Annotated in this window: 51 protein-coding genes; 27 read left to right on the forward strand and 24 right to left on the reverse strand. The window is 72.1% G+C overall.

Annotation, left to right across the window (positions count from 1 at the left end):
- Positions 1-143: 143 nt before the first annotated feature.
- Positions 144-605, reverse strand: coding sequence for a DUF3237 domain-containing protein (locus ACZ60B_RS32275; RefSeq protein WP_469393276.1), 462 nt, complete (start codon positions 603-605; stop codon positions 144-146).
- A gap of 225 nt (positions 606-830) precedes the next feature.
- On the opposite strand from ACZ60B_RS32275, the gene ACZ60B_RS32280 reads away from it, so the two are divergent.
- Entirely contained in the window at positions 831-2,477 is a 1,647-nt protein-coding gene (locus ACZ60B_RS32280) for an ABC transporter substrate-binding protein (protein ID WP_469393278.1), read from the forward strand.
- Between the two features lie 85 nt (positions 2,478-2,562).
- Here ACZ60B_RS32280 and ACZ60B_RS32285 read toward each other — a convergent pair whose 3' ends face one another.
- The 5 genes from ACZ60B_RS32285 to ACZ60B_RS32305 are packed head-to-tail and all read right to left on the reverse strand — an operon-like array spanning position 2,563 to position 7,834.
- A complete protein-coding gene (locus ACZ60B_RS32285; RefSeq protein WP_469393280.1) occupies positions 2,563-3,345 on the reverse strand; it encodes an ABC transporter ATP-binding protein in 783 nt (260 codons plus the stop codon).
- Positions 3,338-4,333 (reverse strand): ABC transporter ATP-binding protein, encoded by a 996-nt coding sequence (locus ACZ60B_RS32290; protein WP_469393282.1) that lies wholly within the window; start codon positions 4,331-4,333, stop codon positions 3,338-3,340. Before ACZ60B_RS32290 ends, ACZ60B_RS32285 begins: the two co-directional genes overlap by 8 nt.
- Positions 4,330-5,202, reverse strand: a complete 873-nt coding sequence (locus ACZ60B_RS32295; protein WP_469393284.1) for an ABC transporter permease — start codon at positions 5,200-5,202, stop codon at positions 4,330-4,332. Before ACZ60B_RS32295 ends, ACZ60B_RS32290 begins: the two co-directional genes overlap by 4 nt.
- Positions 5,199-6,149 carry an ABC transporter permease gene (locus ACZ60B_RS32300; RefSeq protein WP_469393286.1) on the reverse strand — a complete coding sequence of 317 codons (951 nt, stop codon included), beginning with the start codon at positions 6,147-6,149 and terminating at the stop codon, positions 5,199-5,201. Before ACZ60B_RS32300 ends, ACZ60B_RS32295 begins: the two co-directional genes overlap by 4 nt.
- The gene (locus ACZ60B_RS32305; protein WP_469393288.1) at positions 6,146-7,834 is read right to left on the reverse strand and encodes a CocE/NonD family hydrolase; all 1,689 of its coding nucleotides are present in this window, start codon (positions 7,832-7,834) and stop codon (positions 6,146-6,148) included. The genes ACZ60B_RS32300 and ACZ60B_RS32305 overlap by 4 nt, the downstream gene beginning before the upstream one ends.
- Positions 7,835-7,935: 101 nt before the next feature.
- Between ACZ60B_RS32305 and ACZ60B_RS32310 the strand changes: the two genes are divergently transcribed.
- Both ACZ60B_RS32310 and ACZ60B_RS32315 read left to right on the forward strand, forming a co-directional pair.
- Complete coding sequence (locus ACZ60B_RS32310) at positions 7,936-8,502, forward strand: TetR/AcrR family transcriptional regulator (protein WP_469393290.1); 567 nt, start codon at positions 7,936-7,938, stop codon at positions 8,500-8,502.
- A 226-nt stretch (positions 8,503-8,728) separates the two neighbouring features.
- Positions 8,729-8,929 carry a hypothetical protein gene (locus ACZ60B_RS32315; RefSeq protein WP_469393292.1) on the forward strand — a complete coding sequence of 67 codons (201 nt, stop codon included), beginning with the start codon at positions 8,729-8,731 and terminating at the stop codon, positions 8,927-8,929.
- A gap of 33 nt (positions 8,930-8,962) precedes the next feature.
- Here ACZ60B_RS32315 and ACZ60B_RS32320 read toward each other — a convergent pair whose 3' ends face one another.
- The 7 genes from ACZ60B_RS32320 to ACZ60B_RS32350 all read right to left on the reverse strand — a co-directional run bounded on the left by ACZ60B_RS32320 (position 8,963) and on the right by ACZ60B_RS32350 (position 14,784).
- The gene (locus tag ACZ60B_RS32320; protein WP_469393294.1) at positions 8,963-10,459 is read right to left on the reverse strand and encodes an FGGY-family carbohydrate kinase; all 1,497 of its coding nucleotides are present in this window, start codon (positions 10,457-10,459) and stop codon (positions 8,963-8,965) included.
- A gap of 43 nt (positions 10,460-10,502) precedes the next feature.
- Positions 10,503-11,198 carry a type 1 glutamine amidotransferase domain-containing protein gene (locus ACZ60B_RS32325; RefSeq protein ID WP_469393296.1) on the reverse strand — a complete coding sequence of 232 codons (696 nt, stop codon included), beginning with the start codon at positions 11,196-11,198 and terminating at the stop codon, positions 10,503-10,505.
- Positions 11,199-11,542: 344 nt separating this feature from the next.
- A complete protein-coding gene (locus ACZ60B_RS32330) occupies positions 11,543-11,929 on the reverse strand; it encodes a GntR family transcriptional regulator (RefSeq protein WP_469393299.1) in 387 nt (128 codons plus the stop codon).
- Positions 11,922-12,713, reverse strand: coding sequence for a hypothetical protein (locus ACZ60B_RS32335; protein ID WP_469393301.1), 792 nt, complete (start codon positions 12,711-12,713; stop codon positions 11,922-11,924). The genes ACZ60B_RS32330 and ACZ60B_RS32335 overlap by 8 nt, the downstream gene beginning before the upstream one ends.
- Positions 12,714-12,864: 151 nt before the next feature.
- A complete protein-coding gene (gene pqqE / locus ACZ60B_RS32340; RefSeq protein ID WP_469393303.1) occupies positions 12,865-13,983 on the reverse strand; it encodes a pyrroloquinoline quinone biosynthesis protein PqqE in 1,119 nt (372 codons plus the stop codon).
- Positions 13,980-14,243: a pyrroloquinoline quinone biosynthesis peptide chaperone PqqD gene (gene pqqD, locus ACZ60B_RS32345; protein WP_469393306.1), complete on the reverse strand. Its 264-nt coding sequence runs from the start codon at positions 14,241-14,243 to the stop codon at positions 13,980-13,982. The genes pqqE and pqqD overlap by 4 nt, the downstream gene beginning before the upstream one ends.
- A complete protein-coding gene (locus tag ACZ60B_RS32350) occupies positions 14,236-14,784 on the reverse strand; it encodes a thiaminase II/PqqC family protein (protein ID WP_469393308.1) in 549 nt (182 codons plus the stop codon). Before ACZ60B_RS32350 ends, pqqD begins: the two co-directional genes overlap by 8 nt.
- Here ACZ60B_RS32350 and ACZ60B_RS32355 point away from each other — a divergent pair.
- Positions 14,759-15,067, forward strand: coding sequence for an ABC transporter ATP-binding protein C-terminal domain-containing protein (locus ACZ60B_RS32355; protein WP_469393310.1), 309 nt, complete (start codon positions 14,759-14,761; stop codon positions 15,065-15,067). The genes ACZ60B_RS32350 and ACZ60B_RS32355 overlap by 26 nt on opposite strands.
- The gene (locus ACZ60B_RS32360; RefSeq protein WP_469393312.1) at positions 15,064-15,798 is read left to right on the forward strand and encodes an ABC transporter ATP-binding protein; all 735 of its coding nucleotides are present in this window, start codon (positions 15,064-15,066) and stop codon (positions 15,796-15,798) included. Before ACZ60B_RS32355 ends, ACZ60B_RS32360 begins: the two co-directional genes overlap by 4 nt.
- A gap of 107 nt (positions 15,799-15,905) precedes the next feature.
- Here the strand turns inward: ACZ60B_RS32360 and ACZ60B_RS32365 are convergent, their stop codons facing one another.
- From ACZ60B_RS32365 to ACZ60B_RS32375, 3 genes are all read right to left on the reverse strand, one after another.
- A complete protein-coding gene (locus tag ACZ60B_RS32365) occupies positions 15,906-17,651 on the reverse strand; it encodes a D-glucuronyl C5-epimerase family protein (protein WP_469393313.1) in 1,746 nt (581 codons plus the stop codon).
- A 559-nt stretch (positions 17,652-18,210) separates the two neighbouring features.
- Positions 18,211-18,741 carry a hypothetical protein gene (locus tag ACZ60B_RS32370; RefSeq protein WP_469393315.1) on the reverse strand — a complete coding sequence of 177 codons (531 nt, stop codon included), beginning with the start codon at positions 18,739-18,741 and terminating at the stop codon, positions 18,211-18,213.
- Entirely contained in the window at positions 18,738-19,037 is a 300-nt protein-coding gene (locus tag ACZ60B_RS32375; RefSeq protein WP_469393317.1) for an Ada metal-binding domain-containing protein, read from the reverse strand. Before ACZ60B_RS32375 ends, ACZ60B_RS32370 begins: the two co-directional genes overlap by 4 nt.
- 221 nt (positions 19,038-19,258) lie before the next feature.
- On the opposite strand from ACZ60B_RS32375, the gene ACZ60B_RS32380 reads away from it, so the two are divergent.
- Together ACZ60B_RS32380 and metF are read left to right on the forward strand one after the other, a co-directional pair.
- Positions 19,259-20,242 carry a carbohydrate kinase family protein gene (locus tag ACZ60B_RS32380; RefSeq protein WP_469393319.1) on the forward strand — a complete coding sequence of 328 codons (984 nt, stop codon included), beginning with the start codon at positions 19,259-19,261 and terminating at the stop codon, positions 20,240-20,242.
- Positions 20,243-20,288: 46 nt separating this feature from the next.
- Positions 20,289-21,188 carry a methylenetetrahydrofolate reductase [NAD(P)H] gene (gene metF, locus ACZ60B_RS32385; protein WP_469393322.1) on the forward strand — a complete coding sequence of 300 codons (900 nt, stop codon included), beginning with the start codon at positions 20,289-20,291 and terminating at the stop codon, positions 21,186-21,188.
- A 6-nt stretch (positions 21,189-21,194) separates the two neighbouring features.
- Here the strand turns inward: metF and ACZ60B_RS32390 are convergent, their stop codons facing one another.
- Positions 21,195-22,706: an FAD-dependent oxidoreductase gene (locus ACZ60B_RS32390; protein WP_469393324.1), complete on the reverse strand. Its 1,512-nt coding sequence runs from the start codon at positions 22,704-22,706 to the stop codon at positions 21,195-21,197.
- A gap of 100 nt (positions 22,707-22,806) precedes the next feature.
- Entirely contained in the window at positions 22,807-24,459 is a 1,653-nt protein-coding gene (locus ACZ60B_RS32395; protein WP_469393326.1) for an FAD-binding oxidoreductase, read from the reverse strand.
- A 225-nt stretch (positions 24,460-24,684) separates the two neighbouring features.
- Between ACZ60B_RS32395 and ACZ60B_RS32400 the strand changes: the two genes are divergently transcribed.
- The 4 genes from ACZ60B_RS32400 (at position 24,685) to ACZ60B_RS32415 (ending at position 29,382) form a co-directional block, all read left to right on the forward strand.
- Positions 24,685-25,491, forward strand: coding sequence for a 2-amino-3,7-dideoxy-D-threo-hept-6-ulosonate synthase (locus ACZ60B_RS32400; protein WP_469393409.1), 807 nt, complete (start codon positions 24,685-24,687; stop codon positions 25,489-25,491).
- Entirely contained in the window at positions 25,488-26,597 is a 1,110-nt protein-coding gene (locus ACZ60B_RS32405; RefSeq protein ID WP_469393328.1) for a 3-dehydroquinate synthase II family protein, read from the forward strand. The genes ACZ60B_RS32400 and ACZ60B_RS32405 overlap by 4 nt, the downstream gene beginning before the upstream one ends.
- A gap of 66 nt (positions 26,598-26,663) precedes the next feature.
- On the forward strand, positions 26,664-28,049 hold the full coding sequence (locus ACZ60B_RS32410; protein WP_469393330.1) for a class I adenylate-forming enzyme family protein: 1,386 nt from the start codon (positions 26,664-26,666) through the stop codon (positions 28,047-28,049).
- Positions 28,050-28,464: 415 nt separating this feature from the next.
- Positions 28,465-29,382, forward strand: coding sequence for a bifunctional transcriptional activator/DNA repair enzyme AdaA (locus tag ACZ60B_RS32415; RefSeq protein ID WP_469393332.1), 918 nt, complete (start codon positions 28,465-28,467; stop codon positions 29,380-29,382).
- A gap of 128 nt (positions 29,383-29,510) precedes the next feature.
- On the opposite strand, the gene ACZ60B_RS32420 is transcribed toward ACZ60B_RS32415, so the two are convergent.
- The 3 genes from ACZ60B_RS32420 to ACZ60B_RS32430 are packed head-to-tail and all read right to left on the reverse strand — an operon-like array spanning position 29,511 to position 32,906.
- On the reverse strand, positions 29,511-30,731 hold the full coding sequence (locus ACZ60B_RS32420; RefSeq protein WP_469393334.1) for an MFS transporter: 1,221 nt from the start codon (positions 30,729-30,731) through the stop codon (positions 29,511-29,513).
- 1 nt (position 30,732) lies between these two features.
- On the reverse strand, positions 30,733-32,313 hold the full coding sequence (locus ACZ60B_RS32425; RefSeq protein ID WP_469393336.1) for a 4-hydroxyphenylacetate 3-hydroxylase family protein: 1,581 nt from the start codon (positions 32,311-32,313) through the stop codon (positions 30,733-30,735).
- A gap of 26 nt (positions 32,314-32,339) precedes the next feature.
- Complete coding sequence (locus tag ACZ60B_RS32430; RefSeq protein WP_469393338.1) at positions 32,340-32,906, reverse strand: flavin reductase family protein; 567 nt, start codon at positions 32,904-32,906, stop codon at positions 32,340-32,342.
- A gap of 202 nt (positions 32,907-33,108) precedes the next feature.
- Between ACZ60B_RS32430 and ACZ60B_RS32435 the strand changes: the two genes are divergently transcribed.
- Entirely contained in the window at positions 33,109-33,771 is a 663-nt protein-coding gene (locus ACZ60B_RS32435; protein ID WP_469393340.1) for a class I SAM-dependent methyltransferase, read from the forward strand.
- Between the two features lie 61 nt (positions 33,772-33,832).
- On the opposite strand, the gene ACZ60B_RS32440 is transcribed toward ACZ60B_RS32435, so the two are convergent.
- Positions 33,833-35,506, reverse strand: coding sequence for an FAD-binding oxidoreductase (locus ACZ60B_RS32440; RefSeq protein WP_469393342.1), 1,674 nt, complete (start codon positions 35,504-35,506; stop codon positions 33,833-33,835).
- A gap of 223 nt (positions 35,507-35,729) precedes the next feature.
- Between ACZ60B_RS32440 and ACZ60B_RS32445 the strand changes: the two genes are divergently transcribed.
- The 3 genes from ACZ60B_RS32445 (at position 35,730) to ACZ60B_RS32455 (ending at position 39,454) form a co-directional block, all read left to right on the forward strand.
- Entirely contained in the window at positions 35,730-36,356 is a 627-nt protein-coding gene (locus tag ACZ60B_RS32445; RefSeq protein WP_392621156.1) for a cupin domain-containing protein, read from the forward strand.
- Positions 36,357-36,487: 131 nt separating this feature from the next.
- Positions 36,488-37,294: an SDR family NAD(P)-dependent oxidoreductase gene (locus ACZ60B_RS32450; protein ID WP_469393345.1), complete on the forward strand. Its 807-nt coding sequence runs from the start codon at positions 36,488-36,490 to the stop codon at positions 37,292-37,294.
- A gap of 609 nt (positions 37,295-37,903) precedes the next feature.
- The gene (locus ACZ60B_RS32455) at positions 37,904-39,454 is read left to right on the forward strand and encodes an MFS transporter (protein WP_469393347.1); all 1,551 of its coding nucleotides are present in this window, start codon (positions 37,904-37,906) and stop codon (positions 39,452-39,454) included.
- On the opposite strand, the gene ACZ60B_RS32460 is transcribed toward ACZ60B_RS32455, so the two are convergent.
- Together ACZ60B_RS32460 and ACZ60B_RS32465 are read right to left on the reverse strand one after the other, a co-directional pair.
- Positions 39,356-40,228 carry an AfsR/SARP family transcriptional regulator gene (locus ACZ60B_RS32460; protein WP_469393349.1) on the reverse strand — a complete coding sequence of 291 codons (873 nt, stop codon included), beginning with the start codon at positions 40,226-40,228 and terminating at the stop codon, positions 39,356-39,358. The two genes, ACZ60B_RS32455 and ACZ60B_RS32460, sit on opposite strands and share 99 nt — an antisense overlap.
- Positions 40,229-40,367: 139 nt before the next feature.
- The gene (locus ACZ60B_RS32465) at positions 40,368-42,077 is read right to left on the reverse strand and encodes an FAD-dependent monooxygenase (RefSeq protein WP_469393351.1); all 1,710 of its coding nucleotides are present in this window, start codon (positions 42,075-42,077) and stop codon (positions 40,368-40,370) included.
- 226 nt (positions 42,078-42,303) lie between these two features.
- Here ACZ60B_RS32465 and ACZ60B_RS32470 point away from each other — a divergent pair, with 226 nt between their 5' ends.
- The 12 genes from ACZ60B_RS32470 to ACZ60B_RS32525 all read left to right on the forward strand — a co-directional run bounded on the left by ACZ60B_RS32470 (position 42,304) and on the right by ACZ60B_RS32525 (position 56,016).
- Positions 42,304-44,022, forward strand: a complete 1,719-nt coding sequence (locus ACZ60B_RS32470) for a class I adenylate-forming enzyme family protein (protein WP_469393353.1) — start codon at positions 42,304-42,306, stop codon at positions 44,020-44,022.
- A 2-nt stretch (positions 44,023-44,024) separates the two neighbouring features.
- A complete protein-coding gene (locus ACZ60B_RS32475) occupies positions 44,025-45,038 on the forward strand; it encodes a methyltransferase (RefSeq protein ID WP_469393355.1) in 1,014 nt (337 codons plus the stop codon).
- A 48-nt stretch (positions 45,039-45,086) separates the two neighbouring features.
- Complete coding sequence (locus ACZ60B_RS32480; protein WP_469393357.1) at positions 45,087-47,057, forward strand: FAD/NAD(P)-binding protein; 1,971 nt, start codon at positions 45,087-45,089, stop codon at positions 47,055-47,057.
- Positions 47,058-47,222: 165 nt separating this feature from the next.
- Positions 47,223-48,443, forward strand: coding sequence for a methionine adenosyltransferase (gene metK / locus ACZ60B_RS32485; RefSeq protein ID WP_469393359.1), 1,221 nt, complete (start codon positions 47,223-47,225; stop codon positions 48,441-48,443).
- Between the two features lie 89 nt (positions 48,444-48,532).
- Complete coding sequence (locus ACZ60B_RS32490; RefSeq protein WP_469393361.1) at positions 48,533-49,501, forward strand: PfkB family carbohydrate kinase; 969 nt, start codon at positions 48,533-48,535, stop codon at positions 49,499-49,501.
- A gap of 367 nt (positions 49,502-49,868) precedes the next feature.
- Positions 49,869-50,645: an AfsR/SARP family transcriptional regulator gene (locus ACZ60B_RS32495; protein ID WP_469393363.1), complete on the forward strand. Its 777-nt coding sequence runs from the start codon at positions 49,869-49,871 to the stop codon at positions 50,643-50,645.
- A 52-nt stretch (positions 50,646-50,697) separates the two neighbouring features.
- Entirely contained in the window at positions 50,698-51,288 is a 591-nt protein-coding gene (locus tag ACZ60B_RS32500) for an RNA polymerase sigma factor (RefSeq protein WP_469393366.1), read from the forward strand.
- The gene (locus ACZ60B_RS32505; RefSeq protein WP_469393368.1) at positions 51,285-52,085 is read left to right on the forward strand and encodes an MGMT family protein; all 801 of its coding nucleotides are present in this window, start codon (positions 51,285-51,287) and stop codon (positions 52,083-52,085) included. The genes ACZ60B_RS32500 and ACZ60B_RS32505 overlap by 4 nt, the downstream gene beginning before the upstream one ends.
- 78 nt (positions 52,086-52,163) lie before the next feature.
- Complete coding sequence (locus ACZ60B_RS32510) at positions 52,164-52,709, forward strand: methylated-DNA--[protein]-cysteine S-methyltransferase (RefSeq protein ID WP_469393370.1); 546 nt, start codon at positions 52,164-52,166, stop codon at positions 52,707-52,709.
- Positions 52,710-52,776: 67 nt separating this feature from the next.
- Entirely contained in the window at positions 52,777-53,562 is a 786-nt protein-coding gene (locus tag ACZ60B_RS32515) for a 2OG-Fe(II) oxygenase (protein ID WP_469393372.1), read from the forward strand.
- 129 nt (positions 53,563-53,691) lie between these two features.
- Entirely contained in the window at positions 53,692-54,876 is a 1,185-nt protein-coding gene (locus ACZ60B_RS32520) for a cytochrome P450 family protein (RefSeq protein WP_469393374.1), read from the forward strand.
- A 261-nt stretch (positions 54,877-55,137) separates the two neighbouring features.
- Complete coding sequence (locus ACZ60B_RS32525; RefSeq protein WP_469393376.1) at positions 55,138-56,016, forward strand: ABC transporter substrate-binding protein; 879 nt, start codon at positions 55,138-55,140, stop codon at positions 56,014-56,016.

Consider the following 56,016-nt stretch of genomic DNA (forward strand, 5'->3'; position numbering starts at 1 on the left):
CTCAAACTCAACGATGTGTCATTTTTATGTGGTGGGGTTGTTTTTTTTTTCGGGGTTTTTCTGTTTCTTTTTCGGGGGGGCGCGCGGCGGGGGGGGGGGGGGGGGGGCCCGGCCCCGGGGCCCCCCCCCCCACGGCAGGACCGTCAGCCGAGCGCGTACACGCGGATGACGACGGCGTTGTCGCCGTCCGGGCGGGCCAGTCCGACGAAGACCGTCTCCGCGAGCCAGCGATGGGCCGGGGCGTCCGTACGGAAGACCGGCGAGGTGCGGTAGTAGTGGCCGGCCTCGGAGACCCGCAGGTCACCGTCGAACCGGTCGGGAGCTTCCGCCTTCGGGCGGTAGTAGCCGCGATTGACGATGTCGATCACGGCGCCGTCCTCCGCCCGGAGCAGATAGCGGGCCTCCAGCTCGCACACCTCCCCCCGCGTGCTGCTCCAGTCCCCGCCGCCGGGCAGGACCTTTCCGCGCAGCCGGGGACCTTCCACACCGCCCCCGGTGATGGGGGTGAACTCGGTGACCTCGCCGTCGCCGTTGCCGATGTGCAGCGTGTCGGCCACCTCGGCGCGGATCTCGAAGGCGAAGTCGAGGGCGGGAGTGAAGGACATCAGGGTTCTCCGCTTCTTCGGTGGGAGGCGGCGCGGCGGGCCGGACATCCGATCCGCGAGAGGGCCGCCCCTCGCTCTTGACGCGTCAGCTCACCAGATGCAAGCGTGACATGCAACAACGTTATATGACGTTCGTTTACGACGTCTCGTCGGCGTGCCTCACTCCGCCCCCCATGTCGAGCGTCCCCCGCTTCTCCTCACCCCTCTCGGCAAGGAGCATCAGCTATGGCTGCGAAGAAGACGGTGCTGACTGTGCTCACGAGCGTGGGACTGCTGGCCGCCACGGCCTGCACCAGCTCGGCGAACGGAAGCGACAGCGCCCCCGCCAAGGAGCGGCTGACCACCACCACGGCCCCCGGCACCGCCGAGGTCGACCGCGTGACCTGGGCCCTGCCCTACGGTGAGCCGACGACCCTCGACCCGGCCAAGGTGGGCGACTACTCACCGCAGACGGTGGAGGCGAACCTCTGCGACACCCTCACGCGGATGAACTCCGACTTCTCCCTGAGCCCCGGGCTCGCCGGGAAGGTCACCTGGAGCGACAACAGCACCCTGGTGCTCGACCTCCGCTCCGACGTCACCTTCTGGGACGGCTCGGCCATGACGCCCGACGACGTGGTCTACAGCCTGGAACGCCAGCGCGACCCCAGGACCCAGGCCCTGTACGGGAACTACCTGGCCGCCGTGACCTCGATCAAGGCCACCGGCCCCCACCAGGTGACCCTGCGGACCAAGGGCTACGACCAGACGCTCCCCAAGGCGCTGTCCACCTCGTTCGGCGCGGTCAGCCAGAAGGCGTACACCGCGAAGGCCGGCTCGGCCTACGGAACGGCCAAGGGCGGTCTGATGTGTACGGGGCCGTTCAAGCCGGCCTCGTGGAGGTCCGGCACCGGCATCACCCTGGAGCGCAACGACGCGTACTGGGACACCGGTCTCAAGCCCAAGGCGAAGCAGATCGAGTTCAAGTTCATCACCGACAACAACTCGCTCACCAGCGCCCTGCTGTCCGGTGAGGTGGACGGCACCTACGAACTGCCGCCCAGCAGCGCCACCGCGCTCGCCAGGTCCGACAGCGGCGCCGTCCACCTCGGCCCGTCGACCCAGAACGTGCTGCTGATACCGGGCAACGCCGACACACCTGCGGCCGACCGCAAGCTGCTGGACGCGCTGTCCCTGGTCGTCGACCGCGAGGCGCTGATCAAGAACGTCTTCGGCGGTGCCGGCACCACCCTGAAGTCCCTCGTCCCGCCGCTCACCTGGCACGGCGACCAGGCCGCCGCCCGGTACGACGCCGCCTACGCGGCCCTGCCCGGCGTCCCGAAGCCGGACCTGGAGAAGGCGAAGAAGCTGGTCGCCCGGGCCGGAGCCCCATCGCGTCCGCTGGTGGCGGCCATCCCCGCCGGTGACCAGCGTTCGCTCCAGGCCCTCACGTTCATCCAGGCCGCGGCCAAGAAGATCGGCGTCGACATCACGATCAAGCAGCTCCAGCCCACCGAGATGTCCTCGCTCTTCTACGACCCCTCGGTCCGCAAGGGACTCGACCTCGTCCTCACCTTCGGGTACGTCACCATGCCCGACCCGGCGTCCTACGTGGCCGAGAGCGTGACCCCGCGCGGCATCTTCAACTGGACGAACTACGACGATCCCGAGGTGACCGAGCTGCTCGACCAGGCCCGCACCGCCACCGACCCGACGGCGTCGGCCACGGCGTACGGCAAGGCCCAGGCCCTGTTCACGCCCACCACCCCGGCGGTGTTCCTGGCCACCACGTACGAGCGGATGTACATGAACAAGCGCATCAGCGGCGCGCCGGCCTCCTTCGCGTACATGGGTATGCCGTGGGCCGCCCACCTGGGCGGCACCGGGAAGTGACCAGCCGCCCTTGAGCCAGGAGACGCAGGAAATCCCCCTCCCGCACGAGGAGGGGGATTTCTTGCGTGGGCGGCGCGGCAGGGCGTCAGGCGGCGTCCGTGTCACCCCTCCTGCGCGGCTTCCAGCCCGGCTTGGGGACGGAGGCGACGAGGCGCTGGGTGTAGGGGGCCTGCGGATCGTCGAGGACGGTCGCGACCGGGCCCTGCTCGATGACTCGGCCCGCCCTCATCACCAGGACGTCCTCGCTGATGTGCCGGACGGCGCCGAGGTCGTGGGTGATGAACAGCAACGCCGTCCCGGTCTCCGCACGGAGGCGGGACAGCAGGGCGAGGATCTGCGCCTGGATGGACACGTCCAGCGCGGCGACGGCCTCGTCCAGGATCAGGACTCGCGGTTCGGCGGCCAGCGCGCGGGCGATGGCGACGCGCTGACGCTGGCCGCCGGAGAGCGCCTTCGGCAGCGAACGTGCCTGCCGGTCGTCCAGACCGACCAGGTCGAGCAGCTCGGCCACCCTGGCGCGGCGCCGGTCGGCGGGCAGGTCATGGTGGAGCGCGACCGCCTCGGCGACGGCGTCGCCGACGCGCTGGTGGCGGTCGAGGGAGGAGTAGGGGTCCTGGAAGACCAGCTGGATCTGCCGGCCGCGGGCGCGGCGCTCGCGCGACCGCCCGGGTCCGCGCTCGTCGCCCGCGACGACGATGTGTCCGCCGCTCGGCGCCTCCAGGCCGGCGATCAGGCGGGCGGTGGTCGTCTTGCCCGATCCTGATTCGCCGACGATCGCCAGCGACCCCTGCTCGGGGAGCGAGAACGTCACGTCGTCCACGGCGACGAAGTCACCGAACTCCTTGCGGAGGTTGCGTACCTCAAGCATGACTGCCGGTCTCCTCGGGGGTGAGCGGGTGAGGGAAGTGGCAGGCCGCGGTGCCGTCCGCGGCGGAACCCGGTTCCGGGCGGTCGCTGCGGCACAGGTCCTGGGCGTGGGGACATCGGTCGCTGAAGGCGCATCCGTCGGGGACCTCGAAGCCGGACAGCGGTCTGCCGGGGATCGGGCGGAGTTCCGCTCCGGGGTCGGAGACCGAGGGACGGGAGGCGAGCAGGGCACGCGTGTAGGGGTGGGAGGCGCGCCCGCGCAGACGCTCGGCGGGGAGTTCCTCCACGGTCGTGCCCGCGTACATCACCGCGACCCGGTCGCACACGGCGGCCGCCAGGTCCAGGTCGTGGGTGATGAACAGCAGGGCGAGTCCGCGCGCCGCACGGGCCTCTCCGATGATGGCCATCACCTCTTCCTGGGTGGTCACGTCGAGGGCCGTGGTCGGTTCGTCGGCGAGCAGCAGACGCGGTTCGGCGGCGAGCGCGGCGGCGATCATGACGCGTTGGAGCAGCCCGCCCGAGAGTTCGTGGGGCCGTTGGCGCATGCGCCGGTCGGCATCGGGGATGCCGACCTCGCGCAGGATCGTGGTGACCTTCCTGGTCGCCTCGGCCGCCGGGACGCCGCGTGCGGTGGTCAGTCCCTCGATCAGGAAGTCGCCGATGCCGCGGGCGGGGTTGATGTGGGCCCGGGGGTCCTGGAACACCATGGCGACCTCGCTCGCCCGGAAGGCGCGCAGCCGCTCGGGCTTCATCCGCGGGACGGACTCGTCCGCGAAGAGGACCTCTCCGCGGACGCGGGCGCTCCGCGGCAGCAGGCCGAGGACGGAGCGGGCCGTCAGGGACTTGCCGGAACCGGACTCCCCCACCAGGGCGACGGCCGCTCCCTCGGGGACGGCGACGTCGACGCGGTGGACGACCGTACGCGGTTCTCCGTCGACGGGCAGGTCGATGCCGAGCGCGTCGATGCGGAGCAGGGGTGCTGTGCTCATGCGTTCTCTCCGAGCAGCCGTCGGGACAGGCCCGTGCCCAGCAGGTTGAAGGCGACGACGACGATCAGGATGGCGATGCCCGCGTACAGCGACTGCTGGGGCCGGCCGGAGAGGATGGAGGGGGCTCCGTTGGACACCATCAGCCCCCATTCCGGGTCCGGGGGCCGGCTGCCGAGGCCGAGGAAGGAGATCGCGGCGACGTCGAGGAGGGCGTAGCCGAATCCGATGGTGGCCTGGACCAGGACCAGGGGCAGCAGGTTCGGCAGCAGATGCCGGATCCAGATGCGGGCGGTGGGCGCGCCGAGGAGCTGGAGCGCCGATACGTAGGGCAGGTTGCGCTCCTTGATCGCGGCGGATCGTACGACGCGGGTGATCAGGGGGAGGTAGGCGATCGACAGGGCGACGATCGGCGCGGTGAGGCCGGCGCCGAAGACGGCGGCGACGAGGACGGCCATGATGAGGCCGGGGAAGCCGAAGACGATGTCCAGGGCGGCCGAGACCGACCGGTCCAGCCATCCCCCGGACCACGCGGCCGCCAGCGCGAGGAGGGTGCCGAGCACGGTGGACACGACGACGACCACGGCGGGGGCGGCGAGGCTGACGCGGGTGCCGGCCATCAGCCGGGACAGCAGGTCGCGTCCGGTGTCGTCCGTGCCCAGCAGGTGCGTGGCGGACGGTGCGGCGTAGACGTTCACGGGGTCGACGGCGTTCGGGTCGTGCGGGGCGAGCAGCGGTCCGAACACGGCGAGCAGCACGAACAGGACGACGACCCATCCCGCGCCGAGGGTCAGCCGGTCACGCGGACGGGTGCGCTTCGTCCTCGTCCGGCCGGTGCCGGTGGTCGTACCGGTGAGCGGGGCGGTGGTCATGAGGTCCCCTTCTGCGCGGCGCGGGGGTCCAGCGCGGCGCTGATCAGGTCGACGGCGGTGTTGATGACGACGAACACGACCACGAAGATCAGTGAGACGGCCTGGACGACGGCCATGTCCTGCTTGGAGGCGGCCTCGATCATGAGGGCTCCGAGCCCTCCGGTGCCGAAGGCCTGCTCGGCGACGGCCGCGGTCGCGATGATCCCGGCGATACCGACGCCGGAGACGGCGAAGACGGGTCCCGAGGCGTTGTGCAGCACGTGCCGGCGGATCACCGTGCGCTCGGGTACGCCCCTGCTGCGGGCGGTCTCCACGTGCTCCGAGCGCAGCTCCGCGCGGACGGCGGTCCGGGTCACCTGGGCGACGTAGCCGATCCAGGTCATCGCGAGCGCGACGGCGGGCAGCGTCAGGTGGCTGATGGTGCCGGTGAAGCCCTCGCCGGAGCCGTAGACGGGGAACCACGGGAGCCGGACGGCGAAGAGCCAGATGAGCAGGACCGCCATGACGAAGGTGGGGACCGCCATCGCCCCGGCGGTGACGGTCGTGGCGATGGTCTCCGTGCGGCCGCCGCGCAGCGCGGCGACGGTGCCGATGGCGGTGCCCGCGGCGAGGACGAGCACGGAGGCGTAGACGACGAGTGCGAGGGTGGTGCCGGCGCGGTCGCCGATGAGGTCGGCGACCGAGTCGCGGTAGACGAGGGATTTTCCGAAGTCGCCCTGGAGGCAGTTGCCGAGCCAGTGCCAGTAGCCCTGGATGAAGGGGTCGTCCAGGTGGTATTCGCGGTGGATCCGTGCCAGGACGGCGGGGTCGGGATTGCGGCTGCCCCCGACGAGCAGGGTGGCGGGGTCGCCCGGGGTGAGGAACATGGCGCCGTAGACGGCCAGGCTGGAGACGAACACCGTCACTACGAGCGTCCCGAGCCGCGTGACGGCGAAGCGCGGGCTCATCGCGCGTCACCGCCCTCGGCGCTCCCGGGCAGGACGGTCAGGCTCAGACGGGAGGGACGGGAGGCGCCGGTCCACAGTGTCTGGCGGCTCGCCCTGGGCGAGGTCGTCAGCCACGGGCTCTCCAGCGAGCCGGAGTTGGGCAGGTGGTTCGGGAAGTCGCTGCCCGCGATCATCAGGGCGAGGCGGTGGCCCGGACGCACCCGGTAACCGGTGTGTCCGAGGGCGATCCGCACCTCTCCGGGCGCGTCGGCCTGGGCGCAGCCCCGTACGATCAGGCGCGCGGTGCCGTCGGGTGCCAGGTCGAGGAGCCGCACGAACACGTCGAACGTGGGCGCCGAGCTCCGGACGTGCAGCACCGCGTGGACGGGCCCCGCGAGGTCGAGCGGATGCCCGGCGGCGGGAGCCGTGAACACGAGGACGTCGTCGCGGTCGAGGGTGCGGCGTTCGTCGACGTGGTCGCGCAGTTGCAGGAAGGTGTCGGCCGCGGCGGACGGCACGAGGTCGTCGGGGTCGTAGCGCCACTCGGCCGTTTCCGTCGGGTCGGCCGGGCGGGGTGCGAGCGTTCCGCCGGGGACCGCACCGGCCGCGGCAACCGGGTCGGCCAGGTACAGCTCGGTCGCCGTGGCTTCGGGCGGCGGCCAGGTGGCTGCGGTGTGCCAGTTCCCGTGGCCGAGCTTCCAGCGGACCCGGGGCAGCGAATCGGGGTGGGCGACGCCCTTGAGGAAGACGTCGAAGAACTCGATCGCGGGGCCGGTGTGGAAATCCAGCATGCGCTCGAGCGCGGCGTCGCCGGCCAGATGGTCGGTGGCGGGGGTCGCCGGGGCGTCCTCCAGGAAGTAGTTCTCGTGGTCGATCGTGTCGGCGACGAGGTACTGCACGGCCGCCCACCCGGGGCGCTCGGCCAGCTCCGTGTAGTCGCGCATATGGGCGATGCCGAGGTTGTCGAACCAGCCGACGCAGTGCAGCACCGGCACGGGACGGGCGTCGTAGGGGTGCGGTCCGTTGTACGGGTCGAGGGGGATGCCGCCGACGATGAGGTCGAAGCCCGCCGAGCGCTTGCCGATCGCGTCGAACGCCTCCTCGTAGGCGGCGACGACGGGTCGTCCGGTGAGGTCGACGTCGAACTCGTGGATGTCGTTGTCCGTCCACACCTGCGCCTGGTACGTGGTTCCCTCCAGCCACAGGGGCTGCCGTCCGGAGCCGGAGTCGTAGGTGGCGATCCCGGGGGCGTTCGACGTGCACGTCACCCGGGGGACGATGGCGCGCAGGGCGGGGTGCTGACTGGAGACCGCGGACCACTGGGTGAATCCGTAGTAGGAGTCGCCGAACATGCCCACGACCCCGTCGGACCACGGCTGGCGGGTGATCCACTCCAGGGTGTCGTAGCCGTCGTCGACCTCTCCGGTCCAACCGAGCGTCCTGCCCTGGGAGCGGAACTTGCCGCGGACGTCCTGGACCACCACCACGTAACCGCGGGCCGTGAACCGCTTCGCGATCCTGTCGAAGAAGACGTAGCGGCTGTTCTTGTCGTACGGCAGCCGGGCCAGCACCGCCGGCGCCGGCTCCCCCGTGTCCGCGGCGTACACGTCGGTGGCCAGCAGCACTCCGTCGCGCATCCGCACCATGTGCTGGTGCGCCTGCGGCGGGACGGGCTGCGGGGTGACGCGCTGGACGGCAAGGCTCATACGGCCCTCCAGGGAAGCGAATCTTTAAGAAACGTTGTGATATAACAGCGTTACATTACATGGTGTTCTACGTCAACCCGCCTCTGAGCTAGGTTTCTTCCATGCCGATCGACGTCGACGAAGTCCAGCGCCGCAAGGCAATCGCCCAGGCGACCCTCGCGGTCGCCGCCCGTGACGGGGCGCACGCCATCACCATCCGCGCCGTCGCCAAGGAGCTCGGCGGCTCCACGGCCATGGTCACCAACTACGTGCCCACCAGGACGGCCCTGATCACCAACGCCGTCCGCGCGGCGGAGTCCCGGTGGCGGGCCGACCTGGAGTCCCACGTGGGCGACCGGACGGGTGCGGACCGGCTGCGCGCCACCGTGGAGTGGCACCTCAGCACGGAGCCCGAGGACCTGCTCCTGCGCACGATGTGGGTCGAGATGCTCTCCTCGGCGCACGTCGACCCGGCCGGGGTCGACCGGCAGGAACCTCGCGAGTCCCGCCGGGAGTTCCTCGACGCCGCCCTCGCCGCGGGAGTGCCCGACGCGGCCCTCGCCGCCGACGTCCTCTCGCTGCTGACCCGCGGTTACTACGTCTCCTCCATGGAGGAGCCCGGCTACTGGACGGCCGAGCGGGCGGCCCGCGTCGCCAAGGCCGTGGTGGACGCCCTCGTCGACGACTGAGGGCGGGCGCGTCCCGGGTGCACAAGTCACCGAACGAGTCGGCGGACTACAGTGGGAGCGTGGGCCGAGAACCCACGGGCCATCGGCAACCCCGCCGGAGAAGCACGACGGTTCGCACGATGCCGGGCCCGCCACGCGTAGGTACGAGTGGCTTTCCACCGGGCCGTCGCGACGCTCCGGCGAACATCACGACACGGACCCGACCCACCGGTCAGCGAGGCCGATCATGAGCGATCAGTTCCCGACCCCGTCCCAGGCAGAGGGCGAACGCGACGACGAGGCGGAAGCCGGCCGTCCCGACATCCCCCGGACTACTCCCTCCCAGGCGGAAGGCGAGGACACGGAGAACGAGCAGAGCACGCAGGTCGCGGAACCGGGCCATGAAGAGGGGCCCGGCCCGGTGCGCCGAGAGGACATCGGAGGCTGACGGCGGGCCGCGGCCTCCACCGGTGAGGACGGTTCACCGACCGGCCTGTTTTCGCTGCATGTCGGCGAGATCGTGCACGATGTCCCTCGTGGCGGGGTAGAGCGCGGTGTACGACGCGTACAGGCGGTCGTACGTCCCACGGGTGTGCGCCCGGGGCCGCACGGTCGTCTCGGTGACCGCCCAGTCCGTGTCCGGCGGTACGAGTCCGAGCCCGACCGCGCAGAGCAGGGCGTCGCCGTAGCAGGCTCCGATGGTCTGCGCCGGTACCTGCTGCTCCCGGCCGGTGACGTCGCTGACGATCTGCGTCCACAGTCCGCCCTTCGTGCCGCCCCCGACCGCGACGACGCGCCGGACCGGGTCGTCGGGGTCTTCCAGGAGGTCGAGGATCTGGCGGACGCCGAACGCGATGCCCTCGTAGGCGGCGCGGAAGAGGTGGCCGCGCGTGTGCCGCAGCGTGAGGCCCGCCACCACGCCTCTGGCCCGCGGGTCGAGGACCGGGGTCCGCTCACCGGCGAAGTACGGGAGCATCAGCAGGCCGTCCGAACCGGGCGGCACGGCTTCGGCCTCGGCGGCCAGGGTGTCGAAGGACTCTCCTCCGGTGACCTCCTGGAGCCACCGCGTCAGGGACCCCGAGGTGGACATGCCCGCGGCGATGGTGCGCCGGCCCGGCTCCACTCCGGCCGTGGTCCACAGTTTCGGGTGGGTCCGGTAGGCGCCCAGGATCTGGACGAAGAACAGGGTGGAGCCGTACATGAGCATGAGGTCGCCCGGGTGCCGTACGCCGGCGGAATGGGCCTCGGCCCAGGCGTCGACGGTGCCGGCGGACACGGGTGTGCCGACCGGGATCCCGGTCGCCTCCGACGCCTTGCGCGTCACCGTTCCCACGACCTCGTGGGGGTGGACGAGCCGGGGCGTCTCCAGGTGGCCCGCGATGTCCGGGAGCCAGTCCTGCGCCCAGGATCCGGCGTGGATGTCGTACAGCGGATCGCACTGGCTGGCCGTGTGGTGGTCGAGTACGTAGGCCCCGGTGAGCTTGGCGGCCACGTAGGAGTGGGAGTTGTACCACCTCGTTCCGCGCGCCCATTCCCGTGGCTCGTTGCGCCGCATCCACAGCATCTTCGGGCCGACGGCCTGCGTGCTGAGCGCCTTGCCGCAGCGCTTGAGGACGGTGTCGGCGCCGAGCCGCTCGGTGAGGTCGCGGATCTCCCGCTCGGCCCGACCGTCGATGCCGTAGAGAATGGCCGGTCGCACGGGCTCCCCGGCGCTGTCGCAGACCAGCAGGCAGGGACCGACGCCGCTGACGCAGAGTCCGGCCAGGGCCTGCGCGCCGATCCGGCCCGTCAGTTCACGGGCCACCGCGGTGAAGTCGTCCCACCAGACGGCGGTGGCGTCCACTTCCGCCCAGGACGGTCTCGGCAACGACATGGAGTGATGGCGCACGGCTGTCGCCACCACCGCCCCGTCCAGGGTGGTGAGCACGCCCTTGGTGCCGGCGGTGCCGATGTCGACGCCCAGCACGAGTTCGCTCATGTGCCTCGGCCGGGAGGCACGAGCGCGACCCACCCGGGCCGCCCTACTTGAGGAGCTCCAGCAGGCGATCGGCCAGAGTCGCCGCGGAGTGGGGGTTCTGCCCGGTGATGAGGTTGCGGTCCTCCACCATGTACGGCTCCCACATGGGGCCGCGGCTGTATTCGACGCCTATCCCTTCCTTCAGCACGTCCTCCAGCAACCACGGCGCCTTGGGCGCCAGCCCCACGGCCTCCTCCTCGTCGTTGGTGAAGCCCGTGACGCGATAGCCCTTGAAGGGCGATTCGCCGTGGATCCTGGTGGCCAGGAGCGCGGCAGGGGCGTGGCACACGATGGCCAACGGCTTGCCCGAGGCGAGCTGCGCCGTCAGCAGCCGACCGGCGTCGGCGTCGTACGCCAGGTCGGACATCGGGCCGTGACCGCCGGGCAGGTAGACCGCGTCGTAATCCTCCAGACGGACGTCCGACAGTTTCAGCGGCCGGCGCATCACCTCCGCGGAGCGGATGATCGCCTCCAGTTCCAGGGCCCCCTCCTCGCCGCCGGCCATCGCCGGGCGCAGGCTCATCATGTCGACGTTCGGGGTCACACCGCCCGGTGTCGCGACCACGACCTCGTGACCGGCTTCCGTGATCGCTCTGTAGGGCATCGCGAATTCCTCAGCCCAGTAGCCGGTGGCGTGCCGGGTGCCGTCCTTGAGCACCCAGTACGTCGCACCGCTCACGATGAAGAGCACCCTCGCCATCGTCCTCCGCCTCCTCGTCTCCCGCTCGGCCTGTCGGGACCTCGACCGCATTGCCGGTGGATCCGTCTCGCGCCGGACCCGGCGCGACGAATCGGACGCCGAGCCCGCGGACAGGGCGTCCGTGGTGACGACGAGGTGGGATGCCTGCAACACGTGAACGACGCACCCACGGCTGTCGACGCGTCCGGGGCGAGGCGTCCGAGCACCGCACCGGAGGCAGCCGGTCTTTCCAGACTATGCGCGACAGGCGCCGGGCGCATGCCGCGGACGGAGTCGCTGCGATCGGGGTCGGGCGGATCGTGGACCGTGGCGAGCCGTGGATCCCCGAAGCGTTCGACAGCCGTCTAGGAACGCTCCGGGCCCAGAGCCTCGCGGACTGCGGCCAGGATGGCCTCGGTGTCGGCACCCAGCGCGCGGGCGGCGGAGGTGAAATCGCGTGCGAGAGTGGCGAGTTGAGAGGTGTAGGGGCGGGCCGGGCCGGCCGGGGGCGCCGCGACCCGGGAGCCCGCCCCGCGACGGGTCCGGATCAGTTCGGCGGCCTCCAGCTCGCGGTAGGCGCGGGCCACGGTGCCCGGTGCGAGGCCGAGGTCCATGGCCAACTGGCGCACGGTCGGCAGCCGGTCGCCCTCGGCCAGCAGTCCGGTGACGATCAGCGCGCCGAGCTGGGCGCGGATCTGCGCGTACGGCGGTACCTGGCTGGTGGTGTCGACGCGGATGGCGGGCTCATTCATGGTCGGGAGACTCCCCCGCCGCGTCGTCGTTGACGGACCGGGGGACCACCAGGGTGGCCAGGGACCAGACAACGGTGAACAGGTTCAGCAGGGCCAGCGGGTAGAACACCCAGAAGGTGAGCGCGCCCATCGCACCGGCGCAGCCGGTCTCCGTCAGCGAGACGGAGACCATCAGTACGGCGTACAGCTGCTGGCTCGACACCAGCAGGCCCCAGGCCCCGGTCACCGCCCACGCGCGGTCGCGGCGCTGTTGCTCACCGCCCGGTCCGTGGGCGATGCGGCGCAGGGCCCACACGCAGGTGGGAGTGGCGACGGCGAGCGCGCCGAAGATCGGGAGGCTGTAGTACAGGCCGGGCCAGGGGCCCAGGGGTGCCAGCATCCCGTTGCAGGTGACGGTGACGACCTTCCCCGTGCTGAAGACGTGGCCGGCGTCGATGGAGGCCGTGGCCGCCGCGATCGCCAGCAGCACGGTGAGCGAGACCCCCTGGAGGGCGATCAGGGGGCCCATGCGCGGTGGTACGTGGTCTCTGACCAGGCGTGGGGCCAGAGTCGCGGTGCGCACCGCGTCCTGGGGGACCAGGGTCAGCGCGTCGGCGAGAAGGACGCCCGCCACCGCGCACAGGCCGAAGGCCGTGATGCAGAACACGACGCGCTGCTCGAACTCGATGTGCGTCAGTGTGGACAGCGCCTGGGCGACGACGATGCCGATGGCCAGGCCGGACCAGCGGGCGTAGTGGTCGGCGTGATCGAGTACGCGGCGCTGGAGCGGGGCGGTGTCGAGCATGGAGATCCCCTCAGATCATCTTGTACCAAGCGGCGAGTACAAGATGCCGTAGGCGGTATCTTGTGTCAAACACCCAATACAAGATGATGAGTGAGCGTCAACTCAGCACGGATCGGAGGCAGTTCCGAGGGCGACCGTCCTCGCCGCGGCCTCACGGCACGTGCCGGTCGGTGCGTTCCCGGAGCCGGGCCGGTGTCGTGGGGCGGCGGGGAATGAGCGGGGGCGGGGTGCCGGGGCGGGTGAGAGCGATCAGAGCGTCGTGGTCCGGGGACAGTGAACAGGCGGGGTCGGTACGGGCCGCGTCGCCGGTGAGGGCGAATGCCTGGCAGCGGCACCCTCCGAAGTCCTCGGTCCGGCGTTCGCAGCCGCGGCAGGGGTCCGGCATCCAGTCGGTGCCGCGGTAGGCGTTGAAGGCGGGTGACTCCTCCCAGATCCAATGCAGCGGCCGGTCGGCGGCGTTGGGCGCGTCCAGTGCGGTCAGTGCTGCCGCCGCCGGGCAGGGAAGGGTGGTCCCGTCCGGCGCGACGGTCAGGGACACCGCGCCCCAGCCTCCCATGCAGGGTTTGGGTGTGCCGGAGAAGTAGTCGGGAACCACCCAGGTGATCTCCAGGGTGCCGCGCAGGCGTTTCCGCCAGGCCTCCACCTGTCGTGCGGCGGCGGCCAGTTGCTCACGGGCGGGCATGAGAGCGGCTCGGTTGAGCAGACCCCAGCCGTAGAACTGCGTGTTGGCCAGCTCGATGCGGTCCGCCTTCCAGGCCACGGCGAGTTCGATCAGGGCGTCCAGGGCGTCGAGGTTGTGCCGGTGCAGCACGACGTTGACGCCCAGCGGCAGACCGCGTTCCTTGACGAGCGCGGCGGCCTGCCCTTTGGCGGCGAAGGCGGGGTGGCCGGCGAGTTCGTCGGACCGGCGTGGGTCGGCGTGCTGGACGGACAGCTGGACGCTGTGCAGCCCGGCGTCCACCAGGGCGTCCAGTCGTTCGGCCGACAGACCTGCTCCACTGGTGACCAACTGGGTGTACAGGCCCGCCTCGGCCGCGGAGCGGGTGATCTGCTCGAGGTCCTTGCGCAGCAGGGGTTCGCCGCCGGAGAGGTGGGTGTGCAGGACGCCCAGTTCTGTCGCCTGGCGGAAGAGGTCGGCCCACTGATCGGCTGTCAGTTCCTGGGACCGGCGGGTCAGTTCCAGGGGGTTCGAGCAGTAGGCGCAGTGCAGCGGGCAGGCGTGGGTGAGCTCGGCCAGCAGTGCCCAGGGTGGTGGGGTGGGAGCCGTCATCGCAGGCAGCCTTCTGTGTGGAGCTTGTCCAGGAACGAGACCACGTCGCCGCGGATGTCCGCGGCACGGTCCGGCGCGAGGAGAGTGACGATCTCGTCGACGGTGCGGGTGCCGTCGACGAGATCGAGTACGGCCCGGCCGCAGCCGTGCAGGACGACGACGCGTTCGGGCAGGAGCATGACGTCGGCGTCGCGCACGGTGTCATGGCGCAGGAGGGCGGCGGCCGCGAGGCGGGGGCGCCAGCCGGCTGTGTCAGGCATGGCGGTGGTCCTGACGCTCGGCGGCCCCTTGCACGCTGTCGAGCAGGCTCCACAGGACGTCGCACTTGAAGGACAGCGCGGCCAGCGCCTGTTCCTGCTGTTCGGTGGTACGGGCCCACTCGCGTACCCAGCCCAGGGCCTCGCTGCCGTCGCGGCGGCCCTGGGGGACGCGGCCCCGGAAGTAGGCCAGAGCGGTGGACTCGATCCAGGGGTAGTGGACGGGGAACGTCTCCAGGCGGGTCAGCATGATCGACGGGGCGCAGAGTTCGGTCAGGGACGAGGCGACGGATTCCAGGACGCCGGCGTTGCGGCAGAAGTTGACGTAGCCGTCCACGGCGAGCCGGACGCCGGGCAGCAGACGGCGCTGGTCGAGCAGTTCCTCGCGTCGGAGGCCGACGGCGTCGCCGAGCCGGAGCCATCTCTCGATGCCGCCGTCCCCGTCGGTGTGTCCGTCGTGGTCCTGGATGCGTCGCAGCCAGGAGCGGCGTTGCGCGGCAAGGGGCAGCTTGCTGAGGATGAGAGAACCGGCCGCCGGCCTCAACGGCGAGGAGGTGCAACAGCTCATCCGTATCGTCCGCTCCATCAGGGACAGCGGCACCACCGTGATCCTCATCGAGCACAACATGGGCCTGGTCATGTCGCTGTGCGAGAAGGTCACCGTCCTGTCCAGCGGCACGGTCATCGCGGAGGGCACCCCTCGGCAGGTGGTGACCGCACCGGAGGTCATCGAGGCCTGTCTCGGCGAATCCGACCTGGCCGGGCTCGGCATGGACACTTCCCAGGCGGCCTGCCCGCCCGACCGTGCGAGGGAGGCGACCTCGTGAAGGTCATCGCGGGCGACACCGCGGAGTGCCTGAGTGTGCGGGACCTGAGCGTGCACTACGGCGGGGTCCGGGCCGTCAGCTCCATCGGCTTCAGCGTCGAACCGGGCCAGTCCGTCGGCATCATCGGGGCCAACGGCGCCGGCAAGACCTCCACCCTCAAGGCGCTGATGGGACTGGTCCCGCGCAGCGGCGGCACCATCCGCCTCGGCGACAGGGACCTCACCCGGGTCAGGGCCCGCGACATGGTGCGTCACGGGATCGGCTACGTCCCCGAGGGCCGCCATGTCTTTCCCGGGCTGCCCGTCGAGAAGAATCTCCTGCTGGGCGCCTACTCCCGGGCCTGGGACGGCGGGACCCACCGGCAACTGGAGGAGATCTACACCCTCTTCCCCGTGCTGAAGGAGATGCGCGAGCGGCTGGCCGGGGCGCTCTCCGGCGGGCAGCAGCAGATGCTCGCCATCGGCCGCGCCCTGATGACCCGGCCGCGTCTGCTGGTGCTGGACGAACCGTCCATGGGCCTGTCGCCGAAGCTCGTCGGCACCATCCTCGACGTGCTGCTGCGGCTGCGCGAGGAAGGGCTGAGCCTGCTCCTGGTGGAGCAGAACGCCAAGCTCACCTTCGGGGTGACCAGCCACTGCATCGTCATGGAGAACGGCCGGGTCGCCATGCGCGGCACCTCCGCGCAGCTCAGCCACGACCCGCGGGTGCGGGAGGTGTACCTGGGTCTGTGAACACCACCGCGCGTCGCCCCACCGGTCCGCGTGGCCGTCGCCGGTACCCGGCGGACGCCGGGTACCGGCCCTCCGCCGGACGGTGCTCCGTCCGGCGGAGGGTGCGGTCACACGCCGTCGGTGGTGACGTTGTTGTGCCAGACCCAGTAGCCGGTGAGTGAACCGGCGCTGATGCGGAGCATGTTGCGGCCGTTGATGGTGGCGCGCTGGTCGAAGGGCGCGTTGGAGGGGTGGTCCCACTGGACGGTCTTGGTGGTGCCCACGGCGCCGTCGGTGCCGTACTTGAAGACGTCGACGGGGGTGTCGGCGGGGAAGGTGAGGGTGCGGGCGGGGATGTAGGTCTTGGTCCACCACTGGCCGCGCAGGAAGGAGGTGGTGTAGTTCTCGCCGACCCACCAGCCGGTGTAGGCGCCGGCGCCGATGCGGTAGTAGACGCCCCGGCCGTGGATGCGGCGGCGCATGGTGGCGGGGGCGGAGGTGTCGCGGGTGAAGGTGACCTGCTGGGTGGCGGTCTGGGCGTCGTCCTTGGCGGGGTCGTAGGCGCCCGTGGAGGTGGTCGCGTACTGGTAGAGGGTGTAGGTGCCGGCCGCGAAAGCGACCGTGCCGCCGTTGGGCAGGTCGTCGGAGACCAGGCCCGGGTAGGGGTAGTCGTCCAGGAGCTGGTCCATGTCGCGGGCGAAGGTGTAGTGCCCGGAGAACCACTGGAGCTGCATGAACAGGTCGAGGTGATGGTGGTGGTAGGACAGCGGGGCGAGGCGGTGGGTGTTGCAGTAGTAGGAGACCCAGCGGGTGTTGCGCAGCCGGGGGTAGTAGTTGGCGATCGTGGTCAGGCCGCCGTCCCACAGCTTCAGCGCGAGTTCGTTGTGGGTGTGCTGGTAGTAGTCCCACAGCCCGAACAGGGCGAAGATCATCCCGTTGAAGGTGTAGTCCGAGGTGCCGGGCGCGTCGATGGGGTACTCCTGGATCCAGAAGAAACCCGCGCTGTCCTTGTTGACCACCCACGGCTTGGCGTCGTCGGCGCGCAGCAGTGAGGCGAACGCTCCGTCGGCCGCCGCCAGGTACTGGGCGCGCTCCTCCTCGGTGATCTCGGTCAGCTGGGCGAGCTGGATGAACAGGGAGATCGCCTCTCCCTGGGCCATGCCGGAGTACCAGGGGGCGGTGTAGACGAGTCCGCCGTGCTCGTTGTGCGTGTAGTTGAACGGGTAGGGGAAGTACCAGGCGCCGCGCTGCTCGACGCGCCGGTCGATCTGCCGCTGGGCCTGGGCCTTGGCGCGGGTGAGGAACCACGTGTCGCCGGTGGTGCGGTAGGAGGCGAGGCAGCCCAGGCCGTACTGGATCTGCGTCACGGGGTGGTCGTAGAGCTTGCCGTCGCCGTTGATGAAGACGTCGGGGTCGTTGTAGAACATGCGGACGCCCTGGGCGTCGACGTAGGCGCCGGTGTCGCCCTTGGCGGCGGGCCGGTTGCGCCAGGGGCGCAGCCCCTCGGGCACGTCGACGATGGTGTAGCCGGTGGTGGCGAACTCGAACGGCAGCGTGGTGGGCACGTCGTCCGCGGCCGTCTGCGGGTCGACCGTCCCTACCGCGTAGGGGATCCGTCTGGACGGGGGCGTGATCGTGCCGCCGGTGAACTGCTCGGGCGCGGGGCCCAGCGTGGTGGTCGGTGCGGGGGTGCGCGGCAGGCTGAGCACCTGGGACATGGGGATGCCCGTGCCGGGAGTGGGGGTCGGGCTCGCCAGGACGTCGGCGGACGCGGCGGCCGCGCTGCCTCCCACGGCGAGGGCGCCGAGCGCGGTACCGCCGGTGAGGCGCATGAACTGACGGCGGCCGACATCGGTACGTCGTTGATCTGTCACGTGTAACTCCACTGCGAGAAGGGATGGTTGCCGATGACAAGAGGGAGCCCCGAGGCCGTGGCGACACCGGTGAACGGCGTCTGCGGCCCCGGCGGAGAACGCGGACCGGCCTATCGGTCGCAGTCGACCTGCAGACGGGTGTCGAGTGCGGTGCCGGCGTTCCCGACATCCAGCGGCGACCATGGTGACGAAGTGTCAAATGCCTTACTTGCGCGGGGAGTTACCACAGAACTGAACAACGGCAGGGCGACAGCGGGCGTCACTCTCGGCATGCTGCCGCGCAGGGTGGATCTCACCGTCGGTTACCCCCCAAGGTCCGTTCGCGCATGATCATTTACGTCGATCGGCGCCCCGCGGGCAAGCCATTAACGGTCCGCGACCGAGGCGATTGATGGCGAGATGACCCGGCATGAACGAACCGCACCCGAAGCTTTACAAAATCTTGACTTCTGATTGCGCGGAGTTGTCGGAATCCACAACTGCCGGGAAACGCACCGTCCTCGAAACAGCTCACGGCGTGATCAGGACTGCGCCCGGGGCGAGCGGCGACGACCGGCCCTCACCCGCCGTCGGACTCCACCAGCCAGCCCCAGCTGATCGTCCACACCCTGCCGTCCGCCGTCGCGCCGCGCATCCCGTCCAGCACCCCCGGACCCGCCGCGGTCACCAGACGCGAATCGCCCGCGGCCGCGAAGCCGAACGTGCGGCCCGGGTCCCAGTCGGTGCTGTGCCGCAGCCGACGGCTCATCTGGACCCAGCCGGCCGACGCCGCGGCCACCACCCAGGCGTCCGGCGCCGGACGGGTCAGCCGACGGGCCTGACGCAGCCATGAGGCGGCGTCCTCCGGCCAGTCCACCACCGCGGCGAGATGTCCGCCGCTCCCTTGCCAGGCGTCGGCGAACGCGGAGGCGGCGTCCTTCGACGCGGCGTCCCGGCCGTGCCCCAGCGCGATGCCGCCGCCGCGGAATCCGCAGTCCTCCAACAGGACCAGCAGCCGCGCGAGTTCACGGTCGGTGTGCGGCCGGGCGACGGGCCGGGGCGCGTAGTCGGCGAGGGCGGGCGACGCCAGCCGGGGAGAGGGCTCGCTCATGACGGCTCCCCCTTGCGCCACGCCCGGTGGCGCTCGGGCAGGCAGACCGCGCACGGCCGGTATCCGGCGGCGACGGCGGTCGCCTCGTCCGCGAAGAAGACCCGATGGCGCACGTAGTTCCCGCGGGCGATGTGCCGCAGGGCGGAGGGGCAGTCCAGGCGTCCGTAGATCCGTCCCCGTCGGTAGCCGCCGAACCGGCCGGCCACGGCGCTTCGGCAGGGCCGCCCGTCGCCGCCGATCAGCGTGTACCCGGCAGGCGCCGACGCCGCCGTGTCATCGACCCGTCGTCTGTCCACGAAAGCACTCTGCATCTTTCTCGGGTGGTCGTGCCAGCGGTATCCGGACGTCGACCTCACGGCCGGCTCCGGGTGACCTCGACCGGCGCTTCAGCGGCGCGCGGCAGACTTGCGTGCCGGACAGTCCCCAGCCGCCGGGGCTCGGCCCCGGCGTCCCCGCGACCCGGCCGCCGGACCCCGGGCCGCACCCCTCGCCCCCGGGTTCAAGGAGAGAGACCGTCGTGCGAATCGCCGTGACCGGCTCGATAGCCACCGACCATCTGATGTCCTTCCCCGGTCGGTTCACCGACCAACTGATCGCCGACCGGCTGGAGCAGGTGTCCCTCTCCTTCCTCGCCGACCGTCTCGACGTACGGCGCGGCGGTGTCGCCGCCAACATCGCCTTCGGACTCGCGCGGCTGGGGCTGGCACCGCGTCTGGTCGGCGCCGCGGGCGCCGACTTCGCCGAGTACGGGGCCTGGCTGCGCGCCGCCGGGGTGGACACGGACTCGGTCCGCATCAGCGAGACCCTGCACACCGCCCGCTTCGTGTGCACGACCGACGAGGCGCAGAACCAGATCGCCACCTTCTACGCCGGTGCCATGGCCGACGCCGCGAAGATCGACCTCGCCGCGGTGGCCGCCGACTGCGGCGGCTTCGACCTGGTGCTCGTCGGCGCCGACGCCCCGGAGGCGATGCTGCGGCACACCGAGACCGCCCGGCGTATCGGCGTCCGCCTGGCCGCCGATCCCTCGCAGCAGCTCGCCCGCCTGACCGGCACCCAGGCCCGGCAGCTCGTGGACCACGCGCAGCTGCTGTTCACCAACGAGTACGAGTCCGCCCTGTTGCAGGAGCGCACCGGCTGGAGCGAGCGGGACGTCCTGCAGCGCGTCGGTACGTGGATCACCACCCGGGGCGCGGAGGGCGTCTCCCTGGCGCGGTGCGGTCGGCCCCCTCTGGACGTGCCCGCCGTCGCCACCGCCAGGATCGCCGAACCGACGGGGGCGGGGGACGCGTTCCGCTCCGGATTCCTCGCCGGCCTGAGCTGGGACTGGCCCGAGGAACGGGCGGCGCAGCTCGGCTGCGCGCTGGCGTCGGTCGTGCTGGAGGCGGTCGGCACCCAGGAGTACAAGCTGCTCCCGGTGGATCTGATCGACCGGGTCGAGCGCGCGTACGGGCACGAGGCGGCCCGTGACATGGAGCCGCGTCTGGCGGCGCTGTCATGAGCGGGCTGCGCAAGGACCCGGCCGGCCTCGCCGCGGGAGGCCGGCCATGAGCTCCGTCCCCGAGGCGCTGGCGAGCGGCGTTCCCTCGTTCTCGTTCGAGTTCTTCCCTCCGAGGACCGGCCAGGGCGAGCGCACCCTGTGGAACGCCGTCCGCCGTGTCGAGTCCCTCTCCCCCACCTTCGTGTCCGTCACCTACGGCGCCGGGGGCTCGTCGCGCGAGCGGACCGTCGAGGTCACCCGGCGCATCGCCGCCGAGACCACCCTGCGGCCGGTCGCCCATCTGACGGCCGTCGGGCACTCGGTGGCCGAACTGCGGCACATCATCGGCCGGTACGCCGACGCGGGGATCAGGGACGTCCTGGTGCTGCGGGGTGATCCGCCCGGTGATCCGAACGGCCCCTGGACGCCGCATCCGGACGGTTTCACCCACGCCCGCGAACTGGTCGAACTGGTCCGCTCGCTCGGGGAGTTCACCGTCGGTGTGGCGGCCTTCCCCGAGATGCATCCACGCTCGCCGGACTGGGACAGCGACATCCGGCACTTCGTCGCCAAGTGCCGGGCGGGCGCCGACTACGCCGTCACCCAGATGTTCTTCCGGGTCGAGGACTACCTGCGGTTGCGCGACCGGGTGGCCGCGGCCGGCTGCGACATCCCGATCATCCCGGAGATCATGCCGGCCACCGACGTCCGTCAGATCCGCCGCTTCGCCGAACTGTCGCACGCGGCCTTCCCCGAGGACCTCGCCCACCGGCTCGACGGCGCCCGTGACGACGCCGCCGAGAGCCACCGGATCGGCGTGGAGCACGCCACCGCCATGGCCGCACGCCTTCTCGCCGAGGGCGCACCCGGCCTGCACTACATCACCCTCAACAAGTCGACCGCGGCTCTCGACATCCATCGCCAGGTCCTGGCGGCCCAGCTCGCAAGGAGCGCCCGGGCCCGCTGAGTTCGCCTACGCGGGATCCCCGAACCAGCACGCCAGCGCCCCGGCCAGGGCGTCCGCGTCCCCGGCGGCGCCCAGGGCCGACCAGGCGATGTATCCGTCGGGCCGTACCAGCACGGCGTCCGTGCCGATCTGCTCGGCCGCCGTCGCCGTCACCACGTTCACCCGGTGGCGCCAGGGATCGACGGCCTCGAGCAGGTCCTCCGAGCCGGTCAGCAGCAGCAACAACGGCCGTGCTCCGTGCAGGAGTTCGGCGAGGCTGGTGACCGATTCGCCGGTCTTCAGCAGCACGTCGGGGGCGAAGCGGCCGGCCAGCGGGTCGCCGGGGCCCCCGGTGTCGTACCGGACGTCGACACCGCTGATCATGCCGCCGAGGTACTGGTTGACGTCGTCGAAGTGCATCATGCGGGCGAACAGGGTGCGCAGCGAGTCCATGCGGGGGTCGGGGTCCATCAGGGCCACCTGGGCGCGCACGTTCTCCAGGACCGCCTCGGCGACGGGCGCGCGTTCGGTCTCGTAGGTGTCGAGGAGTCCGGGCGGCGCCCAGCCGTGCACCTCGGCGGCGAGTTTCCAGCCCAGGTTGACGGCGTCCTGGAGGCCGAGGTTGACGCCCTGGCCGCCGGCCGGGAAGTGGACGTGCGCCGCGTCGCCCGCCAGCAGGACCCTGCCGACCCGGTAGTGCTCGGCCTGGAGGGCGGCGTCGCCGAAGCGGCTGAGCCGGCTCGGTGAGTCCATCGGCACCGGATGGCCCGCGATCCGCTCCACCTCCGCCCGGAACTCCTCCAGGGTCACCGGCGCCTGCCGTTCCGGGTGCGGGCCGCGGAAGTCGTAGGTGCACACCCGGCTGCGCCCGAACAGGTTGAGCCACACCAGGGTCCAGCCCCGCGGGTTGCGCTGCCAGCCCTGCGGCGCCCGCGCCGGGTCCAGCAGCCGGACCTCCCCGATCAGGGCGCCGACGCGGGCGGGCGTGCCGGTGAACGGGATGCCGGTCAGCCGGCGCACGGCGCTGCGCGCGCCGTCGGCCCCGACCACCCAGGAGGCGCGCAGGGTGCCGGCCTCGGCGCCCCGGGAGTCGCGCAGGGTCAGGCGCACCGCGTCCGGTTCCTCGTGGAGGGCGACGAGTTCGCGGTCGCGCAGGACGCGCGCGCCGAGCCGTCCGGCCTCGGCCGCGAACACCTCCTGCGCGTACGCCTGCGGGCTGCCCACCATCACGGGACCCTCGGTGACGACACGGCCGAGGTCGAGGTCGAACATGCCGGAGAAGTGGAACGGTACGGGGCCGAGGCCCACCGGCGGGGCCGGTGGGCCGGGCTGCACCGCTTCGAGGAGTCCGCGCCGGTGCAGGGTCTGCGCGGTGCGGGCGTGCAGGGTCCCCGCCTTCGACTCACCGGTCGGCGCGGGCAGCTTCTCCAGGACGGTGACGCGCACCCCCAGCAGGGCCAACTCCCGGGCGAGCAGCGTGCCGACGGGCCCGCCGCCGACGACGGCGACGTCGGTGTCCACGGCTGGACTGTTCGGCATCGGGGCTCCCGCGGTGGTGGACGGCACGGTGGGCATCCGTGCGGATGCCGTACGTCAGGAGGAACACCGGCCCGCGCCGACGGGTTGCGCGTCGGTCGGCTCAGCTGCCCGGCAGCCGCACCGACTGCCGGTGCCGGAAGACGTCGCCGGGGTCGTACGCCTGCTTGACGCGCTGGAGCCGACCGTAGTTGCCCTTGTAGTACAGGTCGTGCCAGGGCGTGCCCGACCGGTTGAACTCCGGCGAACCGAGGTCGGCGTCGGGGTAGTTGACGTAGCAGCCGTCGGTGACGGCGCCGGGGACCGGAACGCCGCCGGTGTCGGCGTACATGTCGGCGTAGAACTCGCGCAGCCAGCGCACGCAGCCCGCCTCCTCGGCCGGGTCGTTCCACCAGATCATCCAGGCCAGCTTGTACGCGGCGTCCCGGTGGGCGCTGGCCGTGGCGTCCTGGGCGACGGCCGAGACCTGGCCGGCGAAGGAGCTGAGCATGACCGAGCCGGTGGGGTTGCCGAGGTCCGTGCGGGTCAGGTGGCGGTACAGCGCGGCCAGCTGGTCCGGCGGGAAACCGGCCTTCATGTAGGCCGACTTGAAGTCGCTCTTCTGGGTCGGGTCGTTGGTGGTGGGGTTGGCCGTGCCGAGGTAGCGGGCCGCCTGGAGCCAGGGCAGACGGCGCGGCACGGCCAGTTCCGGCAACGCGGTCAGCTCGCCCATCCGCGTGGTGACCGGTCCGTGCGCCACGGTGACGCCCTCACCGACCGCCGCGACGAACTCGTCGTGCAGCCGGGCCGCGCCGGGCACGCTCGCGTCGACGTGCGTGATCAGGCCCACGGCTCCGTTGGAGACGTGGTTGAGGGAGAGCAGGCTGCACACGGCGGTCGCCGGGTCGCCGGGGGCGGCATGCCGCACGTGCCAGTCCGCGTAGTTGCGCACCAGCCGGGTGAAGGACTTCTCGTCCAGGTCGGACCACTTCCAGGAGACGGCGCTGACCAGGACCTCCGGGGGCGGGGCCGGAAGCAGGCGGGCCGGGTCCGTGCCGCTCGCGCCGGGGCTGCGGAACCAGTAGCGGGTCACGACGCCGAAGTTGCCGCCGCCTCCGCCGGTGTGGGCCCACCACAGTTCCCGGTTCGGATCGTCGGCCTCGCGGGTGGCGACGACGGTGCGTACGGTGCCGTCGGCCTTCACCACCACGACCTCGGCCGCGTACAGATGGTCCACCACCAGGCCGAGCCGGCGGCACAGCAGTCCCCAGCCGCCGCCGCTGACGTGGCCGCCCGCCCCGACCTGGAAGCACATGCCTGCCGGCACGATGACGCCCCAGGTGCGGTACAGGCGCTCGTAGACGTCGAGGAGCTGGGCGCCGGGCTGCACCACGAAGGCGTTCATGGACGGGTCGAAGTCCACGTCCCGCATCGCCGACATGTCGATGACGGCCTGGACGTCGGGACTGAAGACGAAGTCCTCCCAGCAGTGACCGCCGCTGCGCACCGTGAGGCGCTTGCCCGCCCGGACCGCCTGCCGGACGGCGGTGGCGACCTGGGCGGTCGTGCGGGGCACGTAGACCGCCTCGGGCCTGCCGACGTAACGCTGGTTCCAGCCGCGCACGAGGTCCGGGTAGCGCGCGTCGCCCGGGGTGACGGTCACCAGCTCCTGCGGCTGGGCCACCGCCTGCCCTGCGGGCAGCAGCGCGCCGCCGCCGATCGCGGCGCTCGCCGCGATCACCTCCCGTCTGCTGACCCGTTGTCTGCCCTGCGTCATGGGACGTCCCCTCCCGTGGTGGCGTGCGGATCACACGCGGATGCCTCGACGCTAGGCATCCGTCGATCGTCGCCGCACTCCGCATCTTGCGGCGAGCTCGGCCGGGGAGCTCCCAGGCACCTGGCTCGATTCTTCAGAGGCCACTGCGACAGTTCAGCCCGGGACCCGCAGCGGAATCCCACCCGAGACCTGTGACCAGGAACGAGGAGGGGTGTCATGTCGAGCATGCCGCTCACCGGTAAATCGGTGCGCCTCGCGCGATTGTCCCGGCCGGGAGACGGCCGGTTCCTGTTCGTGCCGCTGGACCACTCCGTGTCCGACGGGCCGGTGGCGACCGCCGCCGGTTTCGGCGACCTGGTGCGCTCCATCGCGGACGGCGGCGCCGACGGTGTCGTCGTCCACAAGGGCAGGGCGCGCATGATCGCCCCGGCGCTGCTCACCCGGTGCTCCCTCGTGGTGCACCTGAGCGCGAGCACCGCGCACGGTCCGGACGTCAACGCCAAGGTGCTGGTGGGGGACGTGGAGGAGGCGGTGCGGCTGGGCGCGGACGCGGTCAGCGTGCACGTGAACATCGGCTCCGACACCGAGGCGGAGCAGCTCGCCGACCTCGGCGCCGTGGCGGCGGCCTGCGACCGGTTCGGCATGCCGCTCATGGCGATGATCTATCCGCGTGGTCCCCGTGTGACCGATCCGACCGACCCGTCGATCGTCGCCCATGTGGTGAACATCGCCGCGGATCTGGGCGTCGACATCGTCAAGACGGTGTTCGCCGCCCCGCCCGAGCGCATGGCGGAGGTGATCGCCTCCACGCCGCTGCCGGTGGTGGTGGCGGGCGGCGGCTCCACCGACCGCAACCTGTACGAGTTCGCGGTCACCGCCATGGACCTGGGTTGTGCCGGACTCGCCGTCGGACGACGGGTGTTCACCAGCCCGTCGCCCGAGAAGGCGGTCCGGGAACTGGCCTCAATCATTCACCGCCGCGAGCTCTCCTCCGGGCCCGCGCCGCAGACCGAGATGGCAGGTGTGTTGTGAAGTTTGCCTGGATCGACCTCCGGACCGTGCCGGCCGAACACCGTGAGGCGGTCGTCGACGCCGCGATCCACGCGCGGGTCGACGGGATCGTCGACAGCGACCCGGAGCGCCTCGCCCTGCTGCCCAACACCGTCAAGCGGATCCTCGCGCCGGGCGCGCGCGTCGGTGAGGAGGCACCGGAGGACCTGATCGTGCTGCGCGAGGTCGTCGACGTCGACAGCCTCGGCGCGCTGGAGGGCCTGCACCGCGGCGGCGACAAGGACACGGCCGCGTGGGTGAACGTCGTCGACGACCCCACCCTGAAGCTCGCCTGCGAGGCCGCCCGTGAACTGCCTTTCACCGTCGTGGAGTTCAAGGACCCGACGAAGATCCCGCTGGAGATCGTGATCGCCGCGGCGGACGCCTCGCCGGGGCAGTTGGTCTGTCAGGCCGCCGACATCGAGGAGGCGCAGATCATCGTCGACGTCCTGGAGAAGGGCTCCGAGGGCGTCCTGGTGGCTCCGCGCTCCGCCAACGACGTGTTCGCGCTGGTGGAGATGTTGCGGGTGAAGACCCCGGACCTGCAGCTCCAGACGCTCACGGTCGAGTCGATCGAGCACCTCGGTCTCGGCGACCGGGTCTGCATCGACACCTGCACGCACTTCGAGAAGGACGAGGGCATGCTGGTCGGCTCGTACGCGCACGGCTTCGTGCTGTGCGTGAGCGAGACGCACCCGCTGCCGTACATGCCGACGCGGCCGTTCCGCATCAACGCGGGCGCGCTGCACAGCTATGTGTTCGGGGCGGACAACCGCACCAACTACCTCAGCGAGCTCAAGGCCGGCAGCCCGGTGCTCGCCGTCGGCGCCGACGGCCGCACCCGCCGCATCGTGGTGGGCCGCATCAAGCTCGAGTCCCGCCCGCTGCTCGGTATCAAGGCCGTCTCCCCGGAGGGCGTCGAGGTCAGCCTGATCGTGCAGGACGACTGGCACGTGCGGGTGCTCGGTCCCGGTGCGGCGGTGCTGAACGTGACGGAGCTGAAGAAGGGCGACCAGCTGCTGGGTCATGTGGCGACCGACAAGCGCCATGTGGGCTGGCCGGTCGGCGAGTTCTGCGTCGAGAAGTAGGCGACAGGCGTCCGGGGCCGCCCTCGCCGCGGCCCCGGCGCCGAGGCGAGGGATCCGGTGGAGGCGATGACACAACGGCCTTGGTGGGGTGCCGATCTACTCGGCCGCCACGCCGACGACATGGTGTGGGCGCGGGCCGCGGACCGCGAGGTCACGTTCGGCAGACTGCGCCGCGAGGCAGCCTGGCTGGCCGATGTGCTGGAGCAGTACGGCATCCGGGCGCACAGCACGGTCGCCCTGTACGGCAACGCGAGTTTCACGCACCTGTGGACGCTGTTCGCGCTGTGGTCGCTCGGCGCCCAGGTGGTGCTGATGGAGGCACCGCCCGGACGGCGGTCACGGGAGGTCCCGTCCGTGCCGCGGCCGGTGCAGTTCTCGGTGTCCCTCGGCGAGAGCCGCGGTCGGCCCCATGACTTCGTCGACGAGTGCGAGGTCCTGGTGCGCCGCCGCGCCGGCGGAGCACCGAGGGTGAGCGGGCACTGCCTGGTGCAGTTCTCCTCGGGCACCACCGGGCGTCCCAAGGCGGTCGGCAGGAGTCCGCGGTCGCTGCTGACGGAGCTGGAGCGCCTCGCCGCCGTGGAGGATGTGGCGCGTCACGGCGAGCGGGTGGCCGTGCTGGAGCCGCTCACGCACTCCTTCGGACTGATCGGCGGGTTGCTGCACGCCCTCGCGGTGGGCGCGACCGTGGTGCTGCCGGTCGCCCGCACGGCGTCGGCCGCCGTGCGGGCGGCGGCCGACGCGCACGTGGTGCTGGGCAATCCGCACCATTTCCACGGCCTGGCGCGGGCCGAGCCGGGAGAGCTGGCGCACCTGCGGCTGGCCGTGTCGAGCGGTGACGCCCTGCCGCCCGAGATCCCCGCGGTGTTCCGCGGCCGCCACGGGGTGCGGGTCGGCCAGGCCTACGGCACGACCGAGACGGGCATCATCGCCGCCGACCTCATCGGCCGCTTCGGCCCGTCGGGCGTCGGCGTCCCGGTGCCCGGCGCGCGTACCCGGGTGGTGGGCGGCGTGCTGGAGGTGCACGTCCCCGAGTCTCCGTACCTGTACGACGACACGCCCTGGACGGGCGGCTGGATGTCCACCCGTGACCTGGTCACGCGTGATCCGCGTACCGGTGCGCTGCGGCTGCGCGGCCGGGTCCAGGGCGTCGGGGACGCCTCGGTCGACCTGCTGCGCATCGAGTCGGTGCTGCGGGCCCACCGGCACATCACGGACGCGGTGGTCCTCGGGGTCGGTCCGATCGAGGCGCACGTGGCGAGCAGCGCGGAGCTGGACGGCGACGAACTGCGGTCCTGGTGCCGCCGGTTCCTCGGCGGGGCGCCCGCGCCGGACCGCTACCACCTGCTGCGCGAGCTGCCGCGTACCGCCGGCGGCAAGGCGGTGCGGGACCGTGGCGTCCTGCGCCGTCACCGGACGCATCCGCCCGGGGCGTGCCGCTGCATCAGCTGGTGACCGGCGGGCCGGCCGAGAACCGCGGCCGGCCCTCCGAAGACCCGCGCGGGCCGCTCGCCGCCCACCGACCCGGCGGGAGACGCGGTGGTGGGAGGCACGGTGGCGGACGACCTGCCCGGCGCTCGGGGGGCGCCATGGCGGGCGCACCCGGGCGGAGTCCCGTGCGCGGGCGGCGCCGAGGCCTTCGTGCCTGGGCCTTCCTGGGCCGGCCGACGGTCGCCCGGTCCGTTGCCCGGGTCCCTCCCGGGTCCTCCCATGTCCCGCCCGGACCCCGCGCGGAGACCCCGCGCGGCGGGCGCCACGCGATCACCGCCGGCCGCCGGCCCCGTCCTGCCGGCCCTTCCCCTCGACCGGCGGCACCACCCGCCGGAATCCCATGACGAACGACCTCCCAGACGAGTGGAAGGCACGGAGCATGACGGTGACGACGACCGCCGCAACGCTGTACACCGGTGACGAGGCACGCTGGCGGGCCGTGCGCGAGCGCGACGCCCGCGCGGACGGCCACTTCTACTACGTGGTGGTCACCACCGGCGTGTACAGCCGCCCCTCGTGCACGGTGAAGCTGGCCCGGCGCGAGAACGTCCGGTTCTTCCGGGCCCCCGAGGACGCCCGGGCCGAGGGATACCGCCCGTGCCGCCGCTGTTGTCCCGACGACTCCCACCGGCACGCCGCGGCGGCCGAGGCGGTCGCCCGGGCCTGCCGGATCATCGACGAGGCTCCGCTGCCGCCGAGTCTGGACGAGCTGGCCCGGGAGGTCGGCTACAGCCGCTTCCACTTCCACCGTCTGTTCAAGTCGTTCACCGGCATCACCCCGCACGCCTACCTGGCCGCGGCCCGTGCCCGCCGGGTGCGCGAGGCGCTGCCGCTGTCCGGGACCGTCGCCGACGCCATGTACAGCTCGGGGTTCAACTCCGGCGGTCACTTCTACGCGGCGGCGACGGAGATCCTCGGCATGACGCCGAAGACGTACCGCGCGGGCGGCGACGGCACGGACATCCGGTACACGGTGTCGGGCTCGTCGCTGGGGCCGGTGCTCGTCGCGGCGACGGACAAGGGCGTGTGCGGGGTGCTGACGGGGGACGATGTCACGACTCTGCTGCACCGGCTGCGCACGATGTTCCGGCACGCCCGGCTCGTGCGCGCGGACGACGACTTCGCCGCCGCCGTCGCCGCGGCCGTGCGCGAGGCGGAACCCCCGCAGCTCGCCCGGGAACTGCCCCTGCGCATCAGGCGCTCGGCCCTCACCGTGCGGGTACGGCGGGCGGTGCCTGCGGCGCTCGCCGTACCCGCACGGCGTACCGTGCCGACGGCCCCCGTCCCGGGCGGGTAGCCCGGCAGGGACACCATCGCCGGCCGACGTGCTCATGGGCGCGGGCCCGGTCCCGCTCCAGCGCGCCGCCGAAGGGCAGGCAGCCCGGGCCGGACGCACGCGCGGACGCGTCCGGCCCGGGAGCGCGCTCAGCCCTGCGGGCGGGACTCCGCCACGGCGACGGCGGGCCGCCGTACGGCCGTAGGGCGCAGCCGCCCCGACGCCCAGGTGGCCGGCAGTGCCGCCGCGCACACCAGCAGACCGGTGAGCACCGCGTCCGCCGCACCGCCGTGCGAGACGGCCGCGCCGCCGGCCACCGCCCCGACCGCGATGCCCGCGTTGACCGCGGACGCCGGCAGCGTCGCCGCCAGGTCGCGTCCGGGGCCGGCCAGCAGCCCGACCCGGTACTGGAGCGAGGGGACCAGGCCGAACCCGACCACGCCCCACAGCACGAGGGCGCACGCCACCAGGACCCGGGAAGCGCCGGCGGTGTGCAGGACCGCCAGTGCCGCGACCAGGACGAGGTTCGCCGCGACGAGCGTGCGCGCGGCGTCCCGGTCCGCGGCCCACCCGCCCACGAACGTGCCGACGGCGGTCGCGGCCCCGTAGGCGAAGAGGAAGACGGTCAGCCAGGTGCCGGACACCCCGGTGACGTCCTCCAGGAACGGCGTGATGTAGGTGAACGCCGCGAACTGGCCTCCCAGCAGCAGGAATCCGACGCCGAGCACGGCCAGGACGCGGGGCGCCAGCGCATGCCGGGACTGCGCCCACAGGCCGCCCGCGCCCGAGCCGTCGACGGGCGGGACGCACACCGCGGTCGCCAGCAGTGCCAGCGTGCCGAGGACCACGACGGCCGTGAACGCCGCACGCCAGCCCAGGTGTTGTGCCGCCAGGGTGCCCAGCGGAACGCCGAGCGCGGTGGAGACGGCGATGCCGCCGAAGACCACGGAGATCGCTCGTCCGGTCCGCTCGGGCGGCACCAGGGCGGCCGCCACCGTGAACGCCGTCCCGAGGAACAGGCCCTGCAACGCCCCGGTGACGGCCCGGGCCGCGAGCAGCGTGCCGAAGCCCGGGGCCAGGGCGGCCAGCAGGTTGCCGGCGACGTAGCCGGCCAGGGACGTCCGCACCAGGGTGCGGCGCCGGACGCGGATGGTGAGCGCCGTCAGCAGCGGACCGCCCGCGCAGATGCCCAGCGCGTACGCGGTGACCAGGGTGCCGGCCGTGTCCACGGACACGGCGAGGTCCCCGGCGACGAGCCCGAGCAGCCCGACGACGACGAGTTCCGCGCTGCCCATGACGAAGGCCGCCAGGAAGAGTGCGGCGAGCGCCGGGCCCGGTCGCCGCCGCACCACGGGGAGGACGGAGGTCATGTCAGTGCCAGAAGTTCTTCCTGGCGCCGCGCAGGCCCTGGAACGAGTCGAGGTCGGGGACCGTCCACCCGTCGAGGTCGTACTCCTGGAGGCACTGCTCGGCGAATCCCTTGTACGCGTCCAGCTGGCCGGTCTCCAGCTGGGTCATGAAGATGTCGCTGCGCACCGACTCGTGGTTGCCGGAGTAGTTGCGCTCGTACAGCTCGTGCCGGCCGCCGAACTCGGTGCCGACCGCGTCCCACAGCAGCTTCATCAGCTTGACGCGGCTGACGGCGTCGTAGCCGTTGGAGCCGCGTACGTACTTGTCGAGATAGGGGCGCACGTCGGGGTTCTTGAAGTCCTCGGCGCTGGAGTTCACGTAGATGAGGCCGCTGGCGACGTCCTGCTCGATGATCTCCTTGATGCGCGGGTAGCCGATGGTCATGAACCAGCGGTAGGCCATGCCGTACTCCAGGCGCGGCAGCAGCGCCCCGTCCTTCCACTCCTCGGGGTTGCGGGCGGCGGCGTCGGTCAGGGCCCAGAACATGTTGCGCCAGGCGAGCACCTCGCCGACCCGGGCCTGGATGCCGCGGAAGTCCTTGGTGCCGGTCATCTCGACGGCCTTGGCGAGCAGCCCGGCGATGAAGTCGATCTTCACGGCGAGGCGGATGCAGCCGTGGAAGGTCAGGCGCGGGATGAAGCCGGACTTCGGGGCGAACCCGTTGACCTGGTCGACGTCGCCGTAGAGGAAGACGTTCTCCCAGGGGATGAGGACCTTGTCGAGGACGAAGATGGTGTCGTTCTCGTCCAGGCGGGAGGAGAGCGGGTAGTCGAAGGGGCTGCCCATGACCGCGGCCGTCGCCGCGTAGGAGGGACGGCAGATCAGCTTCAGGCCGGGCGCGCCCATCGGGATGGTCGCGACGAGCGCGAACTCCTTCTGCTTGAGCGGCAGTCCGTAGTGCGAGATGAAGTTGTAGTGCGTGATGGCCGAGCCGGTGGCCACCACCTTGGCCCCGCTGACCACGAGGCCGGCGTCGGTCTCCTTCTCCACGTGCACGAAGACGTCCTTGACCTCTTCGGACGGGCGGTGCCGGTCGACCGGCGGGTGGATGATCGCGTGGTTCCAGAACAGCACCTTCTCCTGGGACTCGCGGTACCAGCGCCGCGCGTTGTCCTGGAACGGCGCGTAGTAGTCGGAGTTGGCGCCGAGCGTGCCGAGGAAGGCCGCCTTGTAGTCGGGGCTGCGGCCCATCCATCCGTAGGTGAGGCGGGCCCACTCGGCGATCGCCTCGCGGTCCTCGACGACGTCCTGGACGCTGCGCGGGGTGCGGAAGAACTTGTGCGTGTATCCGTCGCTCCCGGTGTCGGTGGGCGCGGTCAGCACGTCACGGCGGTCCGGATCGTGCAGGGCGTCGTACAGACGGGCCGTCATCCGGGCCGGGTTGGCGAACGCCGGGTGCTTGGTGACGTCGTCGACGCGTTCGCCGTAGATGTAGATCTCGCGGTCGTCGCGCAGGCTCTCCAGGTACTCGTCGCCGGTCAGGGGGCGGGTGGCGCGGGGAGCCGGTGCGGCGGCGGAGGTCTCGCCCTGCTGCAACGTCATGGTGTGTCCTTGTCCGGTCGTGGCGGTCAGTGACCCAGCGGGATGTGGAGCGCCCCGGTTGCCGAGGACCACACGCCGTCCGCCGGTCCGTCGAGGGTGCCCGCCCACGCGTGGTGGCCGGGCGCGGTGTCCAGGTGGCGGAAGGTCCCGCCGTGGAAGACCAGCGGCTCCGCGTCCCGGACGGTGAAGTCCCGCACCTGCCCGACGTGCAGCACGTGGTCGCCTCCGTCGTGCGCGGCCCAGGGCACGCAGTCGAGGTGGGCGGCGCAGCCGGCCAGGCGCGGCCCCGCCGCGTCGGGGTCCCAGGACACGGGAGTGCCCGCGGGCAGTGGCCGGCCCGCGAAGTGCAGGGCCAGGTCCTTCTGGTGCGCGGCGAGGATGTTCACGCCGAACGACGACGCGCCCGTGAGCAGGTCGCACATCCGGCTGCGCCGGTCCAGGGACACCATCACCAGCGGCGGGTCGAGGGAGACGGAGGTGAACGAGCCCACCGTGGCGCCGTGCACGCCGCCGGCGTGTTCGACGGTGACCACCGTGACACCCGTGGCGAACCGGCCGAGGCAGTCACGAAAACGGCGTTGGCTGTCGCCCATCGACACTCCTCGAAAAGAAAATGAGCTCTCGAATTCGGCGCTCTCCGACGGGCATTGTGCCGGTGGCCGCTGAAGGATCGATGGAAGGCATCGGCGGGCATTTCTGCGCAATATCCAGGAGGCCGGAAATGATTGACACCGGTGCGCGCGGACGCCTGTAATTCCTTCTCGGATTCGATTAACCGACACGAGGTGGCCAATCATGAGACTCCAGGTCGAGTTGACCGACGCACTCCAGGACTACGTCGCCGATGTCTCCCTGCGCGAGCCCGACCTGTTGCAGAAGCTGCGCGAGGAGACCTCGCAGCTTCCCCTGCACCTGATGCAGATCTCCCCGGAGCAGGGCCAGTTCCTGCGGACCCTGCTGAAGGCGACCGGGGCCCGGCGGGCCCTGGAGGTCGGCGTGTTCACCGGCTACAGCCTGCTGTCGACGGCGCTCGCGCTGCCCGCCGACGGCCGGGTGGTGGGGCTGGACATCAACGAGGAGTGGGGCGCCATGGCGCTCGACCACTGCAGGCGGGCCGGCGTCGCGGACAAGGTCGACCTGCGCATCGGCGACGCCCGGGCCTCCCTGGAGCGGCTGGTGAAGGAGGAGAACGCGGCCGGCACGTTCGACTTCGTGTTCATCGACGCGGACAAGGAGAACTACACGACGTACTACGAGTACGCGCTCGAACTGCTGCGTCCGGGCGGCCTCGTGGTCGTGGACAACGTGCTGTGGCACGGCGCCCTGCTCGACGAGTCCGCCCAGGACTCCGAGACGCAGGCGCTGCGCGACTTCAACCCCCGGCTGCACCACGACGAGCGGGTGGAGCTGAGCGTGATCCCCTACGCGGACGGGCTGACGTTCGCCGTCAAGCGCTGAGTCCTGCGCCTACGCGTGCGAAGGCCGCCCCGGGAGTGCCGGGGCGGCCTTCACGCATGGTTCAGGGCAGGCGGACGGACTGGGCGTGGCGGAAGAAGTTCGTCGGGTCGTACGTCTTCTTCACCTGTTGCAGCCGCGGGTAGTTGCCCTTGTAGTAGAGCCCGTGCCACGGCGTCGACGACGTGTTGTACTGCGGGTCGTTGAGGTCGTTGTCCGGATAGTTGACGTAGCAGCCGTCGGTGACGCCGTTGGGCACGGGCACACCGCCGGTGTCGGCGTAGACCTCCGCGTAGCACTGCCGGTTCCAGGCGAGGTAGGCGGCGTCCTCGGCCGGGTCGTTCCACAGGGACATCCACATCAGCTTGAAGAACGACTCGCGGTGCGGATAGCCGGTGGCCGACGGCGCGACCCGGTTGACCTCGCCGCCGTAGGAGCTGAGGGTGATGGAGGCACCGGGCAGGGTGACGTCCGTGCGCGTCAGGTGCTTGTACAGCGCCGCGAGCTGGCGGTCGGGGAATGCCGCGCGCATGTACGCGGACTTGTACTCCTGCCGGTAGGTCGGGTCGGTGAGGTTGCTGTTGGTGGTGCCGAGGTAGCGGGTGGCCTCCAGCCACGGCAGCTTGCGGGGCTCGGCGTAGGCGGCCATCGGGCCGAACTCGGCGAACTGGCGGGTGACGGCCCCCGTCGGCACGTCGACGCCGTCGCCGATCGCGGCGAGGTAACCGTCGAGCAGCCGGCGGGCGTTGGGGGCGGTGGCGTCGACCTGGGTGACCATGGCGATCTGCCCGGCCGACCTGTGGGTCAGCACGAGGAAGCTGGCCAGGGCCAGTTCGGGGGCGCCCGGGGCGCTGTGCGCGGCGAACCAGCGCGCGTAGTTCTGGGCCAGCCGGGAGAACTTCGCCTGCGTCATGCTCTCCCACGGCCAGGACTGCGCCAGCAGGTAGACCTCGCGGGGCGGCTTGGGCAGGAGCTTCCTCGGGTCGGTGCCGGTGGCTCCGGGCGTGCGGAACCAGTAGCGCGTGACGACGCCGAAGTTGCCGCCGCCACCGCCCGCGTGGGCCCACCACAGCTCGCGGTCGGGGTCGTCCGCGCTGCTGGTCGCCACGACGGTGCGCACCTTGCCGTCGGCGCCGACCACGACCACCTCGACCGCTGCCAGGTAGTCGATGACCAGGCCGAGCTGACGGCACAGCAGGCCCCAGCCGCCGCCGCTGACATGACCGCCGGCCGCGACCGAGTAGCAGATGCCGCCCGGCACGGTGACGCCGTACAGCTGGTAGAGCAGGGTGTAGACGTCCAGGAGCCGGGCGCCCGTCTCGACCGCGAACGCGCGCCGCCCGGCGTCGTAGTACACCTTGTCGAGCCGTGACAGATCGAGCACCACCTGGACCTCGGGATTGAAGACGAAGTCCTCCAGGCAGTGGCCGCCGGAGCGCACGGTCAGCCGCTTGCCGGCGGTGACGGCGGCCTGCACCACGCCCGCCACCTGGGAGACGTCTCCCACCACCTGGACGGCCTCGGGGTTGCCGACGTAACGGTTGTTCATGCCGTGCACGAACTCGCCGTACTGGGCGTCCGACGGCGTCACCGTCACCAGGCCGGACGTGCCGGTCGCGCCGTCCTGCACCGCTGCCGCCGCCTGCCCGGCGAGGACTCCGCCCACGGCGGCCGTACCACCCAGCGCCGCTGCGGTCGTGAAGAACCGCCTGCGGCCTATCCCACTGTTCTCGCGCACCCTACGTCTCCCGTTCTCGCCATTTTCGGCGCACCGCTTCGCGCTCTCTCCTGGGCCGCGACAGTACGAATCAGCCATCGTGGAAAACACTCCGGATCTTGCGGTCGAATCCTTGAACGGCGGATTCCGGGATACGACCGCAAGATGGGGAGTGTCGGACGGCCCACCGATCGCCACCATCGGAGTCCAGGCTGAATTCGCCATGGTGGAAGGAGGCGGGCCGGTGACGGTCGGTGTCGGTGAGGTGTACGAGAACCCGCGGTGCAGGGAGCGGGTCGTGATCAGAACACCGTCCTCGCACACGGGCGGGGCGCGCACCGTGATGGACGTGTACTCCGAGCCCGGCGGCGCGGTGTCGGGCGAGCATCTGCACCCGGTGAGCGAGGAACGCTTCACGCTGGTGCGGGGCAAGGTCGCCTTCCTGATCGGTGGCCGCCAGGTGACCCTGGACGAGCCCGGGCAGAGCGTGCTCATCCAGCCCGGCATCAGGCACCGCTGGTGGAACTGCAGCGGCGAACAGGCCTTCCACATCTGCGAGGTGCGCAAGAACAGCGACCGTTTCGAGCAGCTGGTGCTGCGCCAGCTGTTCGGGCTCGCGCAGGACGGCAGGACCACGCCCGAGGGCATGCCCCGGCTGCTGCAACAGGCGGTGACCACGCTGGAGTTCGGTGACGTGGTGCGGTTCACCTCGCCCCCGTGGGCGCTCCAGCGCGCCCTGTTCACCGTGCTCGCCCCGGTCGCCAGGCTGCTGGGGCACAAGGGCTGCGACCCCCGGTACATGGACCGCAAGCCGTCCGAGATCGCGGAGCTGGAGGACCTCCCGGAGGAGGTCATGCGCTGGCACCGCTGACCCACGCGGGGCCGGTGGCCTCCGCGCTGCAACACCTTCGGGCACAGCGGTGTTTCCCATGACGAGAGCACATCGCACCGCGCTCCTCCCCCTCCTGCGGGCGGGGGGCCGACCATCGAGAAGGAACCTTCATGGATCTGCAGCTTTCCGGCCGGGTCGCCGTCGTGACCGGCGCCTCCAAGGGCATCGGACTGGCCGTCGTCAGCACGCTCCTCGAAGAGGGCGCCAAGGTCGTGGCCACGTCGCGCAAGAGCACCCCGGAACTGGATGCGCTGGCCGGCCCGAACCTCGTGCACGTCCCGGCCGACTTCATGGACGAGGACGCGCCGGCGCAGGTCGTCGCCCGCGCCGTGGAGCAGTTCGGCGGGCTCGACATCCTGGTGAACAACGCCGGTGGCCCGCCGCCCGGTGTGACCCTGCCGCGCGGCTCGTTCCTGCACGCCTCCGACGAGGAGTGGCGTGCCATGTTCGAGTTCAACCTGTTCTCGGCCGTGCGCGCCATCCGTGCCGCCATCCCGCACCTGCTGGAGCGCGGCGGCGGCGCGATCGTGAACATCTCCTCCGGCAACGCCCGGCAGCCCTCGCCGATCAACGTCGACTACGGCGCCGCGAAGGCCGCCCTGAGCAACGTCACCAAGGTGCTCTCGGGCGAGTTCGGCCCCCAGGGCATCCGTGTCAACACGGTCTCCCCCGGTGTGGTGCGCACGCCGTGGTGGACGGACGAGGGTGGCGTCGCCGACATGATCGCCTCGCAGGCCGGCACCGACCGGGACAGCGTCATCAACAGTGTCGTCCCGGAGATGCTGAACCTGGCCACGGGCCGCTTCGTCGAGCCGCAGGAGGTGGCCGACGCCGTGGTGCTGCTGGCGTCGCCGCGCTCCGGCAGCACCACGGGTGCCGAGTTCGTGGTGGACGGCGGGCTCCTCAAGGAGCTCTGAGCACCACCGTGCGGGAGGGCCGTCGAGACCCGGCCCCTCCGTACGTGCCCGGCCGCCGCACGGCGGCCGGGCGTCCCACGTAGCACGACCCGCCGACGGCGTGCGGTGACCGGTTCCGCCCGGGCTGCCGCCGTCGCCGGCGGCATTCTCGACGGCTGTCGCCGCCTCGGGTGACCCGCCCGGGTTCCGGCTCTTCCCGGACCCCGTTCCCTCTCTTCCCGGACCCCGGTTCCGTCTCCGCCCGGACCCCGTTCGTGAACGGCACCATCGTCCTGCCGCGGATCTCCGCACCGCCCCGCCGTCGTGGGCACCTATGCCGCGGGCCCCGCCCGCCCCCTTCCTGCCCTGCCTCCGCCGTGCCGTCGCGCGGCCCCAGGGCCACTCGTCCGGATCGCCGGGCTCGCCCGCCCCGGCACGCCCGCCGCGTCGCCGTCGGCCGCCGCACCGCGCAGGCCCTTGCCCGTACCCCGCGCCGTCTCGCACCGGGACCCGTCTCCCGATCCGCGCCGATCCACGCCGATCCGAACGGCAGGCCGCGGGCGGTCCCTTCCCGACCTCCCCGCCGCGGGGCCCGGGCGGTGGCGCCTGAGCCGACTCCCGGGAGCCGTCATGGCCTTCTCCGCCCCTGCCCGCCCGCGAGACGGCGCTGCGCCCCCGCCGGCCCGCCGGCTGCTCGCCCTGGCCGTCCTCGCACCGCTGCTCGCCAACGCCGACGCGGGCATCGTGACGCTCGCCCTCGGCGACATCCGGCGCGACCTGTCGATGTCCCTCGACACCGTGCAGTGGGTGACCAACATCTACGTGCTGCTGGTGGGCGGGCTCCAGCTGCTGGGTGGCCGGCTGGCGGACCTGGCCGGGGCCCGGCGTCTCTTCCTGCACGGCATGGGCGCCTTCGCCGTGGCGTCGGCCCTGTGCGGCGCCGCACCCAGCGGCCCGCTCCTCGTCACCGCGCGCGCCGGGCAGGCGCTGGCGGCCGCCGTGCTCGTGCCCGCCGCGATGTCGCTGCTGGTGACTGCGGCCGCACCGCGGCAGCGGGCCCGGGCCCTGGCGCTGTGGGCGGGCGCCGGCGGCGTCGGCTCGGTGGCCGGTGTGCTGTGCGGCGGCCTCGTGGTCGGCGGTCTCGACTGGCGCTGGGCGTTCTGGCTGAACGTCCCCGTGATCGCCGTCGCGCTGGCGGTGTCCCGCCGCACCCCGCTGCCCGATCCGCCCCGCACCCGCGGTGTCCGCCTCGACCTGGCCGGGGCGGCCGCGCTGACCGGCGCCCTGCTCGCGGCCGTCCACGCCCTGGTGCGGCTGGCCGCTCACGGCCCCGACCGGTACACGGCGTACACCGCGCTCGGCTCGGCCGCGCTGGCCGCCGTCTTCGCGCACCGGCAACGCCGATGTCCCCACCCGCTGCTGCCCGCGTCCCTGCTCCGGGACCGGAACCTGGTGTGCGGCGCGTCCGGCATCCTGCTCGTGTCGACGGCCACCGCGCCCATCGCCTTCCTCGGCGGCATGCGGCTGCGCGACACCTACGGGTTCGGTGCGCCGGCCGCGGGAATCGCCCTGCTGCCGCTGGTCGGGGGCATCTTCGTCGTCGGCCGGGTCTGCGGCGCGCTGCTCGCCCGGCACGGTGCCCGCCTGCCGTGCGCGCTCGGCTGTCTGCTCCTGGGGGCCGGTCTGTGCACGCTGGCCGTCCGCGCGTCCGCCCCGGGATACGTCTCGGGCATGCTGCCGGGGCTGGTCCTGGCAGGCGCGGGGCTCCCGTTGATCTGGATGTCGTGCGAGGTCGTGGCGCTGGCCCGGTTCCGGGCCGACGGCGCCGGGCTGGCGGCGGGCCTGGTGCAGTGCGCGGGGCAGTTCGGGACCGCGCTGGGTACGGTGCTCGCGGTCGCGGTCTGCGGCCGTGGCGCCGGGGTGGCGGCCGGGGCGGGGCAGGCGTTCGGGGCGGCGGCCCTGCTGATGGGGCCGGCGCTGGTGGGCGCCCTCGTCTGGCTGCCCGGCCGCCGCCCGCACGCCCCGGTCGGTCTCGCGCCGGCCGCTCTCGCCCCGGCCGCTCCCGCCCCGGCCGCGCGGACGTCAGATCCTGACCAGCCCGTCGTCGTGGACCGGGTCGCGCGGGGCGGAACCGGTGCGCTCGGCCAGCAGGTTGAGCGACTGCCGGCAGCGCGTGCTTGAGGGCGGCTCCAGCCGGGGGTGCCCGGAGAGCATGTGGGTGTGCAGGCGTTGCAGCCGCGCCGACGGCTTGGTGCCGAGTTCCTCCCGCAGCCTGGCCCGCAGCCGGTGGTAGGCCAGCAGCGCGTCGGCCTGCCGGCCCGACCGGTACAGGGCGAGCATGAGGTGTGCGACGAGGTCCTCGTGCGTGCCGTACTGGTGCACCAGCGCGGTGAGTTCGCCGAGGATCTCGTGGTGGCGCCCGAGACACAGCTCGGCGCCCAGCCGCTGGGGAACCGCGTCGAGCCGGTCGCGCTCGACGACCTCGATGGCGGCCCTGAGCAGCGGACCGGTGGGCACGTCGACGAGCATCGGCCCCGTCCACATCGTCTCGGCGGCACGCAACTGCCGGGCGGCCTCCGCGTACTCGCCCGTCTCCAGCGTGGCGCGCGCGGTCCGCACCTGCTGCTCGTAGCGGTCCAGGTCCAGTTCCCCTGCGGTCAGCTTCAGCACGTACCCCTGGTCGCGGGTCTGCAGCCGGCCGGGGCTGCGGTCCGGGCCGCGCCGGGCTCCGTCCAGGGAGCGGCGCAACTGCATGACGTACGTGTGCACCGCCGCGACCGCGCTCGACGGCGGCCGGTACTCCCAGATCTCCTCGACTATCTGCGCCACCGACACGACGTGGTTGGCGTTGAGCGCGAGGAGCGACAGCAGTTGCCGTTGTTTCGGTGCGGTCGGGGTTCTGTGGCGGCCCTCGTCGTCGCACACGCTCAGAGGGCCGAGAACGCGAAACTCCATGTGACTCCCCCATCGTCGCCCGACCGGACCAGCGAGTGGTCGTCCCTCTGGTATACCCGGCCAAACGTCCCGATCCGCGCGGATTTTACCGTCGTTCAGGCTCTGCCGGTCCCGGCACGGGGACCTGGATCGCGCTCGGCTACCACCGCCCGTGGGCGACGGCCGGTGCCGGTCCCGCCGCGGTGTCCTGCGGTCCTCCGGTGACCAGCGTCAACAGCGCGCCGGGGTCGGCGGGTTCCCGGTCGGCCCGCCAGGCCACGTGCTGGTCGGGGCGGATCAGCGCCAGATCCCGCTCGTACAGCTCGCGCGCGAGCGGATCGTCGAGCGTCAGGGTGCGCAGCGGCACGCCCCGGGCCCGGGCCGCGGCCTCGATCCGTCCGGTTCGCGGTGGACGCGGGCCGAGCCGCAGCAGCGTGAACCCGGGGCCGAACCGGTCGAACAGCGAACTGCCGTCCGTGCGGAGGTCGTCGAGCCACAGATGGGGTGCGCGGCCGCCCGGTACGGCGGAGGGCGTGTACGCGCCGAAGGAGTCGGGCACCGGCCCGGACCCGTCCCCGGCGACGAGCGGGGAGCCGTCGTAGCGGGCGCCCAGCTGCACCCCGAGGGTGTCCAGGGTGCGCATCCCGTACTCGGCGAGTTCCGCTCCGGTCCTGGCCCGCGCCGCCTCGCCGGCGGCGGAGTCCGCCTCCAGCCAGGCGGGCCGGTCGACGGCGCCGAGTCCCTGCCCGAGGGTCCGGGCCGCCGAGGTGTTGCGCAGGGCGATGGGGCGGCGCTCGATGCCGTAGGTGTCCAGGAGATCCGGGCCGGCCCAGCCCCGTACGGCCGCCGCGAGTTTCCAGGCGAGGTTGGCGGCGTCGTCGACACCGGTGTTCATGCCGAAGCCGCCGTTGGGCGTGAACAGGTGCGCGGCGTCACCGGCGAGCCGGACACGGCCCCTGCCGAACGACTCGGCGACCAGCGCCGCGCCCGCGGTCCAGGGCCGTTGGCTGAGCACTTCGACCGGCAGGGGTTCCCCCGCCGCCCGCCGCACCAGCCGCACCAGGTCGGCGTCGGTCGCCGTGTCCGGGTCGACGGAGCTGGTGAGCAGGAAGAACTCGTCCACGCCGTTGAGCGCGATCAGGTTCAGCGCGAGGTCGGCGTTGACGACCCAGTTGCTCCAGGCGCCGCTGCCGCGCAGGAAGTCCCGGTACAGCGTGGGCACCCGCAGATGGGCGGCGGTGGAACGGCGCCCGAGGATGTCCTGGTCGAGGGTGCCCTCTCCCTCGTACCGGATGCCGAGGTGGCGCCGGACCAGGCCGTGGCCGCCGTCGCAGCCCGCGACGAACGCCGCCCGGAACGTGCGCCGGGCGCCGTCGCGTTCGGCCACGACGTCGACGTGCTCCGCGCTCTCGCGCAGGTCGGTGACCGTCCAGCCGTACCGCAGGGTGATGCGCGGCCTGGTACGGGCGTGGTCGAGCAGCAGCCGCTCGACGTACATCTGGTTCGCCCGGTGCATGGGTTCGGGGGACGGGTCCGTGCGGTCGGCCGTGGCCCGTCGGCGCAGCACCTCGCCGCTGCCCGGCCAGGGCAGGAGGGCGAGTTCGTGCGCGTTGTAGCGGGTGAAGAAGGAGATACCGGCCGAGTGACCGGCGGGAAGGCCGAGCCCGCGGATCCGCTCGGCCAGTCCCAGGGTGCGGTAGTGCTCCATGGTCCGCGCGTTGTGGGTGCTGCCGCGCGGCTGATCGGGCACGTCCTGCTGGGAGTCGAGGACGACGCAGGGGACTCCCTGCCGGTCCAGCAACAGCGCGAGCGTCAATCCGACGGGACCGCCACCGACCACGGCGACCGGGGTTGTCAGCGTGTCGTCCATCCGACGCCACCTCCAGCCTTCTCTCGATCGAACCGGTGCGATCGTTGCAACCCGCGCTGAAGAACGGAGCTAGTTCGGCCACTTGGACGGCCTTCGCTCGGCCCTTTAGCAGCCGGTTGGAGACTCCGCAACGAACCTTTCCCGAACCGCTGGGGTATCACGGGCCGCGATGTCTCACCGGTGACCGAAGAATTCGGCGCATCACTGCGGAGTGTGAGGTATTCCTATGTTCCTGTTCGGCACACACAGGTCCGCCGCGCAACGCCTGCGCCTCCACGCCGACCGGGACCTGGGGGCCGGGAACTTCTTCTGGCACGCGTGGCGCGTCGCCCGTGACCGGGACCGTCCGCTGCTGTTCCACCCCGACGTGTCCTCCCCCACCTGGGCGACGGACGAGCCGCGGGCGATGTCCCTGGACGACGTGCGCGTCGCCGCGATCCGCTACGCCCACTGGTACCGCGGTCGCGGGGTGCGGCCCGGGGCGCACGTGGGTCTGCACACCCGCGACGGGCTGCTCGGCCTGATCCATCACATCGCCATCACGTCGCTCGGCGCCGCCGCCGTGCACTGCAACCCCAGGATGGCCCCGGCGACGGCCGCCGAGTACTTCCTGCGCACCCGGACCACGGTGCTGGTGGGCGACGGCGACCTGCTCAAGGGCCTCGCGGACGCCTGGGCGTCGGACGCCCCCGGGAAGGCCACACCCGTGGTCGCGGACATCGCCGCGCTCGCCGTCACCGCTCCCCTGCCGCCCCGGCCGATGCCCGGCTTCCCGCACCGGCACGCCGCCGAGGACCTGATCATGATCTCGCACTCCTCGGGGACCACCGGGCGGCCCAAAGCCCCGGTGTTCCACCACGGTTCGTTCTTCGCGGGCAAGCGGGAACGGCTGTGGTCCTTCCCCTCGCTGCGCTCCGACCGGCTGCTGACGGCACTGCCGCACAGCCACTCGGCGGGCATCAGCTACCTCAGCCTGGCGATCCTGCTCGGCATCCCGACCCTGATCCTGGACGACGTGAGCGGCGGGGCCGTGGCGCGGGCGGTCGACCTGTTCCACCCCACCACCGTGCTGGCCTTCCCGCTCACCCTGGCCGAGGTGCCCACCGAGGAGATCGGCCCCGAGGGCGCCCGGCACATCCACACCTGGCACGGCATGGGCGACGCCTCCCACGAGCGGCACATCCGCCCGCTGATCGCCCTGGGCCGGCGCACCGAGAACGGCAGGGTGCTGGACGGTTCGCGCTACCTCGACGGACTCGGGTCGTCGGAGATGGGCATGGTGCTGTTCAAGCAGGCCTACACCCCCGAGACCACCCGGTACGCACGTCACATCGGACGGCCCGCCAAGGTGGTGCGCAAGGCGGCGGTGCTCGACGAGCAGGGCCGTGAACTGCCCGACGGGCAGGCCGGCCGGCTCGGTGTGCGCACCCCCAGCATCACCGCCGGCTACCTGGACGAGCCCGCCCTGACCGAGGAGTCGACGGTCAACGGGTACTTCCTCACCGGTGACATCATGCGCCGCGACAGCGACGGCACCTGGTACCACCTCGACCGCACCCCCGACGTGATCCACACCGTCGACGGACCGGTGCACAGCCTCCCGGTGGAGGAGGTCGTCCTGCTCGCGACCCAGGCGCTGGACACGGCGGTCGTCGCGGTCGACGACCCCGACTCCCCTGGGCACTCCCGTCCCCTGGCGGTCGCCCTCTTCACCGACGGCGCCCCGCGCGACGCGGCCCGGCTGCTGAGGACGTGCAACGCGGCCCTGGCCCGCGAGGGCCTGGCGCCGCTCGGCGGACTGCTGTTGGCCGCCGAGCGCTCCGAACTCCCCGTCGGTGTCACGGGCAAGGTCCTCAAGCGTCTGCTGCGCGAGCGCCTGCGCGGCGCCCTGTCCCGCACCGGCGACCCCGCGCTCGCCGTGTCCGCCCCCGTACGGAAGGTCTGATCATGCCCGGTACCGAGACGACGGCGGCACGTCAGGTGGTGGACCTGATCACCGGCACCTGGCGGGCCCAGGCGCTGCACGCGGCGGCCGCCCTGTCCCTGCCCGACCACATCGCCGCCGGACACGGCACCGTCCCCGCGCTGGCCGAACTCACCGGCGCCAGCAAGGACGGCCTCGCGCGGCTCCTGCGGCTGCTCGCGGCACTCGGCGTGTTCACCGGCGACGAGGAGGCGGGGTACGGGCTCGGCGACGTGGGGGCGCTCCTCGTCGCCGACGGTGAACGGTCCATGCGCGACATGGTGTTGCTGTACGGGGAGGAGTTCCACCGCGCCTGGGGTGCGGTGGTGCCCGCGATCCGCACCGGAACCTCCGGCTTCGAGCACGCCTTCGGCACCTCGCTCCATGCCTACCTGCGCGAGGAGCCCGAGGCGGGGCCGCGGTTCCTGCGCGCCATGAACGCCGGCAACGTGTTCTTCCCGGAAGTCGCGGCGGCCTTCGACTTCGGGCGGGCGCACACCGTGGTCGACGTGGCGGGCGGCAGCGGCCTGTTGCTGTCGGCCGTGCTGCGGGCCCACCCGCACCTGACGGGAACCGTCTTCGACCTGCCGCACATGCTGCCGGTGGCCGAGCGGCACCTGGGCGCCGCCGTGGGCGCCGACCGCTACGAGACGGTCGCGGGCGACGTCTTCGACAAGGTCCCCGCGGGCCACGACGTGTACCTGCTGTCCCGGGTGCTCCAGGACTGGGACGACGAACGATGTGTGACGCTGCTCGCCAACATCCGCGAGGCCATGGCGGACACGGGCCGGCTGCTGGTGCTGGAGCGGGTCGTCGCCACCGACGGCACGGCACCGGTGCTGCCGCTGCTGTGGGACCTGCATCTGCTGATGGCCGCGGGCGGCCGCGAGCGCACCCTAGGCGGTTATCGCTCCGTGCTGGGCGCCGCGGGCCTGCGCCTGGAGAGCGTGCACCCGCTCGCCCTCGAGACGAGTCTGCTGGTCGCCGCACCGGTATGAGGCGGCCCCTCCGTCCCAGCCCTCTCCTGACACCCATGGAGTACACCTATGCCCAGCGATGACCTCGACCTGTGCCTCGTCGGCGCGGGACCGCGCGGTCTGTCGGTACTGGAGCGGCTGTGCGCCAACGAACGCGCCGCGTCCGCCCACCGGGCGGTCACCGTGCACGTCGTCGACCCCTACCGTCCCGGAGCCGGGCGGGTGTGGCGCACCGGACAGTCGCGGGTGCTGCTGATGAACACCGTCGCCTCACAGGTGACCGTGTTCACCGACGCCAGCGTGAAGATAGACGGTCCCGTGGAACCGGGACCCAGTCTGTACGAGTGGGCGCGCACGCTCGGTGACGGGCCCGGCGGGGCATCGCTCTACGACGAGGCCGAACTCGCCGAGGCCCGGCGGCTCGGCCCGGACGACTACCCGTCCCGGGCCTTCTACGGCCGCTATCTGGAGGACGTCTTCGCCCGGCTGGTGTCCGACGCCCCGCCGCACGTACGGATACGGGTGCACCGGGCCCGGGCCGTGGTCCTGCGGGAGCGGCCCGAGGACGGCGCGCAGCAGGTCGTCCTGTCCGACGGGGAGGTCCTCGACGGCCTCGACGCGGTCGTTCTCTCCCAGGGACATGTGCCGATCGACGTCTCCACGGCCGAGCGGCGGCTCGCGCAGCGCGCACGGGCCCACGGGCTGCTGCACGTCCTGCCGGCCAACCCGGCCGACCTGGACCTGTCGGACGTGCGGTCCGGCGAGACGGTGCTGCTGCGCGGGCTCGGCCTGAACTTCTTCGACCACACGGCGCTGCTGACCCTGGGGCGCGGTGGCCGCTTCGACCGGGTGGACGGGCGTCTCGTGTACCGCCCCTCCGGACGGGAGCCGCGCATCGTGGCGGGCTCCCGGCGCGGCATCCCGTACCACGCACGGGGCGCCAACGAGAAGGGCGCGCACGGCCGTCACGAGCCGCGGGTGCTGACCGAGGAGGTGGTCTCGGCGCTGCGCAAGCGCGCGGTGGACGGTGAGCGGGTGTACTTCGGCATCGACCTGTGGCCGCTGATCACCCGGGAGGTGGAGAGCGTCTACTACGGGGCGCTGCTCACCGCCCGCGGCCGGGAGGCCGAACGGGGGGAGTTCGTCGAGCGGTTCGTCTCGCTGCCCGAAGACCCGGCGCCGGCCGACGAGTTGCTCGACGCGTACGGCATCGCACGCGATGAGCGGTGGACCTGGGACCGGGTCTTCCGGCCGCACGGCGACCTGGAGTTCGGCGACCGGGCGGAGTTCCGCCGCTGGATGCTGGAGCATCTGCGCCAGGACGTGCGCGAGGCCCGGGCGGGCAATGTGAGCGGGCCGCTCAAGGCGGCGCTGGACGTGCTGCGCGATCTGCGCAACGAGGTGCGGCTGGCCATCGACCACGGCGGGCTGGACGGCACCTCCTACCGGGACGAGGTGGAGGACTGGTACACCCCGCTCAACGCCTTCCTGTCGATCGGACCGCCCTTCTCCCGCATCGAGGAGCTGATCGCGCTGGTCGAGGCGGGTGTCCTGGACCTGATCGGTCCGGGCATGCGGGTGCGCGTCGACGGTACGGCGGGAGCGTTCGTCGCCGAGTCGGACGGTGTGGGCGGCGCCCCCGTGCCCGCCAGGGTGCTGGTCGAGGCGCGCCTGCCGGCGCCGGACCTGCGCCGGACCTCCGATCCGCTGCTGCGCGGGCTGCTGTCCACGGGACAGTGCCGTCCGTTCCGCATCCCCGGTGCGTGCGGCACGAGTTACGAGACGGGCGGCCTCGAGGTGACCGAGCGCCCGTACCACCTGGTCGACGCCTACGGCCGCAGCCATCCCCGGCGCTTCGCCCACGGGGTGCCGACGGAGGCGGTGCACTGGGTTACCGCGGCCGGCATCAGGCCCGGGGTGAACTCGGTGACCCTGGGCGACTCCGACGCCATCGCGCGGGCCGTCCTGGCCCTGGCCCCCGCCGCCACGGACGCCTCCGGACGGCGTTCCGGCAAGACCCTGACGAAGGCACCGGCATGACGGCACACCCGGCGGCAACGGACGCCCGGCTGCGCCCCGGCCGGCCGGCGGATCCGCTCGCTCCCGCCACGTACACGGGCGCGGCCGCCTCTCCGGTGGACCCCGCCCCGGATCGTCACCGCACACCCTGAGGCACGCCTCGTCGTCCCGACACCAGGAGTTCTCATGTCTGCCCGGCTCTTCACCTCGGAATCGGTCACCGAAGGCCATCCCGACAAACTCGCCGACCGGATCAGCGACACGATCCTCGACGCCCTCATCGCCCAGGACCCCACGGCCCGTGTCGCGGTGGAGACCCTGATCACCACCGGTCAGGTCCATGTCGCGGGCGAGGTCACCACCAGCGCGTACGCCGACATCCCCGCCCTCGTGCGCGAAGCCGTCCTGGAGATCGGCTACGACTCCTCCGCCAAGGGCTTCGACGGCGCCTCCTGCGGTGTGTCCGTCTCCATCGGGGCCCAGTCCCCCGACATCGCCCAGGGCGTCGACACCGCTTACGAGCGGCGGGTCGGCGGCGCCCCGGCGGCGGAGGAGGACCGGCCGGCGCTCCAGGGCGCCGGCGACCAGGGTCTGATGTTCGGTTACGCCTGCGACGAGACGCCCAGCCTCATGCCGCTGCCCATCCATCTGGCACACCGCCTGTCGCGGCGGCTGTCGGAGGTGCGGCGCGACGGGACCGTGCCCTATCTGCGCCCGGACGGCAAGACCCAGGTCACCATCGAGTACCTGGGCAGCAAGCCCAAGCGCCTGGACACCGTCGTCGTCTCCTCGCAGCACACCAGCGACATCGACCTGGACTCCCTGCTCACCCCCGATGTGCGCGAACACGTCGTCGAGCACGTCCTGGACGAGCTGGCCCAGGAGGGCATCAAGCTGGAGACCGAGGGCTACCGCCTGCTGGTCAACCCCACCGGTCGCTTCGAGATCGGCGGCCCGATGGGCGACGCCGGCCTCACCGGCCGCAAGATCATCATCGACACCTACGGCGGCTACGCCCGCCACGGCGGCGGCGCCTTCTCCGGCAAGGACCCCTCCAAGGTCGACCGTTCCGCCGCCTACGCGATGCGCTGGGTCGCCAAGAACGTCGTCGCCGCGGGGCTCGCCTCCCGCTGCGAGGTGCAGGTCGCCTACGCGATCGGCAAGGCCGAGCCCGTCGGTCTCTTCGTCGAGACCTTCGGCACCGCCACCGTGCCTCAGGCCGCCATCGAGAAGGCCGTGACAGAGGTCTTCGACCTGCGTCCGGCCGCGATCATCCGGGACCTGGACCTGCTGCGCCCCATCTACACCCAGACCTCCGCCTACGGGCACTTCGGCCGCGAACTGCCCGACTTCACCTGGGAGCGGACCGACCGCGTCGACGCGCTGCGCCGGGCCGCCCGGAGGTAGGCCTCCGCCCGAACGCGGCCCCGGACCACCTGGTCCGGGGCCGCGTCGTCGCCTCCTGCCGGGCCCGGTCTCCCTAGGAGTTGATCACCATGCGTATAGCCGTGACCGGCGCCATCGCGACCGACCAGGTGCTGACCGTCGCGGGCCGGCTCACCGACGGCACGGCGATGGGCCGCGGGGCCGCGGCGGTGCGCGCCGAGACCCTGCACATGCGCCGTGGCGGGGCGGGCGCCAACATCGCCGTGGGACTGGGCCGTCTCGCCCTGCGCCCGCTCCTGGCCGGGGCGGTCGGCAAGGACTTCGCCGACTACGGCCGCTCCCTGCTGTCGTACGGCGTGGACCTCGAACTCGTGCACGTCAGCGAGGAACTGGACACGGCCCGGGCGGTGGAGATCAGGGACACCGAGGACGGCCGGCTCAGGCTGTCGTACGACGGCGCGCAGACGGAGGCCCGGCGCATCACCCTGCTGCCGGCCGCACGCCGTATCGGTGGGCTGGGGCTCGTGGTGGTGGCGGCGGGGGACATCGAGGCCATGGTGCGGCACACCGAGGAGTGCAGGCGGCTCGGCATCCCCTTCGCCGCCGACCCCGGCGACCGGCTGTCCCGCCTCACGGGCCGTCAGGCGCGCAGACTCGTCGACGGGGCCCGCTACGCCTTCACGGACGAGTTCGACGTACCGCTGCTGCGTGAACTCACCGGATGGGGCGACGCGGAACTGCTCGACCGGGTGGGCACCTGGATCGTCACCCGCGGGCTGCGCGGGGTGGCCGTCCTGCGGCGCGGACGCCCCGCGACCCGGGTCGAGGCGGTGCGCGCGGCGCAGGGCGGCGATCCGTCGGGAACCGCCGAGGCGTTCCGCGCCGGCTATCTGGCGGGGGCCGTCCGGGGATGGTCCGCCGAACGCGGGGCGCAACTCGGGTGCGCCCTGGCGGCGGCCGCGCTCGAATCGCCCGACGCGCAGGGTTACCCGTTGGTGCCAAAACGGCTGGCGGCCCGTGTCCGGTGCACCTACGGCCCGGACGCCGCTGATCAAATAGCCGCCGGACTGCCCTCCTGAATACCTTGAGAAAGAACCGGCCGATCAATTCGATTCACCATCGGCCGCCCTTCGGTCCGGCACCCTCGCCGCGGCTCGGCGCCGGACGTTCCGGCGGTCCCTCCTCGACCGCTCCCACCCGTCTGCAACACCCTGCCCCCAGGACGGTGTTCGTCTCAGTGATGAACGACAAGGCGGAGCGGCCGGCGAATGACCGCCGGACCGCCTCCGCCTTCCTGAATACCGAGAGGAAAAAACCGGCCGACCGACCCGGTTCAATACCGCCCACTTATCCGTTTGACACCTATACGGCCTCCCTTTAGCCTTGCTGACGAAAAATAGAATGCCAGTTCGAAGTGTGACCACATGACGGGGATAGGAACTCTTCATGAACTCAGGTGTTCTCGGCCCGCTCTTACTGTCCGATACGGAGGAAAATCTGGTCCCGAGCGCGCCGAAACCGCGCCAGCTCCTCGCATTTCTGATGCTGCACACGCCCCAGATGGTGCGGGCCAGCGACTGCATCACCGAGCTGTGGGGTTCGACTCCCCCCAAGAGCGCGATGTCCACGCTCCAGACCTACGTGCTCCACATACGGCAGGCCCTGCGCGGCCCCCGCAGGGACCGCAGCCATCTGCTCCTGACCAGGAACCAGGGCTATCAGCTCACCCTCGAGACGACCGATTTCGACCGCTTCCGGTTCACGGAGCTGACCCGGCTGGGACGGCTGGCGACCGCCGCGGGGAACCACCGGACGGCGTCGGAGATGTTCACCCTGGCGCTCGCGCAGTGGCGCGGGCCCGCACTGTCCGACGTCAGCGCGGGCCCCCTCAGCTCACCGCACCTGGCGGAACTGGCGGAGACCCGGCAAGGTGTCCTGGAACAGCGCATAGAGGCCGATCTGGCGCTCGGCAGGCATCGTGAGCTGGTCGACGAGCTCAGTGACCTGGCCGCGCGCCACCCCACCCACGAGAACGTGCACGCTCAGCTGATGGTCGCGCTCTACCGCTCCGGCGAGCGCAAACGCGCCGGTGACGTCTTCCACGGGCTGCGCCGGGCGCTCGGCGACACCCTGGGGATCGAGCCCGTCCCGCGGATGCGGCGCCTGTACCAGGCGGTCATGGTCGGCAGCCCGGCGCTGGACGCTCCGGTCGTCCACCGATGACCGCTCCCGTATGCCTGCAACACCCTGCGCCCGGACGGTGTTTGTCTCAGTGATGGACGACAAGGCAGAGCAGCTGACCGATCTCCTGGCGGCGCACCTCGAAGCCGGCTTCACCGAGCTGGTCCGGGTGCACGCCGGGGCGGTGCACGCGTTCCTGTACCGCGTCTCCGGCTCCTTCGCCGAGGCGGACGACCTGGGGCAGGACACGTTTCTGCGCGCCTACACGGCCCTCCAGGACTACTCCCCCGCACGGCGTCGTGAACTGCGTCCGCGGGCGTGGCTGATGACCATCGCGGCGAACGTGTGGCGCAACCACGTCCGTACCCGGAAACGGCGCCCGGCCACGGCCGGGCTGCCCGTGGAGGAGACCATGGACGTCTGGCCGGACCGCAGCCCCGGTCCGGAGGAGCGCGCGGCGACGACGGAGGACCGGTCACGCCTGGTCACGGCACTGTCCGCGTTACCCGAGCACCATCGCATACCGGTCGTGCTCCACCATGTCATCGGAATGAGTTATTCGGAGGTCGCCGAGGTGCAGGGCTGCGCCGTCGGCACCGCCAAGGCGCAGGTCTCCCGTGGGCTGGCCGGCCTGCGACGCCTGCTCGAATCGGAGCCCACAGCGCTGAAGGAGGTGACGATGTGAACGAAAGCAAGGACGACGCGGTCGCGCGGCGTCTGCCGGATCTCGCGCCGGCCGCACCGGAGGACTTCGCGCTGCGCGTACTGCGCCGTGTGGGCATCTCCGAGGACCACTACGACAGCTACGTGCACCTCGACACCGCCGCGGGCGGGCTGTTCGTGGCCGCGAGCCCCCAGGCCGTGACCGGTGCGTGCCTGGACTCGGCAGGCCTGACCGCGACCGCCTTCGAGGAACTGCACCGCGCGCGCACCGGCCGGTCGGCGATCCCGGGCAGCAAGCCGTTGCCCGGGCTCATCCCCGCGCTGCGCACGGGCCGGGCGCGCCGACTGGCGATCGACCTGTCCGGGCTGCCCGAGGAGCAGCGCGCGGTCCTCCAGGCCGTACGGAACATCCCCGCCGGACAGCTGCGGCCACTGAGCTGGATCGCCCATGAGGCCGGCACCGGGACTCCGCCCTCGGCCTCCGACGTCCTGCACGCGCTGGCGGCCAACCCCGTCGCCGTGCTCATACCGTGCCACCGGGTCACACACGACAACGGAGCGCCGTGCGACGCCGCGTACCTGCCGAAGACGGGCGAGGCCCTGCGCCGGGCCGAGCACATCGACATGCGCCGGGTGACGGAGCTGTCCCGGGCCGGCGCGGTCTTCCTCGGCAGCGACACCACGTTCATCTACTGCCACCCGACCTGCGCCCACGCCCGCCGCATCACTCCCGGACACCGGGTGCACTTCCGCACCGCGCACGACGCCCGCGAGGCGGGTTACCGGGCCTGCAAGAGCTGCCGGCCCCTCACCGTGTGACCCGGCACCGGCCGACCCCGCGCCGTCCGACCCGGCGCACCCGCAGAGCACCACACAGCACCGCAGAAAGGTCCATCCATGCGCACCCCACCCACCGCGGCACTCGCCTCGCACCGGACCCCGCTGGGCTCCCTGACCCTCGCGGCCACCGACGACGCGCTGGTGCTGTGCGCCTTCGACGACCGCGAGCAGGCGGTGGCCCGGATCGCCCGCGGTGGCCTCACCGCCGTGGACGCCGACGCCGCGGCCCCCGACCAGCTGCGGATCATCGAGGAGGCGGGCCGTCAGGTGGACGCGTACCTCGAAGGCCGCAGCCGCGCGTTCACCGTACCCATGGACCTTCGCCTGGCCACACCGTTCAGCCGCACGACCGTGGAACGGCTGGACAGCCTCCTCCCGTACGGGGTGACGGGCACGTACGCCGAGCTGGCCGCCGCGCTCGGGCGGCCGCGAGCCGCCCGGGCCGTGGGCACCGCGCTGGGCGCGAACCCCCTGTGCGTGGTGCTCCCCTGCCACCGGGTCGTCGGCTCGGGCGGTCGCCTGACCGGCTACGCCGGTGGTGTCGCGGCCAAGCGGTTCCTGCTCGACCTGGAGTCCGGCGGCACACCCGCGGCCTCCCTCTGAACCGGCGGGCGCCGGAGCGATCCCCCGCCTCCGGCGCCCGTCTCCTTCCACGACCGCGGAGCCGAGAGTGACCAGTTACCACACCCCACATCTGCCGGGCCTGGAGCACGGCCGCACCCCCACCGCGCCCGACGCGGGCACCGACGACACCGTCGAACTGCCCGCCGTGGACGCGCTGGACTGGTCCGCGCTGACCAAGGCGCTGGACGCCGAGGGCGTCGCCGTCACCCCGCCCCTGCTCTCGCCGAGCGCCTGCGAGGAGCTGCGCGCGCTGTTCGACCGGGACGAGGCGTTCCGCAGCACCGTCGACATGGGCCGCCACCGTTTCGGCAGCGGCCGCTACCGTTATTTCGCCGCCCCGCTGCCTCCGGTGGTGGCCGCCCTGCGCGGACAGCTGTATCCGCCGCTGGCCCGGATCGCCAACCAGTGGGCGGAGCGTCTGGACCGGCCCCGGTTCCCGCGGACCCACGCCGAACTGACGGCGGCGTGCGCCGCGGCCGGACAACTGCGGCCCACTCCCCTGCTGTTGCGCTACGGCCCGGGCGACTACAACTGCCTGCACCAGGACGTCTACGGCGAGCTGACGTTCCCGCTCCAGGTGGCGGTGATGCTGGACCGTCCCGACGTCGATTTCACGGGCGGTGAGAGCGTCTTCGTCGAGCAGCGTCCGCGCGCCCAGTCCCGTCCGGTGGTGAAGCGGCCGGGTCAGGGGCAGGGGCTGATCTTCGCGGTGCACGATCGTCCGGTCCCTTCGGCGCGGGGCTGGAGCCGTTTCATGCTGCGCCACGGGGTGAGCACGGTGCACGACGGTCAGCGGCACGTCCTCGGCGTGATCTTCCACGACGCCCCGTGACACCCGGCCCGGCGCCGGTCGGGGCCGCTTTCCGGCCATCGTCCTCGTGGACGACGCGCCGCCGACGGCGGCCGGGTTAGCGTGCGGGGGACAGGAAGATCGACAAGCGCCACGGCGACGGGGACACGCATGGACATCATCGACCTGACGGCCTACGGCGAGCGCTTCACCGCCGACCCGCACCCGTTCCTCGCCGGACTGCGCGAGCAGGGGCCGGTGCACAAGGTGCGCGATGCCGGGGGCGGGGAGTTCTGGCTGATCGTCGGCCATGAGGAGGCGCGGGCCGCGCTCGCCGACCCACGGCTGTCCAAGGACATGCGGAAGCTGGGCTGGGACGTCTACGACGCCGATCTGATCGGGCGTCACATGCTGATCTCCGATCCGCCCGAGCACACCCGGCTGCGCAGGCTCGTCAGCCGCGAGTTCACCCCGCGCCGGGTCGAGGCGCTGGCCCCGCGCGTCCAGGAGATCACCGACGAGTTGCTGGACACCATGCTGAAGCGGCCCGGCGGGCGGGCCGACCTGGTGGAATCGCTGGCCTACCCGCTGCCCATCACCGTCATCTGCGAACTGCTGGGCGTGCCCGACATGGAGCGCGCGGAGTTCCGGCGCTGGTCCAACGAGGTCGTTGCGCCCACCAGCGAGGAGGCGGCCTTCCGGGCCTTCGGTGAACTCGGCTCGTTCCTGGCGTCGTTGATCGAGAACAAGCAGCGCACTCCCGGCGACGACCTGATGAGCGCGCTGATCCGCACCACCGAGGAGGACGGCGACCGGCTGTCACCCGGCGAACTCGTCGGCATGGCCTTCCTGTTGCTGGTGGCCGGCCACGAGACCACGGTCAACCTGATCTCCAACGGGATGCGCGCCCTCCTCACCCACCCCGAACAACTCGCCGCGCTGCGGGCCGACATGAACCTGCTCGACGGCGCCATCGAGGAGATGCTGCGCTACGACGGCCCACTGGAGTCGGCGACCAACCGCTGCACCACCGAGCCCGTCGAGATCGCCGGCACCGTCATCCCCGCCCTGGAACCGGTGCTCGTCTCGCTCGCCGCCGCCCACCGCGACCCGGACCGCTACGAGAACCCCGACACCTTCGACATCCGTCGCGAGGCCCGCGGCCACCTCGGATTCGGCCACGGCATCCACTACTGCATCGGCGCGCCCCTGGCCCGCCTGGAGGGCCGGATCGCCCTGCGCTCCCTGCTGGAACGCTGTCCGGAGCTCGCTCTGGACACCCGCCCGGCCGCGCTGGAGTGGCTGCCGGGACTGCTCATCCGCGGCACCCGCACCCTGCCCGTCCGCTTCGCCTGACGCCCGGGGGCCGGTCTGCGCGACCACCCGTTCGGCGGATCGGCGAGGAGAAGACGCCGCACGCCGATCCGGGCGGGCACACCGGCACCTGAAGCGAGGCCGGGCAGGCGGCGGCCGGTGGGCGGCTGCCGTCGTGCCTCCGTCGTCGAGGACGGGTGACCCGACCGCACTCCCGGAGTCCTCCCCCGCGGCTCCGGCGGTCGTATGGTTCATGGTGATTTATGGTGACTCAAGGAGGATGCCCCTACCGGAGGTGCAATGATGCGCGCCGCGGCAGCGATCGTCTCCCTGGCTGTCAGCGGGGCGCTCATCGTCGCGACATCGGCTTGTGACCACGGCGGGTCGGCGTCCGCGAACGCCCACTACGGCGACTGCGACGTGTCAGGACATTACGGGGAGTTCCACCTGTCCCCCCGGACCGCGGGCGCCCTCACGGTCAGGACGACCCTGCCGGCGCCCGGCTGGTGGAACGGCGACACGCCGGACTCCGTCAAGAGCGGCTACGAGTACTGCATGGCCGCCAACATCGCCTACCGGTCCGGACTCGACCGGGTGAAGGTGCTGAACACCCCCTTTCCCGACATCGTGTCCGGCAAGAGCAAGGACTTCGACCTGGCCCTGGCGCAGATCACCATCACCCCCGAGCGGAGCAAGGTCGCCGAGTTCTCCGAGCCCTACCTCTCCTCGACCCTGGGGGTGCTGATCAGGGACGGTGAGAAGATCGACGAGGACAACCTCCGTGACGTCCGCATCGGAGTGGCCGAGGGCACCACGGGCGAGGAGTTCGTCAAGGACCGCCTCAAGCCGACCAAGCCCGTCACCTCCTTCGCCAACGACCCCGAGATGGTCACGGCGCTGGAGGAGGGCCGCATCGACGCGGTCATCCACGACACGACGATCCTGCTGGCGTATCCCCAGAAGCGGGAAGGCAGGGTGCGCCTCGTGGGCCAGTACCGGACCGACCAGGGCTATGGCGCCCTGTACCCGAAGGGCTCACCCAACCGGCACGACGTGGACCTCATCATCAGGCAGCTGATCGACGACGGGACGCTCACCAAGCTGTCGGCCGTCTATCTCGGGGCCGCCTTCGGGCAGGACCCGGCCAAGATCCCGTACTTCACGGTCGACAACGGCTCCTGA

It is taken from the genome of Streptomyces sp. NPDC104096 (assembly GCF_055584385.1).

Bases quoted from the DNA above. Each gene is read 5' to 3' on its own strand.
- ACZ60B_RS32275 (WP_469393276.1), bottom strand. From the start codon at position 605: ATGTCCTTCACTCCCGCCCTCGACTTCGCCTTCGAGATCCGCGCCGAG.
- ACZ60B_RS32280 (WP_469393278.1), top strand. From the start codon at position 831: ATGGCTGCGAAGAAGACGGTGCTGACTGTGCTCACGAGCGTGGGACTG.
- ACZ60B_RS32285 (WP_469393280.1), bottom strand. From the start codon at position 3,345: ATGCTTGAGGTACGCAACCTCCGCAAGGAGTTCGGTGACTTCGTCGCC.
- ACZ60B_RS32290 (WP_469393282.1), bottom strand. From the start codon at position 4,333: ATGAGCACAGCACCCCTGCTCCGCATCGACGCGCTCGGCATCGACCTG.
- ACZ60B_RS32295 (WP_469393284.1), bottom strand. From the start codon at position 5,202: ATGACCACCGCCCCGCTCACCGGTACGACCACCGGCACCGGCCGGACG.
- ACZ60B_RS32300 (WP_469393286.1), bottom strand. From the start codon at position 6,149: ATGAGCCCGCGCTTCGCCGTCACGCGGCTCGGGACGCTCGTAGTGACG.
- ACZ60B_RS32305 (WP_469393288.1), bottom strand. From the start codon at position 7,834: ATGAGCCTTGCCGTCCAGCGCGTCACCCCGCAGCCCGTCCCGCCGCAG.
- ACZ60B_RS32310 (WP_469393290.1), top strand. From the start codon at position 7,936: ATGCCGATCGACGTCGACGAAGTCCAGCGCCGCAAGGCAATCGCCCAG.
- ACZ60B_RS32315 (WP_469393292.1), top strand. From the start codon at position 8,729: ATGAGCGATCAGTTCCCGACCCCGTCCCAGGCAGAGGGCGAACGCGAC.
- ACZ60B_RS32320 (WP_469393294.1), bottom strand. From the start codon at position 10,459: ATGAGCGAACTCGTGCTGGGCGTCGACATCGGCACCGCCGGCACCAAG.
- ACZ60B_RS32325 (WP_469393296.1), bottom strand. From the start codon at position 11,198: ATGGCGAGGGTGCTCTTCATCGTGAGCGGTGCGACGTACTGGGTGCTC.
- ACZ60B_RS32330 (WP_469393299.1), bottom strand. From the start codon at position 11,929: ATGAATGAGCCCGCCATCCGCGTCGACACCACCAGCCAGGTACCGCCG.
- ACZ60B_RS32335 (WP_469393301.1), bottom strand. From the start codon at position 12,713: ATGCTCGACACCGCCCCGCTCCAGCGCCGCGTACTCGATCACGCCGAC.
- pqqE (WP_469393303.1), bottom strand. From the start codon at position 13,983: ATGACGGCTCCCACCCCACCACCCTGGGCACTGCTGGCCGAGCTCACC.
- pqqD (WP_469393306.1), bottom strand. From the start codon at position 14,243: ATGCCTGACACAGCCGGCTGGCGCCCCCGCCTCGCGGCCGCCGCCCTC.
- ACZ60B_RS32355 (WP_469393310.1), top strand. From the start codon at position 14,759: ATGAGAGAACCGGCCGCCGGCCTCAACGGCGAGGAGGTGCAACAGCTC.
- ACZ60B_RS32370 (WP_469393315.1), bottom strand. From the start codon at position 18,741: ATGAGCGAGCCCTCTCCCCGGCTGGCGTCGCCCGCCCTCGCCGACTAC.
- metF (WP_469393322.1), top strand. From the start codon at position 20,289: ATGAGCTCCGTCCCCGAGGCGCTGGCGAGCGGCGTTCCCTCGTTCTCG.
- ACZ60B_RS32390 (WP_469393324.1), bottom strand. From the start codon at position 22,706: ATGCCGAACAGTCCAGCCGTGGACACCGACGTCGCCGTCGTCGGCGGC.
- ACZ60B_RS32395 (WP_469393326.1), bottom strand. From the start codon at position 24,459: ATGACGCAGGGCAGACAACGGGTCAGCAGACGGGAGGTGATCGCGGCG.
- ACZ60B_RS32400 (WP_469393409.1), top strand. From the start codon at position 24,685: ATGCCGCTCACCGGTAAATCGGTGCGCCTCGCGCGATTGTCCCGGCCG.
- ACZ60B_RS32410 (WP_469393330.1), top strand. From the start codon at position 26,664: ATGACACAACGGCCTTGGTGGGGTGCCGATCTACTCGGCCGCCACGCC.
- ACZ60B_RS32415 (WP_469393332.1), top strand. From the start codon at position 28,465: ATGACGGTGACGACGACCGCCGCAACGCTGTACACCGGTGACGAGGCA.
- ACZ60B_RS32420 (WP_469393334.1), bottom strand. From the start codon at position 30,731: ATGACCTCCGTCCTCCCCGTGGTGCGGCGGCGACCGGGCCCGGCGCTC.
- ACZ60B_RS32425 (WP_469393336.1), bottom strand. From the start codon at position 32,313: ATGACGTTGCAGCAGGGCGAGACCTCCGCCGCCGCACCGGCTCCCCGC.
- ACZ60B_RS32430 (WP_469393338.1), bottom strand. From the start codon at position 32,906: ATGGGCGACAGCCAACGCCGTTTTCGTGACTGCCTCGGCCGGTTCGCC.
- ACZ60B_RS32435 (WP_469393340.1), top strand. From the start codon at position 33,109: ATGAGACTCCAGGTCGAGTTGACCGACGCACTCCAGGACTACGTCGCC.
- ACZ60B_RS32450 (WP_469393345.1), top strand. From the start codon at position 36,488: ATGGATCTGCAGCTTTCCGGCCGGGTCGCCGTCGTGACCGGCGCCTCC.
- ACZ60B_RS32455 (WP_469393347.1), top strand. From the start codon at position 37,904: ATGGCCTTCTCCGCCCCTGCCCGCCCGCGAGACGGCGCTGCGCCCCCG.
- ACZ60B_RS32460 (WP_469393349.1), bottom strand. From the start codon at position 40,228: ATGGAGTTTCGCGTTCTCGGCCCTCTGAGCGTGTGCGACGACGAGGGC.
- ACZ60B_RS32465 (WP_469393351.1), bottom strand. From the start codon at position 42,077: ATGGACGACACGCTGACAACCCCGGTCGCCGTGGTCGGTGGCGGTCCC.
- ACZ60B_RS32470 (WP_469393353.1), top strand. From the start codon at position 42,304: ATGTTCCTGTTCGGCACACACAGGTCCGCCGCGCAACGCCTGCGCCTC.
- ACZ60B_RS32475 (WP_469393355.1), top strand. From the start codon at position 44,025: ATGCCCGGTACCGAGACGACGGCGGCACGTCAGGTGGTGGACCTGATC.
- ACZ60B_RS32480 (WP_469393357.1), top strand. From the start codon at position 45,087: ATGCCCAGCGATGACCTCGACCTGTGCCTCGTCGGCGCGGGACCGCGC.
- metK (WP_469393359.1), top strand. From the start codon at position 47,223: ATGTCTGCCCGGCTCTTCACCTCGGAATCGGTCACCGAAGGCCATCCC.
- ACZ60B_RS32490 (WP_469393361.1), top strand. From the start codon at position 48,533: ATGCGTATAGCCGTGACCGGCGCCATCGCGACCGACCAGGTGCTGACC.
- ACZ60B_RS32495 (WP_469393363.1), top strand. From the start codon at position 49,869: ATGAACTCAGGTGTTCTCGGCCCGCTCTTACTGTCCGATACGGAGGAA.
- ACZ60B_RS32500 (WP_469393366.1), top strand. From the start codon at position 50,698: ATGGACGACAAGGCAGAGCAGCTGACCGATCTCCTGGCGGCGCACCTC.
- ACZ60B_RS32510 (WP_469393370.1), top strand. From the start codon at position 52,164: ATGCGCACCCCACCCACCGCGGCACTCGCCTCGCACCGGACCCCGCTG.
- ACZ60B_RS32520 (WP_469393374.1), top strand. From the start codon at position 53,692: ATGGACATCATCGACCTGACGGCCTACGGCGAGCGCTTCACCGCCGAC.
- ACZ60B_RS32525 (WP_469393376.1), top strand. From the start codon at position 55,138: ATGCGCGCCGCGGCAGCGATCGTCTCCCTGGCTGTCAGCGGGGCGCTC.